The sequence below is a fragment of the Sphingopyxis panaciterrulae genome, assembly GCF_014199295.1.
GTDB lineage: Bacteria > Pseudomonadota > Alphaproteobacteria > Sphingomonadales > Sphingomonadaceae > Sphingopyxis > Sphingopyxis panaciterrulae.
On record NZ_JACIJH010000010.1, the window covers coordinates 111,510 to 166,441 of the forward strand.

A 54,932-nucleotide genomic window follows, 5' to 3' on the forward strand; every position below is an offset into this window, starting at 1 on the left:
ATAGGACGACCAGCAGATATGTCGCAAAGACGATCCCGAACGCACCAAAATCGCCAGCGGATAATATATGCGCCGCCGCAATCGACGCGGCGAGGTTGGAAAGGCTCGACAGCGCCTGATCGATACTGAACAAACCAACGCGAAACATAGATTTCGCCGCGGTCCTGACAGATTGATATTTCATCCGCGGTTCGCCTTGGCCACCACCGATCCACTGGGCGCGTCAACTGGACTCGCCATTGCCTGCGATCCTAGTCGATTCGCGCCAAAACCGCTTGCAGCAAATCTGCGGGCTGCGCCTTGAAGGGCACGTCCAGCAATCTCGGCTGCGCACGAACATGATCGAGGCCATCCCTGACGATGTCGGCAACGGAATCCAACTCCGATGCTATAGTCATATCGAAGCCGAATCCCTCGTCCCGCGACCCCACACTCGTCGAGGCAGCGAGTAGATTGCCGAGCATGCCCAATTCATATTGCATCACGTGCGACATCTGCAGAGCCAAATCTTCGGTCGATACAGAATGATCGGAAAACTCCATTCCTCCCGTCCGTCTCAGGAAAAAGGCATGCGTCACGCCCGCCGACGCGGCGCCGCGACCGGCCCCCAGAAACTCTTCCGCCTGCACGCGGCGACGGACGCTTTTTTTCCCCATCAACCCCTGCCGTATCTGCCACTGCGCCTTGTCGAAAATAGACCGTCGTCCCATCAGCGCATTGCGCAGTCGATCTTCGCCTTCCAGATTATAGGGATAGATTTGCATCCGGAACGGGGTACGGTACACGTTCCCCTTCCGGTCGAGGATAGCCTGATCGTCGGAAATAAAACGCCAGCTTTCTGACGAATTGAGAAGCTGCAGGAGGCTGGACGTCTTACCGACACCGCCCCAGGCCATCAACAAAACGGTCCGCTGGCCATCGGTACAAGCGCTCGCATGGCAATAGGTCTGGCCATGGGCGAGTTGATAGAGTTGCGAGGTCTGGTTGAAGATCGAATAGTAAAATCTTTTTGATATTCTTCCCCATACATTATTATATGCGTGATCCACGGGCTTCAACAACGCCGATATGCCCGGCTTTCCCAATAGGTCGACCCGGCAACCGACGGTCACGTGCATCCGGCCGGCCTCCATCGAGATCAGGCTGGGTAGATATTTGTCGTCGATATAAATCCAGCCTTTGCCGACGCGATAGGCACCGACATAGACGCTTTCGCCCGATGGAATATTTATGTTCCCGAATTCGTAGACTGCATCTGCCGGGCTATCGCTTTCGCACAGCATTTGCGCGGGAATTTCTTCGCGCACCGCGCCCGCCAAGGGGCCGTCGCCGCGCAACTCGAACATCAAGTTTCCAAGGCGGAAACATATTTTCATACAAAATCCTTCCGAGAGAATCCTTGTTCCGCAGCCGGCATAACCCGGCCCGGTCGTTGCCCTCTGACCTTTTGCATGGCGCCCCTCCGTGCGTTTCGCCCGCGCCTTATCGAAGGAAGAAGATGCCTTGTGCGAGCTAGCGCAAAAGCGCCGAAGACATAGAAGAGCGGCCCCGTAAGCTCATCGCCCAACGCGGCGGCAGCTGACGAGATGATGAGGATGCCGAACATCGAGACGAAAAGGAATGCGTCTTCTGGCGTTCGAGTAACCATCATCACCCGAAATCCGGCGCCGAGCAGGATCATCACCGTTAGTATAAAGAAGAATAATCCGGCATATCCCGTTTCGGCGAAGATTTTCGGCCAGAAAGTGTCGAGAAGATAAGTGTCGTTTTCCTTGTTGGCGCCCCAGCGGCCATAAACCCCGTAAGTGAAATATAAGCTGCTGTATCCATCGGTTCGTGACCCCTGGCTTCCGAAGGTCGATGTTCCGGAGCCGATGGGCATCATATCGTTGGCGATATCGAAGCTCGCACGATAGAGAACGCGCCGGACTTCGTCGCTCCCCTGCTCGCCTGTATAATAGGAGATGCGTTGAAAAACCTGGTCGCCCGCTGCCGAAGTGAGGACGGACCCAACCGCAGCAATGCCGACCAGCGCCGCCACCGCCTTCGTTAGCGCATCGCTCCGAACGAATAGAAGAACGAACAGCATCAGCGCAAAGCAGCCGACGATGATCTCCTTCACCGACACATGGATAATCAGCATCAGGAAGATATAGATCGCAACACCCAATCGGGCGGGTGTAAAACGCTTTGCCAAGCGCGTGAGGGATGCGAGGAATCCAAAGAGTGCGACCTGCGCGCTCGCCACAGCGTGATGGAAAAAACCTTCGGGCCGATAAAAGGGGCCACGCACACCCAAACGATTGCCGTCGAAATCAATGCCGCTGCCAAGGGCATCTCGAATGACCTGGATCGAATCCACACAGGCGACGAAAATGAGCGCCTGCAAAATGAGTCCGATCGCTCTTTCACTTCGCCCCTTTGCGACACTGTTGGCGGCAAGCGCATAGGCTCCAAAGAACAGCACGAAAAACTTTATATCCAGTGCAAACCCCAAGTATAGAGGATATTTCCCCCGCTCGGTGGAGAATGGATGAAGGTAACTCGATGCGAGAATAATCGCCACGTATACGATAAAATAGATTATAAATCTAAGTCCTTTGGAACTTTTCCCTAACGCCACGATAGCATAAGGGGCAAAAATCCCTAGGCAGGCCACCAACATTTCGTCCGCCAGCGTCGATTCATTCTCCGTGCGAAAAAATCCATAAACAAGCCGACCGATTAAGAACAGGGCAACAATCACGCCCAGAGCATCGGACGCTGACGAATCCTTGCGAGGCGCTCCGCGGACTGGCGTCGACTGTCCGGACAAGGCGAAAGATCGTCGGGCGAGCAAAAGCTTCTCGTCTAATTTCCTGGCGGCCGGCATCGGCGGAGTGGGGTCGCCTAGCAGGCAGCCCCAGCGTGGACAAGAGCCCTACTCCGCGCCCTGCGGCCAAGGGATGCAGAGCGGCGACGAAGCAGGGCTTTCCGCCTTGCAGCAAAATAGCGCGACAGCTATGCGTGCGCCTCGACAGGATGCCGCAAGGAGCCCCCTCCCTTGTCTGACAGACAGATATCTGTAGTAATTCTTTTAGCCAATGGATCACATGCAAAGGGTGGAATTGAAAAGTACGCCTTTTACCTGATAAATCAGATTGAAGAAAATCATGAAAACATAAAAATTACTGAAACCATCTCCCGTAAGGACTTGCCAGGCCTTCTGAAGCATATAAGCATTATACCATGCTTCATTAGGTTTTGTTCGTTTATATTTTCGAAACGCGTGGATATTATCCATGTAAACTTGGCCCCCAGAGGGTCGACGTTCCGTAAAATTCCCTATATTTTCGTTTCTAAATTAACGAGGAAAAAAATCATCCTCCATCTCCATGGTGGAGGATATGAGGATTTTTTCGACAAACGCTCCTGCATTGTTCGGCATATAATTAAATTTTTGTTCGAGAGCGCTGACAAGGTTGTCATTTTGAATGACAATAGCCGGGAGTTTGTGACGATCAAGATCGGCCTCCTTCCGGAGAGAGTCGTTGCTTTGGGGAACGGTGTCCCCGCGGCGACGGAAATGGCTGCCCCATGGCATGTCATTCCAACGATCTGCTTCATGGGGCGGCTCATACCGATCAAAGGCATCGACATTCTCCTAGAAGCGTTCGGATTGCTGAAACAGCGCGGGATCGATTTCAGGGCAGTCATCGGAGGCGATGGAGATATCGATGTCTTTCAGCGCCTCGCCCATGGGCTGGGCCTAGACGATGAAGTCGAATTTCTTGGCTGGCTGAATGGGCAGGAGGTCACGCGCCAGTATAGTATGGCAGACATATTCGTCCTTTCATCACGGGTAGAGAATCAGCCCATGGCGATTCTGGAAGCCATGGCCCATCGCCTTCCGGTAGTCGCAACGGATGTCGGCGCCGTCTCTTCGCAAGTGATCGATGGAACAACGGGCCTGGTCATCGCTCCTGGAGACGCAAAAATTCTTGCAGATGCACTCGAACGCCTGTGCCGAGACCCCGCGCTGCGACGTACGATGGGCGAAGCCGGCTACGACCGATGGCAGGCCCATTTTTCTATCGCGACAGCAGCAACACGCATGGTCGATCTTTATCACGAGCTTGTAACCGAAAGCGGTCGCCAACCATAAGCGTTACCCTGGCTCGCGAAGTCTTTCCGTGCCAGTCTTCTTTCGACCGACACCATCCGAAGACCAAGAGGAATCGCTGAATGAGACAACATAATCTAAACAACTCATTTCGACAAAAGCGTATGCGGCGATTCCAAATGTTGATCGAGCCTGCGCGTAAAGATGCAATGAAGATACTCGACATTGGCGGGACCGCGGACTTCTGGCGCGCTCTACCAGGGCTTTACCGCGACCCGAACGTTTCGATCACGGTCGTGAACTTGGGCACAGAGGAACGCCGAGACGAGAACATCCATGTCGTCGACGGCGATGCCTGCGCTTTACCGTTCGACGATAATTCCTTCGACATCGTTCATTCGAATAGCGTCATCGAGCACGTCGGACATTGGCGTGAAATGGAACAAATGGCTAAAGAGGTGCGCCGTCTCGCCCCACAATATTTCGTGCAAACTCCAAACGTCTGGTTCCCTGTCGAACCCCATTTCAAGTTGCCATTCGTTCACTGGCTTCCTGAGCAGACGCGCTCTATGATCGTTCAAGCCACCCGGCGTTCGCGCAAATTCCGCGACGCCGGCGAAGCCACACGCTATGTGCAACGCATATCTCTACTCAGCGCAACGCAGTTGCAATGCCTGTTTCCCGATGCCCATATTTGGCGGGAACGGGTACTAGGCTTGACCAAATCATTGGTGGCAGAACGCTTCCCCACTGCGTGAAGCAGCGCGAACCAAGCGCAGCCCCCCTTATCGCTCTCTTTCCGTGACCGGAGATTCACGATCTACTCGTACGAATATTGATAGGCGTAGTCGTAGCCGTAGCCGGCTTCCTTGATGTCGAATTTCGTCAGTAACACGCCGATGATGTTGGCACCGCCCTGCGCGAGGCGCTGGAGCGAGTTGCGTGCGTGGCTCGCCTGGTTTTTCGCTGCTTCCATCACGAAGATGCAGCCTTCGGCCATCGCCCCGATTTCGACCGCATCCGCCAGCCCCAGGGTCGGCGGGCTGTCGATCAGCAGCACGTCATAGCCTTTCTCAAGCTCTTCGATCACGCTGCGGGCCGAAGCGCCAGCCAGCAGTTCCGCAGGATTGGGGGGAGTGCCGCCGCTGGGGATGAAGAAGACGCCATCATATTTCGATGTCTGGACGACCTCGGCCGCCGTCTTGTTCCGCGTCAGTAGATCCGACATGCCCGCGCCATTCTTGACCCCGAACTTGTTGTGCTGATTGGGTCGCCGCAGATCGAGGTCGATCACCAGCACCTTCTTGCCGATCCGGCTCAGCGCGATGGCGGTCGCGAAACAACAAGAGGATTTGCCCTCGCCCTGCTTGGCGCTGGTGAACATCAGGCTGCGCGGCAGGCCGTGCGACGACACCAACATCAGCGACGAGCGCAGCGACGAGAAGGTCTCCGACATCAGGCTCTTCGGATCGAGGACCTCCTGCTCGATCGCAAAACCCTCCTGCATCTTCGGAATGGCGCCAAGTGACGGCAAGCCGAGCTTGCGGCCGACATCGTCGGGGGTGCGGATCACGTTGAACAACTGCTCGCGGCCGATGACGAACAGCGCGGCGAACAACAGACCGGCGAGCAGCGCCAGCGCCATGTTGAAGACGATGCTCGGCTTGATAGGTTCGAGCGGGCGGTCGGCACGGTCGACGATCGACACATTGTTCGCCTGGACGCCGGCTTCGGCGTTGAGTTCATTATATCTCGTGTTGAGCAGATCGTAGAGTTTGCGCGCGTTGCTCGTGTTGCGCTTCAGGATGCCCAACTGCACCGACTGATTCTGTTCGTTAAGGGTATCGCTCTTCAATTGCGCGATCTGCGCGTCGAGTGCCTGCTCCTGCGCCAGCGCGGTCTGGTAAGCGCCACGCAGCGTCTGCTGGATTCCCGAGGCAATCGTCGCGATCTGGCGATCGAGTTCGTCAAGCCGGGCCCGGGCCTGCTTCACCGTCGGAAAATCTTCTTTCCGGCGTTGCAGCTCCTGCTCATATTCCGCCTGCACCATCGCCTTTTGCTGCAACAGATTCTGGATCGCCAGATTGTTCAACACCTCGGGCAGTGTCATCACGTTGCGGCCATCGGCGGTTTCCCATTTCTGCTGGGCTTCGATGCGCCGCGCGACCGCCTCCGCATAATCCTGGTTGAGCTTGACCAGCGTCGCCGTCACCAACGACTTGGGCGCCGTCGATCCGTCGCTGTCCATTCCCGCGGCGTTGCTCGCGTCGATGATGCGGGTACGCCGTGCATAGTCGAGCGCCTCGCGTTCCGAATCCGCCAGACGGATCGCCGCTTCGTCGAGCTGCTGCTTCAGAAACTCGCGCGCATAGGAGGAGGTGTCGAATTTCCGTTGCAGATTGTTGCGAATATAGTTTTGCGCGAAACTGTTGGCGACCCGCGCTGCCAGATCGGCATCGGCGCTGTCGAACGAAATCGACGCGATGCGCGAATCCACCGGCAGCGATACGGTGAGATTTTCCTTCAGCGTATACAGGACCAATTCGCGCTGCGCCTGCTCGGGCGATAACGAACTCGATGCCATCGAATCAGGATCGACGGCCATCGATTCCAGAAACTCGGGATTGTTGAAAAGCTTGAGATCCTCGGCCACCGTCTGCGCGAGCGACCGGCTACGGATCACGTCCATCTGCGTCTTGAGGAAGCGGTCGGAGTCCTGGATCGCCGCCGACGCGTTGGCATCCTCCGTGCCCAGAACTTTCGCCGCCTCCTGATCGATCTGCACGGTAGAGGTAGCGCGAAAGATGGGGGTCGAAAGGATCGTGATAACGACGCCGATCAACAGCATGCCGACGACAATTCCGGCGATCCAAAAACGCGAGCGATAGATCGCGGCCCAGATCGCGGCGAAATCGAGCGAAAACACCGAATCCTCGCTGTAGTCGCCGTCCGCGTCGGCGGGCCATACCGGTTGCGCGACGCTGCTGCCGTTCTGGCTCATGCTGACATTTCGATCCATATTCGGGTGTTTGCCATTCATGTCAATTATCGATCGAGACGAACGAAGACCGTGCTCAACAGCGGCGACAGTTGCAGGAAGTCACGGAAAAGCTGCTTGGCAAAGCTGTTTCCGACGACGACGATGTCGCCGCCGAGAATCTCGGGATTCGGCGCCCGGCCGACCCGGATATCGTCCAGGTTGAACTGCGCCGCATAGACGCCGTCGTCCTTGCGCCGGAACACGATGACCTCGCCCAGCTTGGCGGTCTGCGTCGGTCCTTCGGACAGGGCCATGGCCTGCAGCAAGGTGGTCGGGCCCTGAAGCGGGAAGACGCCAGGCTTGTTGACCGCGCCCTCCACCGTCACATTCTGCGACGCCGACGTCGACACGATGGTCGAAACCTGCGGATCGACCAAATAGCGCTCGCCCAGTCGCTCGGCGATGGCGTTGGACAATTCGGTACTCGTCTTGCCCGAAACGGACACCTGCCCGATCAATGGAAACAGGATGTTGCCGCTGGCATCGACGGGTACTTCCTCCAGCGACAGGTCGGGCTCCTGGAAAACGGTGATTTTGAGCACGTCGAGCGGCCCGATCCGATATTCGGACGGCGCGGTCTGGTTCGATGGCGCAGGAATGATCTCATAAGCCTGATCCCCGCTCGGGAGGCCTGTCGAGGCACAGCCCGGCAAGGCGAGGCAAATCGCGGCAAGGGCTGTTTTCCTTCGCAAAATTCGAATCTCCATCGTCAGGCGACCGCTCTTAACATCCGGCGAGGGCATTGCAACAATCCCATGGCGCGGAGTAGCGATAAGGAACGCCCCTTCTTATTGATGAACGTCCAGTCTTGTCTTGCGAAAGCTTTCAGCCGGTTCCCATTTTCAATAATAACGACGCTATCCCCAGAATAAGGGCTCAACAGGCCGGCTGGCACTTGCGGCGATCTGAAGCAAAGCGACCGCCCGCGCCTCTGTTTTGAGGCGACCGGAGCCGCCGCCGCGATCATATGAGCGGCGCTCTTCGGCGCGCCGCGCCGATCAGCAGCAATAATAGTCGCGATACCAGGCGACGAACTCCGCCACCCCCTGCTCGACGCCGGTTTGCGGGACATAGCCCGTCAGCCGTTCGAGCAGCGTGCTGTCGGCCCAGGTATCGACGACGTCGCCGGGCTGCATCGGCAGCATATTGCGCTGCGCCGGCCGGCCGAGCGCTGCTTCGACCGCGGCGATGAAATCCATCAGTTTCGTCGGCCGGCCGCCGCCGATATTGACGACGCGCCAGGGCGCAACCGGCGACAGGCTGTCGCCCTTCGCGATATCGGCCACCGACGCCGGCCGCTCGGGCACCGCGTCGATCAGCAGCCGGATCGCATGCACCAGATCGCCGACATAGGTGAAGTCGCGCGACAGATTGCCCTGATTATAGACATCGATCGGCCGCCCAGTGAGGATCGCGTCGACGAATTTGAACAGCGCCATGTCGGGCCGCCCCCACGGCCCATAGACGGTGAAGAAGCGGAACATCGTCGTCGGGATGTTCCAGAGATGGGCATAGCTGTGCGCCATCGCCTCGCTCGCCTTTTTCGTCGCGGCGTAGAAGGAAACCGGCAGGTCGGCCTTGTCGGTTTCGCGAAAGGGCATCGCCTCGTTCGCGCCATAGACCGAGGAGGTCGACGCCATCAGCAGATGCGTCACACCGTGGCGCCGCGCGGCTTCGAGCACGTGAAAGCCGCCGACCAAATTGCTCTGGACATAGGAGGCGGGCTCGTCGAGCGAATAGCGAACCCCCGCCTGCCCGGCGAGATGCACGATGATATCGGGCGCAAGCGCATCGACCGCCCCATCGAAGGCCGCGCGATCCTCCAGCATCGCCTCGACCGCCCGAAAACGGGCGTTCTGGAGGAGATTCTGGTGGCGCCGGCGCTTGAGCTGGGGGTCGTAATAGTCGGTCATCCCATCGTAGCCGACGATCTCGACGCCTTCGTCCAGAAGATGCTTCGCCAGATGATAGCCGATGAAGCCCGCCGTCCCGGTAATGAAGACCTTGCCACCCACGCGCGGCGCCCCTTTCTCTCTATTCAAAGCGCGCGCCCTAACTCCTCGCTCGCTGCCAAGCCGTTAACGCCCGTTCAGGCCGCCTGCTCGGCCAGCCGCGCTTCATCCTGCGCAAAGAGGAACCACCGGCGGTCGCCCTCGATCCCCAGCGCCGCCAACGTCCCGCTGCGAAAGGCACCGACGTCTATGCCGATGCGATTGCTCTGCTCGTCGGGTTCCGCGGTGATGCTGTGACCATGGACGATCATCTTGCCATGATCGCTCGCATCCTCCAGAAATTCCTCGCGGATCCAGCGCAGATCGGTCAACGCCTGCTTGTCGAGCGGCACGCCGGGCCGGATGCCGGCGTGGACGAAGGCATACTCGCCGATCTCGACCACATCCTCGCCCATGCCAAGGAATTGAACATGCGCCTCCGGTACGAGGTGCGGCAGCCGCTCGGCGACCTCCTCGAAGGTGGCGGCCGCATAGCTCGCACCATCCCGCCAATAGCTGCGTACGGTGGCATCGCCGCCGATGCGCATGAAATAGCGCACGCGGCGGACATCGCCGGTCAGCGCTGCGAGAAAACATTCCTCATGATTGCCGATCAGCAGCCGGGTGTCGGGAAATTCGCGGTGCAAATTCATCGCCCGCTCGACCACTTCGGCCGATTGCGGGCCGCGGTCGACAAGGTCGCCAAGCAGGATCAGCGTCATCTGCGCCGGCCCGCGCGCGGCATGATCGGCGCGGATCCGCTCGATCAACTGCGCGAACAGGTCGTCACGACCGTGAATGTCGCCGATCGCATAAACTCGCCGGCCCGGCGGCACCGAATAATCGGGTCGGATTTCGGGCTCCGGCTTGTTCTTGCGTTTCCAGAAACTGGAGAGAGAAACCATTACCTCGTCACTCGACTGTCATCGCCCGTCGGTCGGCGGGACCGATCCATCGGCCCCTACCCCCCCGACGTTGCACTGGCAATATAGGCCCGGCACGCCGAAAAGTTGCAACGCGGCTTCTAGCAACGGCATTTTTACAGCCGATGAACGGAACCGACTTTAAGGGTGTCGCAAGTTTTCACCCTTAACCTGCCGTTAGTCACCGATTTTCAGCGGCAGACGCCGGCACGGCGCAGGAGAGACATTCGAAATGAAGGTTATGACGGTTTTCGGCACCCGGCCGGAAGCGATCAAGATGTTCCCCGTCGTCCATGCCCTGCGTGATCAGCCCGACGTCGATGCCCGCGTCTGCGTCACGGCACAGCATCGCGAGATGCTCGATCAGGTGCTGCATATCGCGCGCATCACTCCCGATATCGACCTCGACGTCATGCAGCCCGACCAGACGCTCGACGCGCTGCTCGCGCGCCTCGTCACCGGATTGGGCGAGACTTTCGATACCGAGCGACCCGACCGGGTGCTCGTCCACGGCGACACGCTAACGACGATGGCGGCGACGCTCGCTGCCTATTTCCGCAAGATTCCCGTCGGCCATGTCGAGGCGGGCCTTCGCAGCGGCAACATCTATCACCCCTGGCCCGAAGAGGTGAACCGCAAGGTCGCGGGCGCGATCGCCGATCTGCATTTCGCGCCGACCGAAACCGCCGCCGCCGCGCTGCGCGCCGAAAATGTGCCCGCCGACCGCATCCATATCACCGGCAACACGGTGATCGACGCGCTGCTCGCAACACAGGCGCGGATCGCCGGGGAGCCGGCGCTCGCCGCCGGGCTCGACCCGCTGGTCGGGCGCTTCGCGGATCAGCGCATCGTCGCGGTCACCTCGCACCGGCGCGAGAATTTCGGCGAGGGCATGAAGGCGATCGCCGACGCCATCGCCGCGACCGCCGAGCGTCCCGATATCGCGGTGATCTTTCCCGTCCACCCCAACCCACATGTCCGCAGCATCATGACGCCGATCCTCGGCGACCTTCCCAACGTCGCGTTGATCGACCCTCTCGACTATCCGCATTTCGTGCGGCTGCTCGGCGAAAGCGACCTCGTCCTCACCGACAGCGGCGGGGTGCAGGAGGAAGCACCTGCGCTCGGCAAGCCCGTGCTTGTGATGCGCGAGACGACCGAACGGCCCGAAGGCATTGCGGCGGGCACCGCCCGGCTGGTCGGAACCGACAAAAATCGCATTGTTTCCGAAATCTTCAGTCTTTTGGACGATGACGATTCCTATTCCGCCATGGCGCGCGCGCACAATCCGTTCGGCGACGGCACGGCGGCCCGGAAGATTGCGGAGATCGTTGCGCGTGCCCATTGATACCGACCAGCAAGTCACCGTCCTCGGCCTCGGCTATATCGGCCTGCCCACCGCCGCGCTGATCGCACGCTCGGGCTGCCGCGTCACCGGCGTCGACGTCAGCCACAAGGTCGTCGATACGATCAACAGCGGCAAGGTGCATATCGAGGAGGTCGATCTCGACGGCCTCGTCCAGGGCGTCGTCGCCCGCGGCGCGCTGACCGCGTCCACCGAGGTCGCACTGGCCGACACCTTCGTCATCGCCGTTCCGACCCCGCACGACGAGGCGCACCGCCCCGATGTCAGTCACGTCCTGTCGGCCGCACGCGCCATCGCACCGGTGCTGGTGCCCGGCAATCTGGTGATCCTCGAATCGACCTCTCCGGTCGGCACGACCGAAAAGGTCGCGGCGGAAATCGCCGCGCTGCGCCCCGACCTCAAGGTTCCGGGCACCTGCACCGGTGCCGCCGACATCTTCATCGCCCATTGCCCCGAGCGGGTGCTGCCGGGGCGCATCCTGGTCGAACTGGTCGACAACGACCGCTGCATCGGCGGTATCACCCCGCGCTGCGCGCGCCGGGCGATGACCTTCTATCGCCAGTTCGTGCGCGGCGCCTGCGTCACCACCTCGGCGCGCGCCGCCGAAATGGTGAAGCTGGTCGAGAACAGCTATCGCGACGTCAACATCGCCTTCGCCAACGAATTGTCGATGATGGCCGAACATCTGGGCGTCGACATCTGGGAAGTGATCCGCCTCGCCAACCGCCACCCGCGCGTCAACATCCTCCAGCCCGGCCCCGGCGTCGGTGGCCATTGCATCGCGGTCGACCCCTGGTTCCTCGTCCACGGCGCACCCGACCACAGCCGGCTGATCCGCACCGCGCGCGAGGTCAATCTCGCCAAGACCGCGCATGTCATCGGCGGCGCCGAAATGCTGGTGTCGCAGCATCCCGATGCGCGCGTCGCCTGCCTCGGCCTCGCCTTCAAGCCCAATATCGACGATTTCCGCGAAAGTCCCGCGGTCGAAGTCGCCGCCGCACTCGCCCGCCGCTTCGGCAAGCAGATCGACATCGTCGAGCCCTATGCGCGCGGCCTGCCGATGGAGTTCGCGGGCACCGGCGCCCAATTGATCGACCTCGACACCGCGCTCGCCACATGCGAGCTGCTGATCGTGCTCGTCGACCATGATCTGTTCAAGTCGATCCCGCTCGAAGAACGTGCCGGCAAGATCGTCTATGACACGCGCGGCCTGTGGCTCGACCAGCCACTTCCCCAGGCGTCCGGACTGCGCAGCGCGGCCTGACCGATTCTCCACCAGGCGTTCGATCCGTCTGCCGACCCGACGTTGACGGAACAGGCGAATCCGGTCATGTCGAAGCCATGCTGCTTCGAACCCGCACGCGCATCGTGGAAAAGCCGTGGGGACGCACCGATGTCCCGGCCGCCTTCGGCGATTTCGAGGGACGTCGGGTCGGCGAGATATGGTTCGAGGACCCGGCCGGCGCCGACGCGCCGCTCATGGTCAAATTCCTCTTCACGTCCGAACGGCTGTCGATCCAGGTCCATCCGGACGATGCGACGGCGCAGCGTGTCGGCTATCCGCGCGGGAAGGAAGAATGCTGGCTGATCCTCTCCGCCGATCCCGACGCCGAGCTCGGCGTCGGACTCAAGGCGAAGAGCGATGCTGAAACGCTGCGGCGCGCGGCGCGCGACGGCAGCATCGAGGACATGATCGACTGGCGGCATGCCGAGGTGGGCGATTTCGTCTATAATTCGGCGGGAACGATCCACGCCATCGGCCCTGGGCTGGTCCTTGTCGAGGTGCAGCAGAATGTGGATTGCACCTATCGCCTCTATGATTACGGCCGCCCGCGCGAATTGCATCTCGATGCCGGGCTGGCGGTCGCCATGCCGGAGCCGCACAACGACCCGCGCGATACCAGGGTGGACAAATCCGACAATCGCGAACTGGTCGGCGGGCCGCATTTTCATCTGCTGCATCTGTCCGGGTCCGGCGCGGACGCCCTGTTGCCGCGGGAGAAAAGCCGCTTCAGCTTCGTTCCGCTGTCGGCGGGCTGCACCGCGGCGGGCGAAGAGATAAGGCTGGGCGAATGCGTGATCCTCGAAGATGCACAAACGATCGCCCTGGCGCCCGATGCCCGCGCGCTGTTGTGCTGGCCGACCTGACCGTTTTTTTCCGCGCAAGAGATTAAAGAGATAAAGCCCATGACGACCATCGCCCCCGTCATCCTGTCCGGCGGTTCGGGCACGCGGCTGTGGCCCGTGTCGACCGGCGACGCGCCCAAGCAGTTCCAGCCGCTGGCCGGCGAAAGCAGCATGTTCCGGCAAACGCTGGCGCGCGCAGCCGATCGCAGCCGCTTTGCCGCCCCCATCATCGTGTGCGGCCGCGCGCATGTCCGGCACGTCGAGGCCGACCTCGCGGCGGCTGGTATCGGCGACGCCCGGATTCTCGTCGAGCCCGCCGCGCGCAACACCGCGCCCGCCATCGCGCTCGCCGCGCTGGCCGTCACGCCCGACGCAATCATGCTCGTCATGCCGGCGGATCATGTGATGACCGACGTTCCGGCTTTCCTTGCGGCGATCGACGCCGTCCTGCCCGCGGTCGAAGCCGGCGCGCTGGCCACTTTCGGCATCGCGCCCTCGCATCCTGAAACGGGCTACGGCTATATCGCCGCGGGCGATCCCTTGCCGGGCAACCCCTATGTCCATGCTGTTCGCCGCTTCGTGGAAAAGCCTGCGCGTGAGAAGGCCGAGGCGATGCTGGCCGAGGACGGCCATTACTGGAACGCCGGCATCTTCCTGATGCGCGCCGACCGGTTCCTGCAGGAACTCGACCGGCAGCAGCCGTCGATCGCAAAGGCATGCGCCGAAGCGATGAATGGCGCCGAGCAGAAAGACGGGCAGGTCCATCCTGCCCCCGAAGCCTTCCTCGCCAGTCCCGCCGATTCGATCGACTATGCCGTGATGGAAGGCGCTGAAAATGTCGTCGTCACCCCGGTCGATCCAGGTTGGTCCGACGTCGGCGGCTGGGCGGCGCTTCACGAACTGGGCGAAAAGGACGCCGCCGGCAACGTCGTCATCGGCCAGGTCCTCTCGATCGATGCCGAGGGCAATTATCTGCGCGTCGATGCCGGCAAGCGGCTGGCGGTGGTCGGAATCTCCGGCCTCGTCGTCGTCGCACACGGCAACGACATCGTGATCGTCCCTCGCGACCGGGCGCAGGATGTGAAAAAGATCGTGGAAAGCCTCTCCAATCCCGACTGATCCCGGCCAATCCCACCACCCTTGCGGTCCAGCGACCGACCTCCCATATCGCGCCGCATGACCGAACCCACCGCGCATCATGCCGCGCCCTGGCATGGAACCACTATTCTTTCCGCCCGCACTGCCGACAAGGTCGTCGTTATCGGCGACGGTCAGGTCTCGATGGGTCAGACGGTGATGAAGCCCAACGCAAAGAAGGTGCGCCGCCTGCACGACGGCAGCGTGATCGGCGGCTTCGCGGGCGCGACCGCCGATGCCTTCACCCTGTTCGAGCGGCTCGAGGCCAAGCTCGAACGCCACAACGGCCAGCTTCTCCGCGCCGCGGTCGAACTCGCCAAGGACTGGCGCACCGATAAGTATCTGCGCAATCTGGAAGCGATGATGATCGTCGCCGACAAGGAGGTGACGCTGGTCGTCACCGGCAATGGCGACGTGCTCGAACCGCAGGGCGGCATCGCGGCGATCGGATCGGGCGGCAACTACGCCCTGTCGGCGGCGCGCGCGCTGGTCGATTACGAAAGGGACCCCGAGGTGCTGGCGAAAAAGGCGATGCAGATCGCCGCCGACATCTGCGTCTATACCAACGACCAGACCACCCTCGAAATCATCGATATCCAGGCTTGAACCCATGAACAAGGATCTGACGCCCAAGGCGATCGTCGCCGCGCTCGACACGCATATCATCGGCCAGGACGCGGCGAAGCGCGCGGTTGCGGTGGCGCTCAGGAACCGCTGGCGCCGCCAGCAACTCGCGCCCGAGCTGCGCGACGAGGTGAGCCCCAAGAATATCCTGATGATCGGCCCGACGGGCTGCGGCAAGACGGAGATTTCGCGCCGCCTCGCCAGGCTCGCCGACGCGCCCTTCATCAAGGTCGAGGCAACCAAGTTCACCGAGGTCGGCTATGTCGGCCGCGACGTCGAGCAGATTGCGCGCGACCTGGTCGAGGAAGCGGTGCGGCTGGAGAAGGACCGCCGCCGCGAGGCGGTGCGCGCCGCCGCCGAAGAAGCGGCGATGGAGCGGCTGCTCGATGCCCTGACCGGCAAGGGAGCCAGCGAGGCGACCCGCCAGAGTTTCCGCCAGCGCATTCGCGAGGGGCATCTCGACGACAGCGAGGTCGAGATCGAGGTTTCCGAGGCCCCGAGCATGAACTTCGAACTGCCCGGCCAGCCCGGACAGATGAGCATGATCAACCTTTCCGACATGCTCGGCAAGGCGATGGGCGGCCTGCCCAAGAAGCGCCGCAAACTGACGGTTCTCGAAGCTGCGACACGGCTGATCGAGGAGGAGCAGGACAAGCGCCTCGACCAGGACGATGTCGCGCGCGTCGCGCTCGCCGATGCCGAGGCGAACGGGATCGTCTTCCTCGACGAGATCGACAAGATCGCGGTCAGCGACGTACGCGGTGGCTCGGTCAGCCGCGAGGGTGTCCAGCGCGACCTGCTGCCGCTGATCGAGGGCACGACGGTCGCGACCAAATATGGGCCGATGAAGACCGACCATGTCCTGTTCATCGCCTCGGGCGCTTTTCACGTCGCCAAGCCGTCCGACCTGCTGCCCGAATTGCAGGGCCGCCTGCCGATCCGCGTCGAGCTTTCCGCGCTCAGCGAGGAAGATTTCGTGCGCATCCTGACCGAGACGCGGGCCGGCCTGCCCGAGCAATATGCGGCGCTGATCGGCACCGAGGGCGTGACGCTGAGCTTCACCCCCGACGCGATTACCCGCGTCGCGCGGCTCGCCGCCGAGGTCAACGAGCGGATCGAGAATATCGGTGCCCGCCGGTTGCAGACGATCATGGAACGGCTGGTCGAGGAGATCAGCTTCACCGCCGAGGACAAGACCGGCGAGACGCTGGCGATCGACGCCGCCTATGTCGATGCACAGCTCGCCGATGTCGTGGGCGACACTGACCTCAGCAAATATGTGCTTTGAGTAAGCGCCGCCGCCCTGGCAGCATTTCCTCGCGCGGTTCGCAGAACTTCATTTGACTCCGCCGCATCGTCGATGCGAAGAATGGCCGACACGGTCGACATCGGGTCGCATACGACCGGCACGGAGACAGGAATGGCTGACGAAGAGGGCGCCGAGCAGGGCGAACTGGCGATTACGCGCACCGGCGACAAGCTGCGGCTGGCGCGCGAGGCCGCCGGGCTGTCGCTCGCCGACGTCGCGACACGCACCCGCATCACCCAGCGCCACCTGGAAGCGATCGAGAAGTCGGACTTTTCCGAGCTGCCGGGGCGCACCTATGTCACCGGCTTCGCGCGCGCCTATGCCCGGGCGGTCGACTTGCCCGAGGCCGAGATCGGCGCCGCGGTGCGCCGCGAGCTGGAGGAAGATGCCTATGCGGCGCGCCCGGCCTATGAAGCCTATGAACCGACCGATCCGACACGCCTGCCGACCGCGCGGCTGGCGTGGACATTGGTCATCGTCGCGGCGCTACTCGTTTCGGCCTATGGTGTGTGGCGCTTTCTGTCGGTCGAGCCCGACGAGGCGTTGATCGAGGCCCAGAACCGCGACGCCGACGCGTCGGAAGCGCCCGCGACCGCGACGGGTCAGCCCGCAACCAAGGCAGTATCGGCGGGTGGCAATGTCGCCGCCAATGCCCCCGTCGTCCTGACCGCGATCGGCCCGACCGAAGTGTGGATCGGCTTCGATGACGCGACCGGCAAGACCGAAAACTGGCGGACGCTCGACGTCGGCGAGACCTATGAGGTGCCGCCCGCCTATATCCAGCAATTCACCCTGCGCACCAGCATCCCGCAGGCGCTGAAGGTGACCGTCGGCGGCCGCGATGTCGGCCAGATCGGACCCGCGGACACGCTGGTCAAGAATATCTCGCTGAAACCCGCCGACCTGATCGCGGGCGCAGAAGAAAGCAGCGGCGGAGTGCCTGCCGCCGCACCCAAGGGATAAGCCAGGCGAAAAATCCGCCACATTCGAACCTTTCGCAGCGGCGGCGCGCCGAATTGGGTTTGCGCTGCCGTCGGTTGCGGCGTTATGGAACGCGAAGATGGTTAATTGCGGGGACCGACGACAATGATGATGCGGCAGATTTTCTCGGGCGGCGCGGCGGCGCTTGCGCTGGTGGCGATGACGCCCGTCGCCACCGCGCAGGAAAGCACGGTCGACAAGCGGGTCGAGCGGCTGGAGAAACAGATGCGTGCCGTGCAGCGCAGCGTTTTCCCCGGCGGCAGCCCCGCCTTTTTCGAAGGCGAAATCGCGCCCGACAACACCCCCGGCGAGCGGGTGAAGAGCAGCGCGCCGGTGATCGACCTGACCGCGCGGGTCGACGCGCTCGAGGAGCAGTTGCAGGCTCTGACTGGCCAGACCGAGCAGAATGCCTATCAGCTTCGCGAACTCGAAAAACAATTCACCGCCTATAAGGCGGAGATGGACAAGAAGCTCGCTGCGCCGGCAACCGCGGAAACCGCAGCGCTGGCGCCGGCCGTCGCGCGGACGACCACGACGACGGCCCCCGCTAGGAAGCCTGCCGAAAAGCCAGCGGCCGACAAGGGCGATGCCAGCCGGCTCGCGCTGGTCAAGAAGGTCGAGGTTCCTGCAACCGGCAACGAGGTCGAGGACGCCTATACCTACGGCTATCGGCTGTGGGATGCGAAGCTCTATCCGGAAGCCGAAGCGCAATTGAAGCAGGTGGTCGCCAAGTGGCCCAAGAATAATTATGCAAGCTATGCGCAAAATCTGCTCGGCCGCGCCTATCTCGACGAGGACAAGCCCAGCCTCGCCGCCGTCGCTTTCTACAATAATTACAAGGATCGCCCGAACGGCGCGCGTGCGCCGCACAGCCTGATGTACATGGGTGTCGCGCTGACGGAGCTGGGCCGCAAGGCCGACGCCTGCAAGGCCTTCCGCGAACTCGAAGAAGTCTATGGCGACAAGGCGCCGAAGGATGTCCGCGATGACGCGGCCGCGGCAAAGTCAAAAGCCGGCTGCTGAAGCCGAAGCGGTCGAGCGCTTCGCCGCCGACCTCGCGGCGGTCGCAGGCCCCGGCTGGCCGGGACTGCATTATGGCGTCGCGGTTTCGGGCGGACCCGACAGCATGGCGCTGCTATGGCTGATGGCGACGCTGCTGCCCGGCCAGATTTGTGCCGCGACGGTCGATCACGGGCTGCGCAAGGGGTCGGCCGACGAAGCGCGGATGGTCGCCGGCTTCTGCGCGCGCGAGCATATCCCGCACGCCATTCTTCATCCCGCGGCGCCAATCTCGGGATCGTTGCAGGCGGCGGCGCGCGCCGAACGCTATCGTCTGCTCGAACAGTGGCGCGAGGCGCATGCGCTTGACCATGTCGTCACCGCGCACCACGCCGACGACCAGCTCGAAACGATGATCATGCGGCTCAACCGCAGCAGCGGGGTCGGCGGACTCGCCGGGGTGCGCGCACGCAACGGGACGGTGCTGCGGCCGCTGCTTTCCTGGCGGCGCGACGACCTGACCGCGCTCGCGCTCGAGGCCGACCTGCCGCTGGTTGAGGATCCGTCGAACAGCGACATCCGCTTCGACCGGGCGCGGCTGCGCCAGGCGCTCAGATCGCAGACGATCCTCGATCCGCAGGCGGCCGCGCGCTCGGCCGCCTGGTTGGCCGACGCCGACGCCGCGATCGACTGGGCTGTCGCCGGCGCCATCGCGAGTTGGGCGGACACGGACGATGGCTGCGTGATCCGCGACCGCGGCTATCCCGCCGAAATCTTCCGGCGCATCGTCGAAACGCGGCTGCGCGCCAACGACCCGCGGTTGATGCTGCGCGGCCAGACGCTCGATGGGGTCATCGCCGCGATGCGCGCGGGCCGCCGCGCCATGGTCGGCGCGCTGCTGATCGATGCGGTCGGGAACCCCGCCGACGGGCACTGGCGGATTTCCAAAGCGCCCCGGCGTAAAAACCAGGGTTAGAGCAACCCCTCGATCGCCTCGGCCAGCCGTGCATCGCGGTCCGACAATCCGTCGGCATCGTGCGTCGTCAGCAATATGTCGACGCGGTTATAGACGTTCGACCATTCGGGATGATGGTCCATCTTCTCGGCGATGATCGCGACGCTCGCCATGAAGCCGAAGGCCTGCGCAAAATCCCGGAACTGGAAGCGCCGCGTGATCGCATCACGTTCGGGCTCGTGCGTCCAGTCGGGGAAGCGGGCGAGCAGCGCGGCGCGCGCCGCATCGTCGAGTTTCTGGACCATCCGTCTTCTCCCGCTGGTAAAGGCCGTCCGCCCGCCATAAGGAAGGGCGCGATGAGCGACAAGTCCGCCCTTTCCGATCTGCCCGTCGGCTGGACCGGCCACGCGCCCGACGCCGACGCGTTTCGCGCGATGGCAGAGGCGGCGCTCGCGTCGCTTCCCGACGTCTTCCAACCCCATATCACGGATGTGGTAATCGCGATCGAAGATATCGCCGACGATGAAGTCCTCGCCTCGCTCGACATTCCGCACCCCTATGAGTTGACTGGCCTCTATGAAGGGCGCCCGCTCACCGAGCGCAGCATCGACGCGAGCGGCACCATGCCCGACCGCGTCACCCTCTATCGCATCCCGATCCTCGTCGAATGGATCGAGGAGGGCGAACGGCTCGACTGGCTGATCCGCCATGTACTGATCCATGAGATCGGCCATCATTTCGGCTTTTCCGACGACGACATGCACGCGTTGGAAGAGATGGCGTGAGCGCGGCGCTGCTGCGGCTCGAACGGGTGGCGTGCATCCGCGGCGACCGTCTGCTGTTCGAAGGCCTGTCGCTGACGCTGGCGCGCGGCGAGGCCTTGTGGCTGCGCGGTCCCAATGGCGCGGGCAAGTCGAGCCTGATCCGCCTCGCCGCCGGCCTGCTCCACCCCGCCGCCGGCACGGTCGAGCGCCGCGAGCGCTGCGCGCTGATCGACGAGGCGGCGGCGCTCGACGGCGAATTGGCGCTCCGCCGCGCGCTCGATTTCTGGGCGCGCATCGACACGGTCGACGGCGATGCTGTCGACCGCGCCGTCGCGGCCATGGCGCTCGCTCCGCTTGCCGAAGTGCCGGTCGCGATGCTTTCGACGGGGCAGCGCAAGCGCGCCGCGATGGCGCGCGTGATCGCCAGCGGAGCGCCGATCTGGCTGCTCGACGAGCCCGCCAACGGCATGGACGCCGCGGCGGCCGCGCGGCTGGTCGCGGCCATCGCGCAGCATCGCGCGCGCGGCGGCGCCCTGCTGCTGGCGTCGCATTTCGCGCTGGGGATCCCCGATCTGACCGAACTGGACATGGGGGCGTCGGCATGATCGGGTTCCCGTCATTGCGAGGAGCCGAAGGCGACGCGGCAATCTCCAGCCATCGGGCTTGCGCAAGGCCGATGGCTGGAGATTGCTTCGCTTCGCTCGCAATGACGAACTTGGGGTTCCCGATATGACCGCCCTCATCGCGCTCTTCTGGCGCGATCTGCGCCGCGCGTGGGGCAGCGGAGCCTTGTGGCTGCCGGTCGTCTTCTTCCTGCTCGTCGCAACCGCCTTTCCGTTCGCGGTCGGCCCCGACGCGCCTTTGCTCGCACGCACCGGCGGCGGCATGGTCTGGGTCGCCGCGCTGCTCGCGGCGCTGCTGCCGATCGATCGGCTGGTGCGGCCCGACCACGAGGCGGGCATGCTCGACCAACTCGCGGTGCGCGGACTTTCCGACGAATTGATCGCGGCGGTGAAGATCGCCGCGCATGCCATCGGTTTCGGCCTGCCGCTGCTGATCGCTCTGCTGCCCGCCGCGGCGTTGCTCGCACAGGATGCGCAGCGGGCCGTCACGCTCGCCTCGGGCCTCGCGCTCGCCATTCCCGCGCTTGCGTCGCTTGCGGTCCTGAGCGCAGCGCTGACCGCGAATTTGAAAGGCGGAAGCGCGATCGGCGGGCTGCTCGTGTTGCCGCTCGCGGTGCCGCTGCTGATCTTCGGCGCCGGAATGCTCGACCCGTCGGGACGCGGCGCCACGAAGCTACTGGCGGCGGCGGCCCTGCTGCTGACGGTGATTGGCCCGTTTGCCGCAGGAGCGGCGCTGCGGGGGCTGCGCGAATAGCCGCTTCCGACCGGTAGCCGACGATCGGCATTTCATATCTTTGTCATTCCCGCGAAAGCGGGCACACCATTGTTATAACTCGGTCGGTGCCCGGTTTGGGGTAGTCGTTCACGAAGTCGAGAATGCCCATGAGCGACCCGTGCAGCGCGTGGCATGAACCTCGCCACGCTTTGTCGCCGGGGTGCAGCACGATCTTGCCGATGAGTGATCGGATGTCGGCTGAGGCATCAAGCCGTGCTTTTGGGTTTTTGAGCGTTTCCATGAGCTTCGTGACCTTGCGCTCGTAGATTTCAACGATGCCGCGATGGACGTCGGGAACGCGGGCGGGATTTTCGGCGAGCCGCGCGGTGATCTCCGCTTTCTCGCATTCGAGTTCGGCCATGCGCACTTTCATGCTCGGCTGATACAGCCCATCTTCGATCGATACCCATATGGCGCGCAGCCGTTACCGGGGCTTGTGACCAGGTCACCGGATAGGCTCCAGATCAACCCGCCAATCACCGTCTATCGCCGACATCGTTCCAACGTCTGCTCGCTATGAATCACTCAGCAAACCATTTGGGAATCCCAAAAAACAACCTTCTGCCAAAATAGTGCTATTGGCCGATTTCAAGACCCAGCGCCTTCGCCACCCGCTCCCACGGTATCAGCTTGAAATTCTGATTCTCGGGAGGGGAAACATTGCGGCCGTCCTGCGCGACCATCAGGCCGTGGGGAAAGGCAGGCCCCGCCGCCGCGCTGGTGACGTCGAGGCCATCGGTTTCGGATACACCGTCGATCCCCGCCGCCATGTCGGCGCCGATGCGGAAAGAACCGACATAGGCATTGTCGCCTTCACGGCGGAACACCGCATAGCTGTCATTGCCCTGGCTCGAGACGACAAGATAGCCTTTTCCGTCGGCCATGGCATAGAGTCCGATCCCCTCCATATCGTCCTTGAGCGCCGGGTTGTCGGCGACTTTCGCCAGCATCGTGCGTGCAGGACCGCCGCGCGGTTCGGCGCCCTCGCGCCAGATGCCGACATCCTCTTCACCAGTATAAAGCATGCCGGTCTCGTCATCGGCGACACAGCCCTCGACCTGCGTTTCGAAAGGCAGGTCGCGCACAAGTTTCGCCCGCACCTTGCCGGCGGACGTCGCGACCAACTCCCACTGGCGCATCTTGCCGTCGCTCTGGTTGACGAAAACATAGGTCTTTTTCGTCTTCGCGCTGCGATACATGCAGAGGCCATAGGGATCCTTGAAGCCGGTGTCCTGCAACCCGTCGGCAACGTCGGTCAGCTTGCGCGTCGCGGGATCGAGAGCATAGATCGAGATACCCTTGGTCGTGCGATTGCTGGCCGTCACGAGCGTCACGTCGCGGCCGCCCAGACGGAAACCGCTTCGCAAATCGACGTTGTTCATGCGCCCGTCGGGAAGGAACTGAAGAACCTTTCCTTCCAAGTCATACACATAAAGTCCCGATTGTTTTTGCGTCCCGATCACGACGCTTTGCGCGGGATCGGCGGGATTGATCCAGATCGCCGGATCGTCTGCGGCATCGCCGCCGGTCTCCACCGGCACCGTCTCGACCGTCGGGCGTGCGAGCGGCATCGTCTCGGGCGCCGGCACCGCCGGCCGTTCGGGGAGTCCCGCCGCGGCGAGGACCGCCTGCCAACTCGCGATCTTGAAATTCGGTTCCTCGGGCGAATTGTCGTCGTCGGCGACCACCACGACCGGCCCCGCCACCGTGACGCTGCCGCCATCCTCGATCTGGTCGGCACCCGCCGCGAGCGCCACCGAGCCAAGATAGGCATAGCCATCGAGGGGATCGTAAATGTTCAGCCGATTGGCCGACGCATCCGAGACGAGCAGGCGGCCGTCCGCGGCAATACCGACACCCTTCGCTTCTTCGGTGATATGGCCGAGGCGGACGATATCGACGACCTCGGGCGCGATCTCGGCCTCGGGTTCGGCGGCGAAGCGCCATACCCCCACGGCTTCCTGCGAGAAATAGACCGAGCCGCGGTCGTCGGCGGCGCAATAGCCGATTTCCGATCCGAGCGACCAGCGCCGCGCAATCCGCGCGTTCATGGCGCCCGACGCTTCGGACGCCAATCCCCACTGCTCGATCTCTCCCTTGTCACCGACGAGGAAGAGATAAAGCGTATCGTCGCGATGACTGCGCGAAAAGCAGAGTCCCGCAATCGTCATCTCGGGCCTTGTCCCAGCCAGCGCCAGCGGCGTCGGCACGCCACCGGCCGTCACACGAAAGAGTTTGGGCGCATTATCCTTGCCATCGAGCGCGGCCAGCAACGGCCCCCCGCCCGGCGCGGCATCGGCACGCAGATCGAGCGCGCGAATATTGCCCACCTTGTGCGTCCCGAGGCGTTTCCCGGCCAGATCGAAGACATCGATTCCCGCGGATTCGGCACCCGCGAGAATCAACGAACGCGACGCATCGGCGGGGTCGGCGACGACCACGGCACCATCGGCGCCGGATCCTTCGGTCGCCTGCGTCTCGGCAGAGGCGGCAACGACCGGAACCGAAGCAACCTGCTGTGCCATGACACCTGCCGGAACAGCGGCCAGCCCCGCGGCGATTGCAAATAGACTCGTTTTCACGCACCCCTCCCTTTTCTCTTCCAGATCGCGATCGGGCGGATACCCGATCGTCCGAACGACGGCCGCAAAAGCGGACCGCAACATCATTTCAGAATAATTTTTCTATCTTTTCTATAAAACAGAATGTATATTCATTCCATGCCAATGTCACCCCTTATTTCCGCCATGATCGCCGCCGCCGACGCCGCAGGCGAAGGTTTGATCGCCGATCGCGAGCGCATCGCCACGCTCACGATCCATAGCAAGGCCGGCGCCGCCGACATGTTCACCGAGGCCGATCTGAAGGCCGAGGCGACCGTCCGTGAACGGCTGATGGCCCATGCCCCCGCCTATGGCTTTCTCGGTGAGGAGGGCGGGCTGACGCCCGGCAGCGACACCGACCATGTGTGGGTGGTCGATCCGCTCGACGGTACGACCAACTTCCTGACAGGATCCCCACTTTTCGCGGTCAACATTGCGCTGGCGAAACAGGGCGAGGTCGTCGCGGGGGTCACCTATGTCCCCGCGATGGACGAACTGTTCTGGGCGGAGACCGGCAGCGGCGCATGGCTCGGCGAACGCCGCATCCATATCTCGGCACGCACGACGATCGAGGAAGCGGTGCTGGGCGTCGGCATTCCCTTTGCGACCAAGCCGAACCACGAACAATTTTATACCGAGATGGAGCGGCTGACCCCGCGTGTCACCGGCATCCGCCGCCTTGGGGCGGGCGCGATCGATATGGCCTGGGTCGCCTGCGGCCGCCACGATGCCTATTGGGAACAGAGCGTCAGCGCCTGGGACATGGCGGCCGGGGTCGTGATCGTGCGCGAGGCGGGCGGCGTCGTGACCGACACGCGCGGCAACGCGCTAGATCTGATGAACGGGACGGTGCTGGCATCGACGCCCGCGATTCACGAGGAAATGCTGGCGGCGCTGGCGCCCGCCCATGCCGCCTGAAGCCCAATCCAGCACCCTTCGCGATGCGACCGGCGGATTGCGTCGGTGACCCGCTCGACCGCGAGCGCATCTGCAAAGCTCATGGCGGCCGACGGCAAGCCCGCGGCCGCTTCCACGACGGCCTTGACCTCGATCGTCTTCAGGTCGTTGTAGCCGATCTGGTGTCCCGGCGCCGGACAGAAGGCGCCATAGTCGCCATGCTCCGGCCCCGCGCAGATCGTCGTGAAGCCATTGGTGCGCCCCGGTCCGGACCGATAGAGCCTGAGTTCGCTGAATCGCTCCTGTGTGAAAGCGATCGAGCCGCGCGTCCCGCTGACCTCGAACGCCAGCCCCATCTTGTGCCCGCTCGCGATCCAGCTCGCCGCGAGCGTCCCCGTCGCACCGTTGGCGAATTCGACCACGGCATCCATCTGATCGTCGACCGTCACTGCGCGGTCGGCGCCCCGCGCGTCGCGGCGCATCGGATAGGCGGTATGGAGCCGGCCCGACACGGCGGCGATATCGCCCACCAGATGCCGCGCCATCGCAATGATATGACTGCCGATGTCGGCGAGCGCGCCACCCGCTTGATCGGGCTCGCAGCGCCAGTTGAACGGCGCGTCGGCCGACGCCATGAAATCCTCGGCGTGGATGCCGCGAAAGGCGGTGACCTCGCCGATCTCGCCGCCCGCGATCAACTCGCGCGCGAGCACGATCATCGGATTATAGAGATAGGTGAAGCCGACCGCGGTCGGCAGCCCCGATGCCGCGGCGGCAGCGGTCATCGCTTCCGATTCGGCGATTGTCGTCGCGAGCGGCTTTTCGCAATAGACCGCCTTCCCCGCCTCAAGCGCGGCGATCGCGATCGGGGCGTGGAGCAGGTTCGGGGTGGCGATCGCGACCATGTCGATCGACGCATCGGCGATCGTTTCGCGCCAGTCGCCGCTCGCGCGCGCGATGCCGAGCGACGCCGCGGCGGCGGTCGCCGTTCCGAGATCGCGGTCGGCGAGGATGGTGACGCGCGGGCTGCGCGGCAGGTCGAAGGTGCGGTCGGCGGCGGCAAAGGCGAGGGTGTGGGCGCGGCCCATGAAGCCGCTGCCGATCAGCGCGATATTCAGCGGCGCGCCGGTCATTCGCCCGCGACCTGGTGAAAACGTGCGCGCAGCCGCTCGACCGTCTTGCGCTTGACCGGCTGGCCGTCGCGCAGCTTGTACCAGCTGTTCTGGCTGATCCGGTAGGTCTCGAACAGACCTTCGCGGGTCGCGCACGGCAGATGCGCCTTCATCGCCTCGAATTCGTCGGGGGCGATGGTCACCATCTCGAAACGCATGTCTTACTCACCTCCATAATAGCTGCCGCCACGCTCGGCGCGCTCGCGGCGTTCCAATTCATCGGCGTCGATCGCCGCGCGCCAGCTCTGCCGGCCGTTGACGAGGTCGGCGGCGCGAAGGACGATCGGGTCGCCGGTCGCCGATGCCCCGACGACGTCGCGGATGCTGAGCTCGACGCGCGGTTCGGGGTCGAAGTGGAAATCGAGCAGCCCGAAATTGGCGCTGCGCACCCACGGCGCGCGCAGCCGCACTTCGGGATGCTGGTCGACGAATTTGGGGCTGAGATATTGGGCGAGCCCCGAACTCACCAGATCGTAGAAATCATAGCCGCCCTGGTCGGACCGCGGGATGCAATTCGCCTCGCCCTGATGGACATCGCCCGAGATGCCGAAGCAACCGGCGATTCCTTCGTCGCGTAGAAAATCGAGGATTTCGTCGCGTTCGTGAAGATAGGCGGCCCAGCTGTCGCCGCCCTGCTCGGCGCGCGACCAGCCGGTGCCCGAGGCGAGGATCTTGAACACCGCCTTCGACGCCTTGAGCTCGCGCTTCAGCCACGCCTTTTGCGCGGCGCCGAGCATCGTCTTGTCGGGGCCGTCGGGCGCCTTGGGCGGGTCGCGGTAATAGCGGCCGTCGAGCATGAAGATGTCGACGGGGCCGAAGCTGTGGCGAAAGAAGATGCCGGGCGTATCGGGCAGCCCCGCGGCGGGATTCGCCCACCAGCGGTTGAACAAGCGGTGCGTCATGCCCTTCGCGGGGTTGCGGCGATCCGAATCATTATAGCCGAAATCATGGTCGTCCCAGATCGCGAGTTGCGGCACCGAACGCAGCAGCGGGACGAGGCTCGCGACGTTGCGCTGGCGCGTATACATCGCCGAAAAGGCGGTCTCGCTGTCGCTATCGGCATAGATATTGTCGCCGAGCCACAGGAACAGGTCGGGCTCCATCGCCGCGACCGCGTCGAACACCGGCTGGTCGGGATAGAGCTGGACGCGCGCGCATGAGCCGAAGGCGATGCGGATCGGGCGCGGTCGGTCGGGGGCGGTGCGGGTGCGGAAGGGCAGCGGCTGGTGCCGGTCGTCGATGCCGTCGGTCTTGATCCGGTAATAATAGGCGGTGTCGGGTTTCAGACCCTTTACCTCGACCGCGGTGCAGAGGTCGTTATCCTGCGTCGCGGCGACCGGGGCGGTGGTCTGCGCATCGGCGAAATCGCGCCGGGTCGCATATTCGACCGCGACGTCGAAGGCGCCGCTCGCGCGCGACCAGAGGGTGAAGCTCTCCGGCGTCGTCGCGCCGACCATCGGGCCGTCGAGCAGGCGCGGATAGCCGGTCGCGGCGGCGTAGAGCCGGCGCGGCAGCGCGGCGAGGAAGGCGAGGGCGGCGCCGCCGCGCAGGAGATTGCGTCGATCCATCATCCCGTCCTCAGTCGCGCAGCTTGGTGTTCCACAGCGCCGTCGCGAGCAAGGTCGCAAGCACCGAACAGCCGATCCAGAACCAGATTGCGGGCCCGAAATCATAGACGCGTATGCCGCCCACCATGTGCATATGGGCGTCGATCAGCGCCCCCGACACCTGTTCCTGGATTGCCGCGCCGAGATAGCTGAACACCCCGACCATGCCGAGCGCCGCGCCCGCGACGCGCTTCGGGCAGATGTCGATCGCGAAGAGGCCGCCGAGCGAGGTGACGAGCCCGGTCATCCCGAGCCCGAACAGGATCACCGCGAGCAGGACGACCGCCTGGCTGTCGGGACCATAGAAGAGGAGCAGCAGGCCGATGATCTCGACCACCCCGAACAGCAGATTGACCGGCGGCCGGCGCGCGCCGAAGAATTTGTCCGAGACGAAGCCGAAGGCGAGCGCCCCGGCGATCCCCGCGAAGGTACTCGCGGTGAGCATTGCTCCCGCTTCGCCGAGCGAATAGCCGCGCGCTTCTTGCAGATAGAGAATGCCCCAGCTGTTGATCGCGTAGCGCGTCACATAATTGGCGGCGCTCGCCAGCGCGAGGATCCACACCGCGGGGATCGCGAGGATCGAAAGCTGGGTCGCGAAGACGCCGCGCTCGGGCGCGCCCGCGGCGGGCGGCGCATAATGATCGTTCCGCCAGTCGGCGACGGTGGGTAGGCCGAGCGTGCGCGGCCGGTCGGCCATCGCATAAAAGGCCGCGACCCCCGCGACCACCGTGGCGATGCCGGGTCCCCAGAAGCCCCAGCGCCAGCCGCCGAACGCGACGAGCGCCGACACCACAGCAAAGGTCAATCCCTCGCCGATCGAATGCGCGGTCGACCAGATGCCGTAAAAGCGGCCGCGCTCGCGGTTCGAGAACCAGCTCGCGAGCGCGACGACGCACGACGGCGCGCCATAGCTTTGGAACCAGCCGTTGAGGCCCCACAGCATCACCGTCACCCAGAACAGCGTCGAAAAGCCCATCGCGATGTTGCACAGCGCCGACAGCACCATTCCCGCCGCGAACAATCGCTTCACATTGCTGTGATCGGCGACGAAGCCGTTGATCAGCTTGCCGGCGGCATAGGTATAGAAAAGCGCCGAGCCGATCATGCCGAGTTCGAGCGGGGTGAAGATGCCTTGGTCGATCAGCGGCTTCTTGACGATGTTGATCGCGAGCCGGCACGTATAGCTGACGGCATAGGCAAGCGTGATCGCCATGATGATCCGCATCCGATAGCGCCGGAACGTGCCGTCGATGTCGGCGTCCCGCCGCAGCGGCAGGTCGGGACCCGTGGCGAAATATCTCAGCATCGATCCCTCTCCCTCGCGTGCTTTTGCACAAGCCTATTTCATTTTATTATACAATGGAATATTTGTTTTAAACTAGGCCGTCGGGATGAGAAAGGCGTTGTCCCCTTCGCCGCCGTCGGGCCAGCGCTGGGTCACGGTCTTGACCTTCGTCCAGAAACGCACACCCTCCATCCCATATTGATTGGTGTCGCCGAAACCCGAACGCTTCCAGCCGCCGAAGCTGTGATAGGCGACGGGCACCGGGATCGGCACGTTGATGCCGACCATGCCGACGTTGACGCGCTGCGCGAATTCGCGCGCGGCGTGACCGTTGCGCGTGAAGATCGACACGCCATTGCCATATTGGTGCGCGCTCGGCAGCCGCAGTGCGGTCTCGAAATCGGGGGCTCGGACGATCTGCAGCACGGGACCGAAGATTTCCTCACGATAGGCGCGCATGCCGGTCGTCACCCGATCGAACAGGGTTGGGCCGACGAAGAAACCCTGCTCATGCCCCTGCAGGCCCAGGCCGCGCCCATCGACGACCAGTTCGGCGCCTTCGTCGAGTCCGGCCTGGATCCAGCGCTCGATGCGCGCCTTGTGCGCGGCGTTGACGACCGGGCCATAGTGCGCATCGGGATCGGTCGATACACCGACCTTGAGCGCGGCCATCGCCGGAATCAGCAACTCACGTAGCGCATCGGCCGTCGCATCGCCCACCGGCACCACGACGGGCAGCGCCATGCAACGCTCGCCCGCCGAGCCGAAGGCGGCGCCGCACAGATCGTGCACCACCTGGTCGAGGTCGGCGTCGGGCATGACGATGCCGTGATTCTTGGCGCCGCCCATCGCCTGCACGCGCTTGCCGGCAGCGGCACCGCGCCCATAGACATAGTGCGCGATGTCGGACGAGCCGACGAAGCTGACCGCGGAAATCGCGGGATGGTCGAGGATGGCATCGACCATTTCCTTGTCGCCGTGGACGACCTGGAGGATGCCCTCGGGCAGCCCCGCATCGAGCATCAATTCGGCGAGGCGCACCGGCACACTCGGATCGCGCTCGCTGGGCTTGAGGATGAAGGCATTGCCTACCGCGATTGCCGGGCCGAACATCCACATCGGGATCATCGCCGGGAAGTTGAACGGCGTGATGCCCGCGACCACGCCCAGCGGCTGACGCATGGCATAGACGTCGATGCCCGGTCCGGCGCCCTGCGTATATTCGCCCTTCATCGCATGCGGGATACCGCAGGAAAATTCGATCACTTCCAGCCCGCGCAGGACGTCCCCCCGTGCGTCGGCGACAACCTTGCCATGCTCGCTCGCCAGCAGTTCCGCGAGATCCTGCAGGTTCGCCTCAAGCAGTTCGCGGAAACGGAACATGACGCGCGCGCGGCGCTGCGGATTGGTCGCCGCCCAGCCGGGCTGCGCCGCAGCGGCCGCCCGGACCGCGCGGTCGAGATCGGCGGCGGTGGAGAAGGCGACGCGCGCCTGGACCTGTCCGGTGCTCGGGTCGAACACGTCGCCGACGCGTCCGTTTTCAGGGCGCACGGAACCGCCGCCGGCGGTATCGCCGGCAATGAAGGGATCAATCTGTCTCATCGCTCTTCCTTACTGGCGCACGATCCACTCGTGCGCGGGGTCGTTGCGGAACACCCAGTTGCGCCGGGGTCCCGCCATCACGTTCAGATAATAAAGGTCGTATCCGTGCGGCGCGCCGACCGGATGATAGCCGCGCGGCACCATCACGACATCGCCGTCCTCGACTGCCATCGTCTCGTCGATGTCGCGCCCGTCGGTATAGACCCGCTGGAACGCAAAACCCTGCGGTGGCGACAGGCGGTGGTAATATGTTTCCTCGAGGAAAGTCTCCTCGGGATAGGCGTCGCGGTCGTGCTTGTGCGGCGGGTAGCTCGACCAGTGGCCCCCGGGCGTGATCACCTCGACGACGAGCAGGCTCTCGGCGGCATCGGTATCGGACAGGATGTTCCGGACATGCCGCGTGTTCGTGCCCTGGCCGCGCACCTCGACCGCATCGGAGCGGATCAGCCGCACCGCGCCCGCCCCGGTTCCGGGCGCTGTGCAGATCGCGATTTCCGCATCGGACACGGCCTCGATTCTGTAGCGATGGCCCGCGGGCACATAGACCGAGGTCGCCGTGCCGTCGAACACCGTCTGGCGACCGCCGATATTCTCGAAGCTCTCGCCTCCCGCCATGATCGAGACGGTTCCCGTAAGCACAACCACACACGCCTCGCGGCCGTTTTCGACACGATTGTAGCTTGCCCCCGCCGCAAGGTGGATCACACGAAAGCCGACATATTTCCAACCCGCGCTTGCAGGCGTGATGTCGAGCACCGTGCCGTCGCCCGCGGGCGGATGGGGATGGACGAGAAGCGACATCAGACCAGCGCCTCCTCACGCGCCAGCCGCTTCAGCGTGTCGAGGCCGAGCTGGCTATAGTCGCGGGGGTTGGCGATCGCCGGATCCTGTTCGGCCTCGATCACGATCCAGCCCGAATAATGCATGTCGGCAAGCGCACGCATAAACGGCGCATAGTCGTAATCGCCGTCGCCCGGTGTGGTGAACATGCCGCCGACGACCCCGTTGAGGAAGCTGGTGCCGTTCGCGCGAAATTCGTCATATTTGGCGGTGCGTACATCTTTGCAATGGACGTGAGCGACGCGCTCGGGACGCGCCTTGATCACGTCGACGGGCTCGATCCCGCCGAACAGCGCATGCCCAGTGTCGAGCACCAGACCGACATGGTCGCCGGTCGCGTCGAAGAAGCGTTCGAGTTCATCCTTCGTCTCGACGACCGTGCCGAGATGATGGTGATAGGCGAAGCGCAGCCCGCGATCATTGATGAAGCACGCGACGGTATCCAGCCGCTCGCCGAACAGCTTCCAGTCGGCGGCGGGAAGCACCGGGTGCGTATCGAGCCGGCTGCCGTAGCGATCGCAATGCACCGCGTTCGACGTCTCTGCGAGAATGAAGACGCTCGAATCCATATATTCGAGCAAGGCGAGATGCTTCGACAGCGCCTCGATTTCGGCGTCGGCGTCGCGCACGAGCAGGTTCGACGAATACCAGCCGCCGACGATATCGAGGCCGTAGTTCACCATGATTGGCGCCAGCACCTCCGGATCGCGCGGGAACTTGTTGCCGAGTTCGACCCCGTCGAAGCCGATGTCGCGGACATCGGCGAGCAACGCGTCGAGCGTCGTGTCGCCGCCCAGTTCGCGCATGTCGTCGTTGCACCAGGCGATCGGGCTCACGCCCCAGCGGATCGTCATGTCCTCCCTCCGTCGATTCGATTTTCATAGTCACGGCGCGCGGCCTGTACTTCGGGCCGCGCGGACACCTCGGGGACCGCGACGTCCCACCAATGGCCGCCCGCCTCGGTCGTGATCGCGGGATCGGTGTCGATGACGATCACATAGCTTTTCGGCGATTGCTTCGCACGATCGAGCGCGGCTTCGAGCTCGGCGATGCCACCGACCTTCTCGGCAGCGGCGCCGAGACTGCGGGCGTGGGCCGCAAAGTCTATGTCGGGCAGGGTTTCGTGCGCCGCGTCAGCGAGCAGATTGTTGAACGGGCGCCCGCCCGTTCCCTGTTGCAGTCGGTTGATGCAGCCATAGCCCCGATTGTCGAGCAGGATGACGATGATCTTGCGGCCGAGCATCACCGAGGTCGCCAGCTCCGAATTGAGCATCAGATAGCTGCCGTCGCCGACCATCACATAAACGTCACGCGCCGGATCGGCCATCTTGACCCCCAGTCCGCCCGCGACCTCATAGCCCATGCACGAAAAGCCGTATTCGACATGGTAGCCGCCGGGGCGGTGGCTCCGCCAAAGCTTGTGGAGTTCGCCGGGCAGGCCGCCCGCGGCACAGACGACGGTCGCGTCGTCCCCCGCCTGCCGCCACACCGCTCCGATCACTTGCGCATCGGAGGGGAGCGCATTGCTCGGCGCTGTCGCGACCTCCCAAGCGGCGTTCCATTCGGCGACCGTAGCGCGGTTCGCATTGCGCCATGCGGCATCGACCTGCCAATCGGCGAGCGCTTCGGCCAGGGCCTCGAGCGTCTCGCCCGCATCGCCGACAACTGCTTCGGCGCCTTGCTTGATCGCATCGGGCGCGGCGATGTTGATCTGGATCAGCCGCTTGCCGGCGAAGAGCCGGCGCGAACCGGTGGTAAAATCCTGCAGCCGGGTGCCGACGCCGATAATCAGGTCGGCGGCTTCGGCGGCGGCATTCGCCGCGCTCGTACCGGTGACGCCGACGCTGCCGAGCGCTTGGCGGTGATCCCACGCCAGCGCGCCCTTCCCCGCCTGCGTCTCGGCGATCGGAATGCCGGTCCGCGCCGCGAGATCGGCAAGCACCGCCTCGGCCTCGGAATAGAGCACCCCGCCCCCTGCCACGATCAGCGGCGCCCTGGCGGCGCGAACCGCCTCGACGAGCGTCGCCAGTTCGGCGCGGTCAGGGCGCATCCGGCGCGGGCGCCAAAGCCGCGGGGCAAAGAAGCTCTCGGGATAATCGAAGGCCTCCGCCTGCACATCCTGACAGAGCGCGAGCGTCACCGGCCCGCAGAGCGCCGGATCGGTCAGCACCGTCATCGCGCGCGGCAGCGCGTCGATGATCTGGTTGGGCCGCGTTATGCGGTCGAAATAGCGCGACACCGGACGAAAACAGTCGTTGGCGCTCACCGTAGCGTCGGCGAAATCCTCGACCTGCTGGAGCACCGGATCGGGGCGGCGGCTCGCATAGACGTCGCCGGGCAGGAAAAGCACCGGCAGCCGGTTGACATGCGCGAGCGCCGCCGCGGTCACCATGTTCGTCGCGCCGGGACCGATCGAGGTCGTGCACGCCATCGCGCGGCGGCGGCGGCTCGCCTTGGCAAAGGCGATCGCGGCATGCGCCATGCCCTGCTCGTTATGCGCGCGATACGTCGGAAGCGCGTCTTCCATCCCGGCGAGCGCTTCGCCCATCCCCGCGACATTGCCATGGCCGAAGATCGCCCACATGCCGGCGAAATAGGGCAGCTCGACGCCATTCACCTCGACCCGCTGCATCGCAAGCCAGCGCGTCAGCGCCTGCGCCATCGTCAATCGTACATGTTTGCTCATGCCGCCACCCTAGCACTGCGCGCTGCGCGCCAGCCATCGGCGAGAACGCGCAGATTTTCGCCGAGTGCGGTGATGGCGGCCTCGTCGTCGATCGCTCCCGTCAGCCATTGCTGTGCGACGTCATGAAAGATGGTGCGTCCCACCGCGAAGCCCTTGACCAGCGGAAAAGGCGCCGCCGCGACGATGCCCGCGAGTACCTCGTCCCGCGGCGCCGACAGGCCGAGCAGAACGATGCCGCGGCAGAGTGGATCGTGGCGCAATATCGCCGTCTCACTCGCCGCCCAGGCGGCGGCGTCGGTCGTCGGTTCGAGCTTCCACCAGTCGGGATAGATACCGAGCGAATAGACATGATCGATCACCGAGGCGATCGTGCCGCTGTCGACCGGCCCATGTTTCGACGCGATGATTTCGAGCAGGAACTCGTGGCGTGTGCGGCGGCAAGCGTCGAACAGGCGCAGCAACTGCCGGTCCTGCCGCGCGCGCATTTCGGCGTCGTCGTCCGGATGATAGAAAACGAGGCATTTGACGACATGGTTCGTCGGCCAGTCGCGCAGCGTCATGCCGACGTCGTGCGACCCTTCGAAGAGCAGCGGCCGCGACCCCGGCACCTCGATCGGCCGCCCGATCCAATAGGGATGGTCGGCCGCCGCCTCCAGCGCGCGCGCACCGAAGCGGCCATCGAGCAGCACCCCGTAGTTAGGGTCGCCCGCACCCATGCGATGAAGCGCCTCGAGCGCGAGATTCTTGAAATGATGGATCCGCGCCTCGTCGCTTTCGCCGAGTTCGGCGAGCAGATTGTCGAACTGGCTGCGGTGATCGATCGCGAGCACGGTCAGTTCATCGCGCTCGCCATGGCGGTTGGTTGACCAGTGCAATTGTTCGAGCTCGGCACTCTCGCGCAGGCGGTGCGGCCATTGCCCGGCGAGGAAGTGCCGAAGCTCATCCCACGACGCCATCGCCGGGGCGCAGCCGTGCCGCGACACCACGAGCGCGCCGCACGCATTGGCGATTTCGCAGCATTTTTCGAGCGGCATGTCCTTGAGCCAGCCGCGCAGGAAACCCGCCATGAAGGCATCCCCCGCGCCGAGCACGTTGAAAACCTCGATCGGAAAGCCGCGGCCGACGATGCCGGCATCGAGCGACGCGGGAACGGCGTCGGGAAAGGCGACGCATCCCTCGGCGCCGCGCTTGCAGACCAGCAGCGCCGAACTCTGCGCACGGATCGCGCGAAGCGCCGCGAGGGTGTCGGTCGAGCCGCCAAGGATATGGATTTCCTCTTCGGTGCCGACGATCAGGTCGCAGAGCGGCAGGACGCGCTGAAGGGCCTCGGTAACGCACTGGTCGGCGACGAACCGATCCTCGCCATTGTCCTTGCCGGCAAGTCCCCAGAGCACCGGGCGGTAATCGATGTCGAAGACGACGCGCCCCCCGGCGGCCTTCATCAGCCTCGCGGCCTTGATGCTCGCATCGAACACGCCCGGCTGCGACAGATGGGTGCCGTTGATCAGCAGCGCGCCCGCCGAAGCGACGAAATCGGGGTCTATGTCGCCGGCGCAAAGCGCCATGTCGGCGCAATTTTCGCGATAGAAGATCAGCGGAAAGGTGTCAGGATCGCGAATGCCGAGGATCGCAAGCGCGGTCAGCCGGTCGGGATCGGTGCGAACGCCGTCCGTCACGACGCCCTCGCGGTTCAGTTCCTCGACGATGAAGCGGCCGAAATGATCGGCGCCGACGCGGGCGATCAGCCCGGCGCGAAGGCCGAGGCGCGCCGCGCCGACCGCGGTGTTGGTCGGGCTCCCGCCGATATATTTGGCGAAACTCGCCATATCTTCGAGCCGGCCGCCGATCTGCTCGCCGTAAAGGTCGATCCCCGCGCGCCCCAGCGTGACGACGTCCAGCCGGTTCTCTCCGCCCCGTTCCTGCCCTTGTTGCGCCATCGTTTTCGAGACCATCCTTCTTTGGTCTGAAACACTTATTCCACTTTTATAAGGTTTGCAACATATGTTTCACTCGGCGGCGGAAATGAAATGGCTATGCCGATCCGTCTTCCCGCGTCTTGCCGTCGGCGCGTGTCGCCTCGAATGCAAAATTGATGACGAGCGCCTGCGCGAGACACATCGACGCGGACAGCGAACGGAATTTCCGCACCTCCGCTTCACGAACTTGAAGCACCTGCTCGGCGGGCTTGGCGACCGGGCTTACCAAACTGTCGCTGATCGCTAGAACGCGGCCGCCGGCCGTCCGGGCGGCGTTGACGACAGCGATCGTCTCTTCCGAATAGGGATGAAAGCTGATCGCGATCAGCAGGTCGTCGGGGCCCATCGCATGCACTTGCTGAAGTCCGAGACCTCCGACTCCGTCGATGAACACCGCACGTTTGCCCGCCTGGAGCAGCGAATAGGCGATATAGGAGGCGACGGGGAAGGAGCGGCGAAAGCCTGCGACGTGCACGGTATCGGCCGCCATCAGCAAATCGACCGCCGCACGCATGTCGGCGCCGCTGACCGTCTGCAACAGATTCTGGATCGCGAGACTGTTGCCCTCGACGAATTCGGAAAGAAGGTTCGCGGGCTCGATGTCGCTGGCACTGGTTGCCTGATCGAGCTGGCGGACGCGCTCTGAATAGCCGAGCGCGGCGTTGTTGCTGAGCAGACCGTCGCGGAACAGTCGTTGCATCTGGCTCGCGCCCTCGAATCCGAAGCTCTTGGCAAAGCGCACGATCGCCGAGGGCTGGACGCCGCAACGGTCGGCGATCACCGCAAGCGTTTCGAGCGCAATGTCGTTGGGTTCGTCGAGGATATAGCGCGCGATCTGCTTGAGCCGCTTGCTCAGCGTCTCGTAGCCGCTCACGATCTCGGCGCGCAATTCCTCCGCCGAGGCGGGGGCAGTCGGTACGTCGGTCAAATATATTCTCCCCCAATCATCCGGGAAAACGGAATATCTGTTCAAAACTTGTAACGCAACTGTCGCCCTGCGGCCCGTTCCGCGCTATGGAATGTGTATTCCATATAATATAGATATGGAATATGGTTTCGACTGGAAGAGGATATAGAATGCACGACATCGCACTGATCGGCGCCGGCAGGATCGGCAAAATCCATGCAGCGAACCTGGCCGCCAACCCGCGCCTGCGGCTTACGCGGGTCGTCGATCCCTTTCCCGAGGCGGCGGCGGCGATCGCCGCGCAATATGACGCGCGCGTCTCCACGATCGCGGAAGCGCTGGCCGATCCGGCGGTTGCAGGGGTCGTCGTCGCGAGTTCGACCGACACTCATCTTCCCTACAGCCTCGCCGCTGCCGAGGCCGGCAAGGCGGTCTTCTGCGAAAAGCCGCTCGATCAGGATCTGACCGCCGCGCGCGAATCGGCGGCGCGGTTCGCGGCGCTGGACGCGCGGCTGTTCCTGGCATTCAACCGCCGCTTCGATCCGAACTTCGCGACCTTGCAGGCGCGGCTCGCGGAGGGCGCGGTCGGCGCTCTCGAAACGCTGCACATCATCAGCCACGACCCCGCTCCGCCGCCGGTCGAGTATATCAAAGTGTCGGGCGGCATCTTCAAGGATATGGTCATCCACGATTTCGACATGGCGCGCTGGCTGCTCGGCGAGGACGTCACCGAAGTTTTCGCTAGCGCCTCGGTGCTCGTCGATCCCGCGATCGGCGAGGCGGGCGACGTCGATACCGCGAAGACGATCCTGCGCACTGCATCGGGCCGACTCTGCGTGATCTCGTCGAGCCGCCGCAGCGGCTATGGCTATGATCAGCGGATCGAGGCGTTCGGGTCGAAGGGTCTGATCCGCGCGCAGAACCAGCTCGAAACGTCGGTCGAGACCTGGGACGAAGAGGGCGCCGCCACCGACCGCTTCCAGAATTTCTTCCTCGATCGCTATGCGGTCGCCTACGCGCGCGAGGCTGATCATTTCGCCGACATCCTCGACGGCGCCGTACCGCTCATCGATTTCCGCGACGGCGTCGCGGCGCTGGCGCTGGCCGAAGCGGCGGCGCAGTCGGCGCGGTCGGGGGAACGGGTGCTGCTGTAAAATGGCCGTCATCCCCGCGAAGGCAGGGACCGCCAGCGGTTTACGCAGCGGCGAAGGATAAGGCCGATGTCGGCCCCCGCCTTCGCGGGGGCGATGGTCGTTTTATCGGCTCGCGCATCAGAGCCGGCTTCGCCTTCTCCCACAAAGAAAGGGGCCAGGTTTCCCCGGCCCCAGACCCAGTGCGACCCCCGCAGAGGATCAGAATTTGAACTGTATACCTGTCTTGACCGAGTAGCCGTAGCGTTCAACCTCGTCGGTCCGCGACGAAATGCCCTGGAAGACGCGATAGGGTTCGTCGTTGAGGTTCGATCCTTCGAGGAAGATCGTCACATTCTTGACGATGTCATAGCCGATGCGCGCGTCCCACTGGTTGAAGGCGCCGACATAAAGATCGGTGTCGGTATCCTCGCCGGGTTCGAGCAGATAGGCCGAGCGGTATGTATAGGCGACGCGCGCCGACAGCCCGCCCTTTTCATAGGAGAGGAAGGCGGACGCCACCCGGTTCGACTGGCTGGCGAGCGGGAGCCGCTCGTTGCCGCGGCCCGGAATGCCCTTGGCACGCGACTTCACGAAGGTAATGCTTCCGCCGATGCTGAAGCCGTCGAGCGGCGCAGGCAGGAAGCTGAGTTCGGTCTGCGCGTTGATCTCGATGCCCTTGACGAAGGCGCTGTCGGCGTTGACCGGCATCGTCACCTGCGCATCGACCAGCGCCTGCCCGGCAAAGGTGCCGCTCTGCACGACGGTCGCCGTGTAGATCGGATTCTCGATCGTCTTGTAGAAGCCGGCGATGCTGAGGATGCCCTTGCGCCCGATATAATATTCGCCCGCGAGGTCGTAGTTGGTCGAGGTCAGCGGCCTCAGGGCGGGATTGCCCCTCGTCACCTCGTTATCGCTGGCGTTGACGACGGTCGTCGGCGCGAGCTGTTCATAGTTCGCCCGCCCGATCGCGCGCGTCACCGCGGCGCGCAGCACGAGCGACGGCGTCGCGTTCCAGCGCAGGTTGAGGCCCGGGAAGAAGTCGGTGTAGCTCTGCGACCCGAAGCTGTCGTAATCCTTGCCGAGATCGGCGACGGTCGTCGTGTCGAGGATGTCCTTCGCCGCATAATTGCTCTTCGTCTTTTCCATGCGGACGCCGGGGATCGCGGTAAAGGTGCCGAATTTCAGCGTCGCCATCGCATAGGTGGCGAAGATCTTTTCGCGGATCAGATAGTCGGCGGCAAGGCTGTCGCCGACGGTGCCTTCCTCATCCAGCTCGAACCCGGCGAGGTTCGACTGGAAGAAGCTGTCGGCACTCGGGCGGCTGATCGTCGCGCCGAACGGATAGCGGCCCTTGAAGATGCTGTCGATCGACCCGTCCTGAACCTGATCGAGCGTGAAGTCGTCGTCATAGCCGCCATAGATCACCGATTCGGCATCATTGGTCTTGCGCCGGCTTGTATATTTGGCGCCGACCTGGATCGTGCTGTCGTCGCCGATGCCGATCGGGGTGCGGAAATCGGCGCGCGCCTGATAAAGATCCTCGCGCGCGCGGCGATGCTCATAGCTTGTTTCGTCAAATTTATAATTGGACGGGTCGAACGCCGCCGCGTCGGATTGATAGAGCGGGATCGATCCCGACAGGTCGTATGACCCGGTAATCTTCTTGGCCGCGAAGATGATCTCATCGCGATGCGGGTCGCGCTTGTTGGCCTGGGTATAGCTGCCCTCGACGCGCAGCCAGCTCGGGCCGAGATCGAACTCGCCGCCGAACGACGAGGTGAAGGTGTCCGAATTTTCCTCGCGCGAGCGTAGCGCGCGCTTGGCCTTGGCGGCGGCAAAATCGCCGCTGGTCGCGGTCTGGTTGGTGATCTCGTCTTCGTCGAGGTCGACCTGAAAGCCCGGACGCGATTCCTTGTCCTTGTATTTGGAATAGAGGAAGCGCGCAAAGACCTTCACCTCGTCGGTCGGGCGCCAGTCGAAATTGGCGACCGCGCCATAGCGTTGACGGCGGGTGTGATAGTCGCGCAGAGTCTGGCGCAGCGGCACGAATTCACCGTCCACCTCCTCCCACTTGCCGCCTGACTGGATGTTTTGCGCCTCAAACTCGCGGTTCGAATAGTTGAGCGCGAAGACAAAGCCGAACTGGCGGTCGGGGCCGAAGCGCGACCCGATCGATGCGTCGAACTCATAGGGATGCTTGCCGTTCAGATCATATTTGCCATAGGCGGCGCGCAGGCTGCCGAAGGTGCCCGGCCGGTCGAAAGCGGTCACGGTTTCAATATTGGCGGCGCCCGCGATCGCATTGGCGTCCATGTCGGGAGTCAGCGTCTTCGAAACCGTCACAGCGCCGATCAGCGCCGACGGGATGTCGTCGAGCTTCACCTGACGCGAGTCGGGTTCCGGGGCGGCGGCGGTCTGGCCGTTCAAGGTCACGTTGAGCAGGTCGGGCGACACGCCGCGGACGGTCAGATAGCGCCCTTCGCCCATGTCGTTGGCGACGCTGAGGCCCGGCAGGCGGCGCAGCGTTTCGGCGACGTTCTGGTCGGGCAGTCGCCCGACGTCGTCGGCGCGGACCTCGTCGACTTGCGTATCGGTGTTCCGCTTCGTCTCGAGCGCCGCGCGATCGGCGGCGCGTCGACCGGTGACGACGATCGCATCGCCTTGCTCCGCTGCATCCTGGGCCCAGGCATCCGCCGTGGGAACCGCTAGACATGTCGTGATTAAAAGCGCCCGTCCGAACCGCCGTGTCATTATGGACTCTCCTCCCCCGGCACGGCTCCCTGCCGCGCTCGTTCGGGCAGCATAATGGCACAATTATTCTATATTGCAAGCTAAATAGAATATATCTTGCACAATGGCTTGCGGAGACGCGCGGCAGCGGCCCGCGTGGCGGGCGACCTGACACCCGGCTGACGGAAGGATCAGGCCTATAGCGCCCAGCCGACGCGGACTTCCAGCCCGCCGAGCGGCGAGCGCGCGAGGGCAAGATCGCCACCCGAGGCCTCGGCCAGTTCGCGTGCGATGGCAAGGCCGAGTCCATGGCCTTCGTCGCCCGAATCGAGGCGCGCGCCGCGCAGGATCGCTTCCTCCCGCTGCGCGCCGTCGAGACCGGGTCCGTCGTCGCCGACGACCAGTATCCGCCGTCCGCCGGTAGTTTCGACCGCGACACGGACGAGGCGGCGCGCATGGCGCGCGGCGTTTTCGAGCAGGGGACCGAGCAGTTCGGCGGCATCGTCGCCCGCGAGCGGCAGCGTCGCGCTTTCGTCACAGGCCAGCGAAAACGCCACGCGCTCGCCTGCCTCGGTCTGCTCGATCACCGCGACGAGCCGCTCGATCAGCGGCAGCGCGACCGTGCTGCGCCCTTCGGGAACGAGGCTGATCCGCGTCCGCGCCAATTCGCCGCCGATTGCCGCGCGCATCGCCGCGATCGACGAATCGAGACCGTCGGCCATCGCCGTCGCACCGCTCTCGCGCACCCTTGCGCTTTGCGCGGCAAGCGCGGCAAGCGGCGTCTTGAGTCCGTGCGCAAGGTCGGCGGCGCGGCGGCGGGCACGCACCAGATCGGCTTCGCGCGCGTCGGCCAGCGCATCGATCGATTCGGTCAGCGGCGCCAGTTCGCGGGGATAGGCGCCGCCCAGGCGCGCCGAAGCATCGCGGCGCAGCCGTTCGACCTCCTGTCCGACGCGCCGCAGCGGGCGAAGGCCCAGCCCAACCTGCGCCCAGGCCGCAAGCGCGAGGACGGTCCACAGCAGCGCGAGGAACAACGCCATCTCGCGCCCGAACTCGCGCTGCGCCGGAGCCAGCTTGGCGAGGTCGTAGCCGAGCTGGACGATCACCGGCGATTCCTGCGATTGCAGACGAATCGCACGTTCCATCAACAGCAGCTGCTGACCGAAGGGGCCATCGGCGCGGCGAATCCGCCACCGATCGGCGGGTGCCGACACGGTGGTCGGCAGATGACTGTCCCACAGCGAAATCGAGCGGATCGCGCCAGCCGCGGTCGATGCCTGCCAATAGAGACCGCCGGCCGGAACCGCGAAGCGCGGATCGGCAGGCTCGGACCCCGCAACCGGCACACCGCGCGCCAATTGCAGATCGGCGAGCAGCGGCCGCACCTGAACCAGCAGTTCGTCCTCGACGCGCCGCTCGACATGGCGGTCGAACAGCCAGGTCATCGCGAACCAGGCGACGATCAGCGCCAGGGCGATCGCCACCCCCGCCCCCGCGATCAACCGAAGCCGGAGCGAGCGTCCCGTCACGCGGCGGCCGCCGGCAGGACGTAACCGAAGCCGCGCCGGGTCTGGATGGTGTCAGCGCCGAGCTTGCGCCGCAGTCGCGCGATCAGGGCCTCGATCGCGTTGGCGTTTTCGGTATCGGCGTCGCCATAGAGATGATCGGAAAGCTCGGTCGCGGGCACCGCGCGGCCGGCATGATGGGCGAGGTAGTCGAGCAGTCGATACTCAAGCGGCGAGAGCTTGACGAGCGCGCCGTCGAGTGTCGCAGTCATCCGGTGGGTATCGATCCGCAGCGGCCCCGCCTCGATCATCGGGCTCGAACGCCCGGCGGCACGGCGGATCAGCCCGCGAACGCGCGCCACCAGCTCCTCCATCGCCCACGGCTTTGCCATATAATCGTCGGCGCCCGCCTCGATCCCGGCAACCTTGTCGGTCCATTCGCCCCGCGCCGACAGGATGAGGACGGGGAAATTCCGTCCCGCCTCACGCCAGCGCCGGACCACCGACAGCCCGTCGAGCCGCGGCAGGCCGAGGTCGACGATCGCGACGTCATAATCCTCGACATCGCCGTTGAACCACGCCTGCTGGCCGTCACCGGCAAGGTCGACGACGAATCCCGCCGCGGTCATGCCGCGAACGAGTTCGGAAGCGACGACAGGATCGTCCTCGACCACCAACGCGCGCATCAATCATCCTCGATCTTGATCACCCGGCCGGTCCTGGCGTCGATTTCGACCTCGCGCACCCTGCCGCCGCCGGTCAGGATTTTCACCTCATATTTGAACCCGAAGGATTCGCGTTCCAGCTTGACCTTGAGCACGTCGCCCGGGACGCGCTCGGTCGCGATCGCCAGGACGCGGGTGATCGGCAGGATTTCGCCGCGCGCCAGCGCCGCGCTCGCCGCGCGTTGATCGGCTTTGTCGTCCTTGTCCTTGGCCAAGGTCATGCCGGGGAGGGTGAGAGCGGTCACGGCGACCGCAAGGAGAAGTGTCTTTTTCATACGCCCTTCCTGCCACAAGGCCGCTGATAGAAAGCTGACATCACCGGGCGAAGGGCTGATCGGCAAATGGCATTGATGAAATAAATTTTCCTATTTATATAGAGTCGATAAATATATTCCACAATGGAGAGGCCCGTGAAGCGCATTCTGCTGTTATCCACTGCACTGCTGGCGGCGTGCGCCGCGCCCGGGCCGGGGGCCAACACCCCGGTCGCCAGCCAGCCATCGCTGAAGCTCGAGAAGGTCGTGATGCTGATGCGGCACGGCGTCCGTCCGCCGACGAAGCCCGTCGTCGTTCCGCCGGGCTATTCGTCCGAGACATGGCCCGGCTGGCCCGTCGATTTCGGCCTGCTGACGCCGCGGGGCGCGGCGGGCGTCAGGCTTCTCGGCGAAAGCGATCGCGCCTATTTCGGCGCCCGCGGCTTATTTCCCGGCGGATGCCCCGCGCCCGGCACGATCGTCCTGAAGGCGAGTTACAAGGAGCGCACGATCGAGACGGCGCGAAGCTGGGCGGCGGGTTTCATGCCCGGCTGCGCCGCGGCGATATCCCACCCCGCCGGGTCCGGCGACGACGCGATCTTTCACGGTCTCGACAGCGGCCCGGCGTCGTTCGACGGGAATCGCGCTTATGACGCGGCCCTGGCGCAAGCGCCCGAAGGCGGCCTCGCCGCCGAGACCGAACGCCACCGCGACGAACTGACGCTGCTCGCGAAAGTGCTGAATTGCGCCGTGCCGGCCTGTCCGCTCGTCGCCGAACCCAGCCGGCTGGTTGCGCAGCCGCACGATCGCCCCAAGCTCGAGGGTCCGCTCGATATCGCATCGACCGCGAGCCAGACGCTGGTGCTCGAATATCTGGAGGGCAAGCCGATGACCGAGGTCGGCTGGGGCCGCGTGAGCCGCGCCGAGATCGAACAATTGCTGCGCTTCCACCCGCTCAAGTTCCGTTATTCGAATCGCCCCGGCTATGTCGCCGCCGCCGCCGCCGCACCGATCGTGCACGAGATCGTCACGGCGCTCGGCGACCGGCGCGCGGCGCGGCTGACATTGCTCGCCGGACACGACACCAACGTCGCCGACCTCGGAGGCTTCTTCGACTTGCACTGGCAGGTGCCGAGCTATCCCGCCGACGAAGTTCCACCCGGCAGCGCGCTGGGGTTCGAGCTGGTCAGCACGGCCGGGGGCGACCGCTATGTCCGCGCCTTCTATCGCGCGCAGACGATGGACCAGTTGAGGAACCTCGAAGCGCTGGGATCGGACGATGCCCTGTTCCGCCGCTATCTCCCCATTCCAGGGTGCGGCGATTCGGTCGAGGTGACCGCGTGCCGCTGGAACGATTTCGCCCGGATCGCCGCGCCGCGCGGATAAGGATGCCTATCCGCCAAAGCTGCGCTGGACGGTCAACCCCACATAGCGGCCGCTGCGCAGCACCCGCAGCTCGCGATAGCGCAGCGCGCCGTCGCCGCGGATACCGGCATAGATGTCGCGCGTCCGCGTCGCGGCGCTGTCGGTCAGATTCTTGCCGAACAGGCGAAGCGTCCAGCGCGCATCGGGCCGATATTCGACGAACAGATCGAGCCGCCCGGCCAGATGATCGGCCTCGATCTCCTCGACCTTGAACGCGGTTTCGGTGCGCGCGAAGGCATAACTGCCACCCCAGCGCAGCCTCCACGCCGGAATGTCATGGGCCAGAGCCACCCGCGCCTCGACCGGAAGATCGCCCGAGATGGGCCGCCGCTCGCCGGTCGCGGGATCGGTCGCCCGGCCGCGCCGCGCGACGAAGTCGGCGGTCACCACGACTCCCCTGGCGCCGAACCCGTCCAGCGGCCATTTGAGCGACGCTTCGACCGTATCGCGGCGTGCCGCGCCGATATTGCCGACCGCGTCGTAAAGGACCCCATCGACGACGACGGGAAGCTGGTCGACCAGATCGGATATCCATTCGCGGCGCGCGGCGAGTGTGAAGGACCCGGCGCCGAAGCGGCGTTCGTAGCTCAGCTCGACGCGCCACAGGCTGTCGGGCTCCAGATCGGCATTGCCGGCGCTGATCGTCCCGCTGGTCAAGGACGCGGCGCCGACGAAATCGCCGAAATCGAGCTGGCCGACCGCGCGTTCGGCCAGCAGGCGGATCGTCCGGTTCGGCGCCGGCGCCCAGACGAGCCGCGCACGCGGTTTCCAGAAGGCGAAGGATTTGACGAGGTCGATGTCGCCCGTCTGCGACAGGCGGGAGATTTCGTATCTGACGCCGAACTCCGCCATGGTCCGTGCGCCGAACGGACGGCTGGCGGTCACGAACAATTCGGCGCGGCGTTCGGCAACGCGAACGTTGGCCTGGGGCAGCGGAACCGGTTCGCCGTCCTCGACCAGCGCATTCCGGACATCGAGACTGTTGACCGCGCCCTCGGCGCCGATCTCGATCGTCGCGCCGCCCCGATGATGGCGGAGCGCGGCGCGCAGGATCGCTTCGCTGGCGTTCGAACGCTCGTCCGAGACGCTGTATTCCCACGCGGTCGATTCGCGATCGATGCCGACGGTCGTCACCGACCGATAGCTTCCGACCAGTTCGAGGTCGTCCGCCGGGCCAAGCGCACGGTCGTAGCGCAACCCTCCTTCATAAGTGCGCGCATGCTTGCGCTCGCTGCCGACGATCGCATCGGGCGCGGGGAAAATGACGGCATGGGCGATATCGGCGAATTTGCGCTTGTCCTGGACCAACCCGTTGAGGCGAAGCGTCCCGCCGAACAGCGGCTGGCGATAGGCGAGCGTCGCCTGCGCGACGTCGGCGCCCTCGGGCTGCGCATAATCGACGAGGCGCAGCGGCGTGCCATCGCTCGCAAAGCGGTTGCGGACGCCGAAACCATGTTCGTCGTCGATCTCGCGATAGACGGTAGCGAAAAGGTCGATCACCCGGCCCCGCCCGTCGAACGTCGCCTGCGCCGAAACGCGTGGCGCGCGCAGACCGTGCCGGTAGAGCGCCTGCTCTGCCTCGATCCGGCCGCCGATCGTGCCCGTCTTCACCAGGATGACGTTGGCGAGCAGCGCATGGCCCTGCATGTCGTAGCCCGCCGTCCCGGCGCGTATCAGTTCGATGCGGGCGACGCGCGACGCGGGAAGCCGCTTCAGGATCGCTTCGAGCGTGTCGGTCTTTCCGGCGGGGCGCTGTCCGTCGATCAGGACATTGCCCGCGACGCCGGAATAGCCGCGCACGTCCGCCATGCCTTCGGCGATCGTGAAGGCCGGAAGCAGCGCCACCATCTCATATGCGTTGGAGGGTTGCGTCCGGTCGAAGAAGCGCTGGTCGTAAACCGGGTTTCCCGTGTCCCCGCTGTCCTGCCCCGCCGCCGGCGCGATCGCGCAGGATCCGGCCCACAGAAACAGCGCGATGCGAATGCCATGAACCATGCGGCGCCAATCCTCCGACAGGCGGCCATTTGGCCCGCCCCCGAAGATCCATGCGCCCATCCTGCTGACATCCGCTCGTCGGCACATGTCAGTTCGGCGTCAGTTTCAGAAATCCTGGCCTCAACCGGGACCAGCCCAGGCCCGTAGCCGTGATCCGTCGGTGATGTTCGCAGGACCGGCTACATCTCGGGGAACCAACAGAAGAATCGCGCGCGTGTCTCAGCCACACCAGCATGTCATCGCCCGTCGGGACAATACCCCCTCACCGCCGATCGGCACGCCGATCACGCCGCGCACATATCGCCGGTGGAAATTCTGGTATTCTGTCGGGCAGTAGGCCACCACATTCGACTTGCCATCGATACCCAGACCAAATTGCGTGAGCTCAACAGACATGGCCGAATGCCGAACAATCAAACGCCAGAAAGAAGGCCGGTCCCGGTGCGATTCTCGCATTCGATGCGCGAATCAACCATTTTCCTTGATCCAAGGATCAAATAGTGACTTCCAGCGCGTTATAATAAAAGCGTGCCCGGGAAAGCGGGAATCCAGAGCGTACGTAGGCTAACCCCACATTGGATTCCCGCTTCGCAGGAATGACGAAGGTGGGGTATGGCCGCTTCCCACCCCGAAGCAACCCATAAGAAAAAGGCCGAGGTTTCCCCCGGCCCTTTTCCATAAATTGTGCCGTCCGGTCAGGCGCCGATTTCGGCGGTGTCGACCTTGACGCCCGGCCCCATCGACGACGACAGGGCGATCTTGCGGACATATTTGCCCTTGGCGCCCGCCGGCTTCGCCTTGACGATCGCGTCGACGAAGGCGTCGAAGTTCTGGCGAAGCTTCTCCTCGCCGAACGACAGCTTGCCCAGACCGGCATGGATGATGCCCGCCTTTTCGACGCGGAACTCGATCTGGCCGCCCTTGGCCGCCTTGACGGCTTCGGTGACATTCGGGGTGACGGTACCGAGCTTCGGGTTCGGCATCAGGCCCTTGGGACCCAGCGTCTTGCCGAGGCGGCCGACGATGCCCATCATGTCCGGCGTCGCGATGACGCGGCCATAATCGAGGTTGCCCGCGAGCATGTCTTCCATCAGGTCTTCGGCGCCCACCTTGTCGGCGCCGGCGGCCAGCGCCTTGTCGGCATTGTCGCCGCGCGCGAAGACCGCGACCTTGACGTCCTTGCCGGTGCCGGCAGGCAGCGTCACGACGCCGCGGACCATCTGGTCGGCATGGCGCGGATCGACGCCCAGGTTCATCGCGATTTCCAGCGTTTCGTCGAACTTGGCCGAAGCGAGGTCGCGCACCGCCTTGATCGCGTCATCGACGGCGTGCAGCTTCAGCGCGTCGACCTTGCCCTCGAGGGCCTTCTGCTTCTTGGTCAGCTTTGCCATCGGTTCAGCCCTCCGTCACTTCGAGGCCCAGCGAGCGGGCGCTGCCTTCGATGATCTTCGTCGCCTGTTCGATGTCGTTGGCGTTCAGATCCTTCATCTTGATCTCGGCGATCTCGGCGAGCTTCGAGCGCGCGATCTTGCCGCCGCTGATCTTGCCGGGCTCCTTCGAACCCGACTTCAGGTTCGCGGCCTTCTTGATGAGATAGGTTGCCGGGGGCGTCTTGGTGATGAACGAGAAGCTCTTGTCCGCATAAACGGTGATGATGGTCGGGGTCGGGGTACCCTTGTCCATCCCGTCGGTCGCGGCGTTGAACGCCTTGCAGAATTCCATGATGTTGACGCCGCGCTGACCGAGCGCCGGCCCTAGCGGCGGCGACGGGTTGGCGGTGCCGGCGGGCACCTGCAGCTTGATGTAGCCGCTGATCTTCTTGGCCATGACGGCCTCCTTTCTTTCTGTCGCCCTTCGACACGCTCAGGATCAGGCGGTCGATGGACTCAAAATAAGCGGTCAAGCAGAGGGCATCACCCCTCCTCCCGCGCGGACTCGCACCCTTTTTCGACGCGAAGCGGGGCGCATAGGCGGTGCGGCTCGAAAAAACAAGCCTCCCTCCCCTTCGTCATGCGAGAATAGATCAGCCCTGCGGCGCGAGGCGCAGCAGCCCCTCCTGCACCGCCGAGGCGAGCAGCGTGCCGTCGCGACGATAGATCGAGCCGCGATTGAGGCCGCGGCTGCCCCCCGACCAGTCACTGTCCATCACATAAACGAACCAGTCGTCGACGCGGATATCGTCGTGGAACCACATCGCATGATCGAGACTGGTCGAGAAGAGACCCGGCGTCGACCAGTTGAGACCGTGCGGCAGCATCGCCGACGAGAGCAAACCCATGTCCGAGGCGAAAGCAAGGAAAGCGCGGTGGATCAGCAGATCGTCGCCAATCGGCGCGGCGACGCGAAACCATTGATAATGCTGCGTCGCGCCGGCGGGGCGGTGATTTCGCAGTTCGAAAGCGCGGCGCCGCGCCATATGATCGAACGCTTCCTCCGATACGCTGGGATCGGCGGCGATGGTTTCGAGGAAATCGACGCATGCCTCGGGCGGCAGCAGATCGGGCATCGGCACCTGATGCGCGAGACCGGGCGTCGGCCGCTGGAAGGAGGCGGTGAGATTGAAGATCACCTTGCCGTCCTGCCGCACCACAACGCGTCGGTTGGCGAAGCTGCGCCCGTCGAAGTCGCGGTGGACGCGGAAATGCAGCGGTTTTGTCTCGTCGCCGCCGCGCAGGAAATAGGCATGGAGCGAGTGAACCGTCTTGCCGGCCTCGACCGTGCGCGCGGCCGCGATCATCGCCTGAGCGATCACCTGACCGCCGAAGATGCGATCGCGCGCCGTGGTCGCGAGCGCGGGAAAGACGAATTCGTCCTCGACGCCCGGAACCGGATCGAGTTCGAACAGCCGCGCGACATCGGCAACGACCGCCTCGGCCGGCACCTTGGCGTTGATCTCGCGCGCGCGGTCGATGCGAGCCTGGATCACTGTGGGAGAGAGGGAATTCATAACGACGGCCTGCCCCTTGCCCGTCGCCCCCGCGCAGGCGGGGGCCGCTGTCGGCGTAGCGAAGGCTGCCGACGGCCCCCGCCTGCGCGGGGGCGACGCTTATTTCATCCGTTCGACCTGTTCGAAGTCCAGCTCCACGGGGGTGGCGCGCCCGAAGATCGAGACCGAGACCTTGACCCGCGCCTTGTCGAAGTCGAGTTCCTCGACGACGCCGTTGAAGCTCGCGAACGGGCCCTCGAGCACCTTGACCTGGTCGCCGATCTCGTAATCGACGCGGATTTCGGTCTTGGGGCGCGCCGCGGCCTCTTCCTTGCTGTTGAGAATACGCGCGGCCTCGGCCTCGCTGATCGGCTGCGGCTTGCCCGACGATCCGAGGAAGCCCGTGACCTTGGGCGTGTTCTTGACGAGGTGATAGACGTCATCGGTCATCGTCAGCTTCGCGAGCACATAGCCGGGGAAGAATTTCCGTTCGGCCTGCACCTTCTTGCCGCGCTTGACCTCGGTCACCGTCTCGACCGGCACCTCGACCGCCTCGACGAGCTGCGAAAGCCCCATCCGCTCGGCCTCGGCGAGCACCGAATCGCGAACCTTGTTCTCGAAACCCGAATAGGCGTGAATGATGTACCAGCGCGCCATGTCCGTCCTGTCCCTATAAGCTGTTGCTGCGCCGATCAGCGCGCCAGCGACGTCAACCAGTTGACGACCGCGTTGAAAAACGTGTCGATACCCAGAAAGAAAAGCGCGAGCAGCGTCGTCATGATCAGCACCATGATCGTCGTCTGCATCGTCTCGCGACTCTTCGGCCAGACGATCTTGCCGGCCTCGGTCTTCACCTGGTTGACGAATTCGCCAATCTTCGGCCTCGCCATGTCGATCGTCCTGTCCTGTCCGTTCAAATACCGCTCGCAGATGGGTTGCCGGCCCGGCCGCGTCAAGCGCGGTTTCAGGCAATAGTCCGCCCACCCTCCCCGGCGAAGCCGGCGAAAGGCGGAAGGAAAACGGCGCATCTGTCCGAGTGAATGCGCCCTTTAGCCGCGCGTCTCCGGCTTGGCAAGCAAAGCCTGTCGGGCGCGCACCGGTGGGATCGCGGTCATTGCCATTGCGGAAATTCGGCAAGTAAAAAATCGGTTAATACATCAACGGGATATTTTCGAATAATATCGACACAATTCCCTTAATATACTATCGTTCTGCCGTGAATAGGCACGATGCGCCGGCCTCTCCCCGGGCAGTCTATTCAGGAGAATATCATGGCCGGTCCCCGCGTTCAGGACACAATAGATGCCGGCGCGAGCGATGACCGCCGGGGCGGCGATCGCCATTGCACCGTCTATCGGCTCGCCCGCATCGAACGCGAGGGCGACGCGGGCCTGTGGCGCGTCCGCAACATCTCCGATCACGGCATGATGCTGGCGACGACGGTCGCGGTCGACCCCGGCGAGCGGCTGCAGATCGCATTGTCGGAACAGACCCGGCTGACCGGCAAGGTGGTATGGACGCGCGAAGGACGCTGCGGCGTGGAGTTCGACGAAGCCGTCGACGCGGTCGACATCCTCCGCCGGCTGGCGGCCGAGCGTCAGTCGGGCGACTATCGACCGCCGCGCCTGTCGGTCCACGGCCCCGCGATCGCGGTGATGAACAAGGTCGAATATCCGGTCGAGATCGAGAATCTGTCGCAGAACGGCGCGGGTGTGCTTCACAAGGGCGAGTTGGAAGCCGGCGCGCCGCTGGAACTGGTGCTGGGCGGCGACGTCCGGCGCAGCGGCGTCGTGCGCTGGTCGCGCGATGGTCGCGCCGGCATCTGGTTCGCCCCGCCGCTCGAACCCGCCGACCTCGAAAGCATCCGCCGCTTCGCGTCCTGAGTGAAGCGACACCGATGGTCGGAACGGACCATGGGTCCAGACGCGCCGACGCCGCGGCCCCGCCTATAGCCCTCTAAACCAGCATCGAAGCAGCCGTTCTCCGGATCGCGCCAGAGGTCGAACATTCCCGAATCTCGGCGTTTCATTAGGCAATCATCGGCAAATCATCAGTTCCTCATCCTGTCGGCAGGGCGACGACGGCGCGATCCTGCAGTGGTCGATGCGATCCCGCTTCGACGACATGGGAAGGATTTTCGATGATCAGAACCGCTATCGCGGTTGCCGCACTCGTCGGCATGACCGCTTCAACCGCCACGTCAGCGCAAACAACCGCCGACGAGGCCCCTACCGCGCACGTCCGTTATACGGATCTCGATCTGTCGCAGCCCGACGACATGAAGCTGTTGCATCATCGAGTGGCGATGGCCGTGAATACCGTCTGTCCTATACCGGTGGCCGGCAGCATGGACGACATAATGGCGAACATGCGTTGCCGAACTCGCGCAATCAAGGGCGCCGACCAGCAAATTGCCGCACTTGTCGCGAGGCGAACCTATGCTCAAGCGGACACGAAGGGCCTGAGCATCCAACCGTGATGGCCGCGGCGGGGCCGTCGGCGGATGGCCATCCGTAACCATCAGAGCAAAGTGGACGGCCATTGACTAGCATCACGCCTAGTGGAGCGGCAGGAATCGGGCGTATTCCTGCCGCGGATCAGCAACCAATCCACACCGACGGCCTTCGACCACGCCGTTCCGGCGGGCGGCCGCGCGCCCGAAACCTCAGCGGCAGTTGTTCCTCAGCCCGTGGGACCGCCGAACAGCAATGGAACGTCTCGGTCTGGTGGATGTGCCGCATCCTGAGAAGAGTCATGCATTTGCGCCGGCCGATTGCGCCGCGTCCATCGCGCCAATGCAGCAACTAGCGTCGAAAGGGTCTGACCGGGGAGGATGAGGCTCGAGGATCAGATGAAGGAGTGGCGATTTTGGGCTGACGACACGACAATCACATCGATTCCCGGTCGCCGCGCGGCTATGGTAAGGCGGTGCCAACGGGAGATCGCCGCATGGCGACGATTCGTATCGATCTTGGTCTGGCCGCGCCGGTTCGGCTGGGCCGGCTCGCGCTCAATCCTGCGCTACGCGAAATCCGCCGCGACGACGGTGCCGAAGAGATTATCGAGCCGCGCGTGATGCAGGTGCTGCTCGCGCTGGCGGAAGCGCGAAGCGAGATCGTTCGCCGCGAAGATCTGACCGAACGCTGCTGGGAAGGGCGCATCGTCGGAGAAGACGCAATCAATCGCGTGCTTTCCCGCCTGCGCCGCGTCGCGGAAGGAATCGGCGAAGATTCGTTCCGGATCGAGACGATCACCAAAGTCGGCTACCGGCTCGTCGAGCTGGACGATCGTGCCGGCGGGGTCCCCGGCTCATCCTCTTCAAATTCGCCACCTCCTCCGGCAGGGCCGCTACAAGGCGAATCTCCGGGTGCTTCGCGCCACGCCAGGCATTTGGCCACGGCCACAGTGCTTTTCTTTATGATCGGCATCGGAGGCTGGTGGTTCCTCCGGCCAACCCCCGCTCACAGCATGATGGTTCGACTAGCCGGATTCCGGCCTTTGTCAGCAGGCCTGCCCCCAACCCTGCGCGAGGCTGTCGACGCTGAGATCACTGCGGCGTTCAACGCCGATGGCGTTATCGGCGTTTCCACTGCATCCGCTCCGCCGCCCGGTCAGGCGCCGGCCTATGCTCTTGGCGGAACGATCTATCGTGTGGGCAACTCCGTCCGCGTCATTACGCGATTCACCAACGAGCGCACCGGCGCGATTCTATGGTCAGACAGAATCGATTATGCCGCCGATCAGGCCTCGAAAGTTCCCCACAAAATCGCCGTCGACGCGGGTATCGTTATTCGCTGCGGATTGTTCGGAGTCTCGACCCATCACAAATCGCTGCCCGACGCCGTTCTCGCCAACTACTTGCAATATTGCCAGGAATATTGGGCTTACGGCGGAAGCAAAACCCTTCGATTCGCGCAGTTGGTCGTTGCAGCGGCTCCCGATTTTTCCTGGGGATGGTCTGCCGTTGGGAACGGGTTCATGCAGGTCGCGCAGGTAGAACCCGATAGTCGGCGCGCTGAAAAACTGCGCGCGGCGGGGCGACGGGCCGAGGACAGGGCACTGGCCCTCGACCGCGCTAACAGCGAGGCTTTGGGCCACAAGGCTTTTCTGATCGATCCGCACGATTGGATCGGCCAGGAGAGGCTGTTCAAAAGCGCCATTGCGGCCAAGCCGCTCGATTGCGGCTGCGAGCATTATGGTTACGGCTGGAAGTTGGTAAGCATGGGTCGTCTTGATGACGCAGTCCAACAATTTCTTGCCGCCACGGACATGCTCGCCCTTTGGTCGGACTCCCAGCTTGCTTTGGCTGGCGCGCTGATCGCAACGGGCCGGGCCGAAGAGGCGAAGCCGCACTTCGCCGCGGCGATAGATATCAGTAAAGATGCGAATTTTGACAAATGGGTCGCCGTTACCCAGGGCACCGAAACTGGCGATTACGCGGCTGCCATCTCCGCGCTTCGCAGCCCGGAATTTCAAATTCCCGAAGAGCCACGCGCCGGCCTGTTGTCGGGATATCAGGCCCTCGCATCGGGAAACGCCCAGGCGAAGACAAAGGCTATCCGAACGCTGATCGCGCTGCCCAGCGACAAGCAGAGCGAGACGGTCGCAACGATGCTGGCCGCGCTGGGCGCAAACCGGGAGGCGTTGGAGGTTGCGCGCGAAAGGCCGTGGCTGTTCTGGCGTCGGAGCATGCGCGGCGTGCTGAGCGAACCGGACTTTCCAACTGTCGCGAACCAGCTCGGTCTCATGACTTATTGGAAAACCACGCGAATCAAGCCCGATATCTGTTCCACCAAAAGCCCGCCGCCCTTCTGCGGGATGATATAGCCGCGGTCGATCGATCTGGGGCCAGAACCCTAGGCGACGTTTACATTCACGCGGCACATTTGATGGCTGCGACGAGATTGAGGAAGCCAGCGTAGTTTCTGGCGAGCTTGTCGTACCGGGT

51 protein-coding genes (1 of these 51 only partly in view) are annotated in these 54,932 nt (G+C 64.2%); 20 read left to right on the forward strand and 31 right to left on the reverse strand.

The annotated features are described in order from the left end of the window. The 3 genes from FHR21_RS14630 to FHR21_RS14640 all read right to left on the reverse strand — a co-directional run. Nucleotides 1-184: the beginning of an MATE family efflux transporter gene (locus FHR21_RS14630; protein WP_184099635.1), read on the reverse strand. It extends 1,109 nt beyond the left edge of the window; 184 of the gene's 1,293 nt are visible here — the first part of the coding sequence; it begins with the start codon at nt 182-184; the stop codon falls past the left edge of the window. 67 nt (nt 185-251) lie between these two features. Then, a complete protein-coding gene (locus FHR21_RS14635; protein WP_184099637.1) occupies nt 252-1,346 on the reverse strand; it encodes a hypothetical protein in 1,095 nt (364 codons plus the stop codon). 26 nt (nt 1,347-1,372) lie between these two features. After that, on the reverse strand, nt 1,373-2,746 hold the full coding sequence (locus FHR21_RS14640) for a hypothetical protein (RefSeq protein ID WP_184099639.1): 1,374 nt from the start codon (nt 2,744-2,746) through the stop codon (nt 1,373-1,375). Between the two features lie 297 nt (nt 2,747-3,043). Here FHR21_RS14640 and FHR21_RS14645 point away from each other — a divergent pair, with 297 nt between their 5' ends. Together FHR21_RS14645 and FHR21_RS14650 are read left to right on the forward strand one after the other, a co-directional pair. Next, nucleotides 3,044-4,144, forward strand: a complete 1,101-nt coding sequence (locus tag FHR21_RS14645) for a glycosyltransferase family 4 protein (protein WP_184099641.1) — start codon at nt 3,044-3,046, stop codon at nt 4,142-4,144. 137 nt (nt 4,145-4,281) lie between these two features. Next, nucleotides 4,282-4,860, forward strand: coding sequence for a class I SAM-dependent methyltransferase (locus FHR21_RS14650; protein WP_221235190.1), 579 nt, complete (start codon nt 4,282-4,284; stop codon nt 4,858-4,860). 62 nt (nt 4,861-4,922) lie between these two features. On the opposite strand, the gene FHR21_RS14655 is transcribed toward FHR21_RS14650, so the two are convergent. From FHR21_RS14655 to FHR21_RS14670, 4 genes are all read right to left on the reverse strand, one after another. After that, nucleotides 4,923-7,103 (reverse strand): GumC family protein, encoded by a 2,181-nt coding sequence (locus FHR21_RS14655; protein ID WP_184099643.1) that lies wholly within the window; start codon nt 7,101-7,103, stop codon nt 4,923-4,925. A 44-nt stretch (nt 7,104-7,147) separates the two neighbouring features. Continuing rightward, nucleotides 7,148-7,849 (reverse strand): polysaccharide biosynthesis/export family protein, encoded by a 702-nt coding sequence (locus tag FHR21_RS14660; protein ID WP_184099645.1) that lies wholly within the window; start codon nt 7,847-7,849, stop codon nt 7,148-7,150. Between the two features lie 291 nt (nt 7,850-8,140). Beyond that, a complete protein-coding gene (locus FHR21_RS14665) occupies nt 8,141-9,157 on the reverse strand; it encodes an NAD-dependent epimerase/dehydratase family protein (protein ID WP_184099647.1) in 1,017 nt (338 codons plus the stop codon). Between the two features lie 74 nt (nt 9,158-9,231). Next, nucleotides 9,232-10,038, reverse strand: a complete 807-nt coding sequence (locus tag FHR21_RS14670) for a metallophosphoesterase family protein (RefSeq protein ID WP_184099649.1) — start codon at nt 10,036-10,038, stop codon at nt 9,232-9,234. A gap of 250 nt (nt 10,039-10,288) precedes the next feature. Here FHR21_RS14670 and wecB point away from each other — a divergent pair, with 250 nt between their 5' ends. The 9 genes from wecB (at nt 10,289) to tilS (ending at nt 19,575) form a co-directional block, all read left to right on the forward strand. Next, a complete protein-coding gene (wecB, locus tag FHR21_RS14675; protein WP_184099652.1) occupies nt 10,289-11,404 on the forward strand; it encodes a non-hydrolyzing UDP-N-acetylglucosamine 2-epimerase in 1,116 nt (371 codons plus the stop codon). After that, a complete protein-coding gene (gene wecC, locus FHR21_RS14680; RefSeq protein WP_184099654.1) occupies nt 11,394-12,686 on the forward strand; it encodes a UDP-N-acetyl-D-mannosamine dehydrogenase in 1,293 nt (430 codons plus the stop codon). Before wecB ends, wecC begins: the two co-directional genes overlap by 11 nt. Before the next feature lie 77 nt (nt 12,687-12,763). Beyond that, entirely contained in the window at nt 12,764-13,570 is an 807-nt protein-coding gene (locus tag FHR21_RS14685; protein WP_184099656.1) for a class I mannose-6-phosphate isomerase, read from the forward strand. Between the two features lie 39 nt (nt 13,571-13,609). After that, nucleotides 13,610-14,668: a mannose-1-phosphate guanylyltransferase gene (locus FHR21_RS14690; RefSeq protein ID WP_184099658.1), complete on the forward strand. Its 1,059-nt coding sequence runs from the start codon at nt 13,610-13,612 to the stop codon at nt 14,666-14,668. A gap of 57 nt (nt 14,669-14,725) precedes the next feature. Then, nucleotides 14,726-15,292, forward strand: a complete 567-nt coding sequence (gene hslV, locus FHR21_RS14695; protein WP_184099660.1) for an ATP-dependent protease subunit HslV — start codon at nt 14,726-14,728, stop codon at nt 15,290-15,292. Between the two features lie 4 nt (nt 15,293-15,296). Continuing rightward, nucleotides 15,297-16,598, forward strand: a complete 1,302-nt coding sequence (gene hslU / locus FHR21_RS14700; RefSeq protein ID WP_184099662.1) for an ATP-dependent protease ATPase subunit HslU — start codon at nt 15,297-15,299, stop codon at nt 16,596-16,598. Nucleotides 16,599-16,730: 132 nt separating this feature from the next. Continuing rightward, nucleotides 16,731-17,582 carry a helix-turn-helix domain-containing protein gene (locus tag FHR21_RS14705; RefSeq protein WP_184099664.1) on the forward strand — a complete coding sequence of 284 codons (852 nt, stop codon included), beginning with the start codon at nt 16,731-16,733 and terminating at the stop codon, nt 17,580-17,582. Between the two features lie 123 nt (nt 17,583-17,705). Then, nucleotides 17,706-18,623: a YbgF trimerization domain-containing protein gene (locus tag FHR21_RS14710; RefSeq protein WP_184099666.1), complete on the forward strand. Its 918-nt coding sequence runs from the start codon at nt 17,706-17,708 to the stop codon at nt 18,621-18,623. Then, entirely contained in the window at nt 18,577-19,575 is a 999-nt protein-coding gene (gene tilS, locus FHR21_RS14715) for a tRNA lysidine(34) synthetase TilS (RefSeq protein ID WP_184099668.1), read from the forward strand. Before FHR21_RS14710 ends, tilS begins: the two co-directional genes overlap by 47 nt. Here tilS and FHR21_RS14720 read toward each other — a convergent pair. Further along, complete coding sequence (locus FHR21_RS14720) at nt 19,572-19,859, reverse strand: 4a-hydroxytetrahydrobiopterin dehydratase (protein ID WP_184099670.1); 288 nt, start codon at nt 19,857-19,859, stop codon at nt 19,572-19,574. The genes tilS and FHR21_RS14720 overlap by 4 nt on opposite strands. 51 nt (nt 19,860-19,910) lie before the next feature. Here FHR21_RS14720 and FHR21_RS14725 point away from each other — a divergent pair, with 51 nt between their 5' ends. From FHR21_RS14725 to FHR21_RS14735, 3 genes are all read left to right on the forward strand, one after another. Continuing rightward, nucleotides 19,911-20,339 (forward strand): metallopeptidase family protein, encoded by a 429-nt coding sequence (locus FHR21_RS14725; protein ID WP_184099672.1) that lies wholly within the window; start codon nt 19,911-19,913, stop codon nt 20,337-20,339. Further along, nucleotides 20,336-20,923, forward strand: coding sequence for a heme ABC exporter ATP-binding protein CcmA (gene ccmA, locus FHR21_RS14730; protein ID WP_184099674.1), 588 nt, complete (start codon nt 20,336-20,338; stop codon nt 20,921-20,923). Before FHR21_RS14725 ends, ccmA begins: the two co-directional genes overlap by 4 nt. A 124-nt stretch (nt 20,924-21,047) precedes the next feature. Then, entirely contained in the window at nt 21,048-21,695 is a 648-nt protein-coding gene (locus tag FHR21_RS14735) for a heme exporter protein CcmB (protein ID WP_184099676.1), read from the forward strand. A gap of 43 nt (nt 21,696-21,738) precedes the next feature. On the opposite strand, the gene FHR21_RS14740 is transcribed toward FHR21_RS14735, so the two are convergent. Further along, nucleotides 21,739-22,077, reverse strand: coding sequence for a hypothetical protein (locus FHR21_RS14740; protein ID WP_184099678.1), 339 nt, complete (start codon nt 22,075-22,077; stop codon nt 21,739-21,741). Between the two features lie 214 nt (nt 22,078-22,291). After that, nucleotides 22,292-24,298, reverse strand: coding sequence for a phytase (locus FHR21_RS14745; RefSeq protein ID WP_217699117.1), 2,007 nt, complete (start codon nt 24,296-24,298; stop codon nt 22,292-22,294). A gap of 144 nt (nt 24,299-24,442) precedes the next feature. On the opposite strand from FHR21_RS14745, the gene FHR21_RS14750 reads away from it, so the two are divergent. Beyond that, a complete protein-coding gene (locus FHR21_RS14750; protein ID WP_221235193.1) occupies nt 24,443-25,237 on the forward strand; it encodes an inositol monophosphatase family protein in 795 nt (264 codons plus the stop codon). Here FHR21_RS14750 and FHR21_RS14755 read toward each other — a convergent pair. The 10 genes from FHR21_RS14755 to FHR21_RS14800 all read right to left on the reverse strand — a co-directional run bounded on the left by FHR21_RS14755 (nt 25,192) and on the right by FHR21_RS14800 (nt 37,312). Next, a complete protein-coding gene (locus FHR21_RS14755; protein ID WP_184099680.1) occupies nt 25,192-26,349 on the reverse strand; it encodes a Gfo/Idh/MocA family protein in 1,158 nt (385 codons plus the stop codon). The genes FHR21_RS14750 and FHR21_RS14755 overlap by 46 nt on opposite strands. After that, entirely contained in the window at nt 26,346-26,546 is a 201-nt protein-coding gene (locus FHR21_RS14760; protein ID WP_184099682.1) for a hypothetical protein, read from the reverse strand. Before FHR21_RS14760 ends, FHR21_RS14755 begins: the two co-directional genes overlap by 4 nt. Before the next feature lie 3 nt (nt 26,547-26,549). After that, on the reverse strand, nt 26,550-27,956 hold the full coding sequence (locus tag FHR21_RS14765; RefSeq protein ID WP_176141588.1) for an alkaline phosphatase D family protein: 1,407 nt from the start codon (nt 27,954-27,956) through the stop codon (nt 26,550-26,552). Nucleotides 27,957-27,966: 10 nt separating this feature from the next. Then, nucleotides 27,967-29,301 carry an MFS transporter gene (locus tag FHR21_RS14770; RefSeq protein WP_184099684.1) on the reverse strand — a complete coding sequence of 445 codons (1,335 nt, stop codon included), beginning with the start codon at nt 29,299-29,301 and terminating at the stop codon, nt 27,967-27,969. Between the two features lie 72 nt (nt 29,302-29,373). Then, nucleotides 29,374-30,882: a CoA-acylating methylmalonate-semialdehyde dehydrogenase gene (locus tag FHR21_RS14775; RefSeq protein ID WP_184099686.1), complete on the reverse strand. Its 1,509-nt coding sequence runs from the start codon at nt 30,880-30,882 to the stop codon at nt 29,374-29,376. Nucleotides 30,883-30,891: 9 nt separating this feature from the next. Continuing rightward, a complete protein-coding gene (gene iolB, locus FHR21_RS14780) occupies nt 30,892-31,683 on the reverse strand; it encodes a 5-deoxy-glucuronate isomerase (protein ID WP_079638950.1) in 792 nt (263 codons plus the stop codon). After that, complete coding sequence (gene iolE, locus FHR21_RS14785) at nt 31,683-32,576, reverse strand: myo-inosose-2 dehydratase (protein WP_079638951.1); 894 nt, start codon at nt 32,574-32,576, stop codon at nt 31,683-31,685. The genes iolB and iolE overlap by 1 nt, the downstream gene beginning before the upstream one ends. After that, nucleotides 32,573-34,408, reverse strand: a complete 1,836-nt coding sequence (gene iolD, locus FHR21_RS14790) for a 3D-(3,5/4)-trihydroxycyclohexane-1,2-dione acylhydrolase (decyclizing) (protein ID WP_184099688.1) — start codon at nt 34,406-34,408, stop codon at nt 32,573-32,575. The genes iolE and iolD overlap by 4 nt, the downstream gene beginning before the upstream one ends. Continuing rightward, nucleotides 34,405-36,360: a bifunctional 5-dehydro-2-deoxygluconokinase/5-dehydro-2-deoxyphosphogluconate aldolase gene (locus FHR21_RS14795; protein WP_246427248.1), complete on the reverse strand. Its 1,956-nt coding sequence runs from the start codon at nt 36,358-36,360 to the stop codon at nt 34,405-34,407. Before FHR21_RS14795 ends, iolD begins: the two co-directional genes overlap by 4 nt. 79 nt (nt 36,361-36,439) lie before the next feature. Beyond that, on the reverse strand, nt 36,440-37,312 hold the full coding sequence (locus tag FHR21_RS14800; RefSeq protein ID WP_221235194.1) for a MurR/RpiR family transcriptional regulator: 873 nt from the start codon (nt 37,310-37,312) through the stop codon (nt 36,440-36,442). 149 nt (nt 37,313-37,461) lie between these two features. On the opposite strand from FHR21_RS14800, the gene iolG reads away from it, so the two are divergent. Further along, nucleotides 37,462-38,445 carry an inositol 2-dehydrogenase gene (gene iolG, locus FHR21_RS14805; protein WP_184099692.1) on the forward strand — a complete coding sequence of 328 codons (984 nt, stop codon included), beginning with the start codon at nt 37,462-37,464 and terminating at the stop codon, nt 38,443-38,445. A gap of 198 nt (nt 38,446-38,643) precedes the next feature. Here iolG and FHR21_RS14810 read toward each other — a convergent pair whose 3' ends face one another. From FHR21_RS14810 to FHR21_RS14825, 4 genes are all read right to left on the reverse strand, one after another. Beyond that, nucleotides 38,644-41,175, reverse strand: coding sequence for a TonB-dependent receptor (locus FHR21_RS14810; protein WP_184099694.1), 2,532 nt, complete (start codon nt 41,173-41,175; stop codon nt 38,644-38,646). Between the two features lie 176 nt (nt 41,176-41,351). Further along, nucleotides 41,352-42,638 (reverse strand): ATP-binding protein, encoded by a 1,287-nt coding sequence (locus FHR21_RS21190; RefSeq protein ID WP_221235195.1) that lies wholly within the window; start codon nt 42,636-42,638, stop codon nt 41,352-41,354. Nucleotides 42,639-42,679: 41 nt separating this feature from the next. Then, entirely contained in the window at nt 42,680-43,345 is a 666-nt protein-coding gene (locus tag FHR21_RS14820) for a response regulator transcription factor (protein ID WP_067106828.1), read from the reverse strand. Beyond that, nucleotides 43,345-43,659, reverse strand: coding sequence for a PepSY domain-containing protein (locus tag FHR21_RS14825; protein ID WP_184099698.1), 315 nt, complete (start codon nt 43,657-43,659; stop codon nt 43,345-43,347). The genes FHR21_RS14820 and FHR21_RS14825 overlap by 1 nt, the downstream gene beginning before the upstream one ends. Nucleotides 43,660-43,794: 135 nt before the next feature. Here FHR21_RS14825 and FHR21_RS14830 point away from each other — a divergent pair, with 135 nt between their 5' ends. After that, the gene (locus FHR21_RS14830; protein WP_184099700.1) at nt 43,795-45,024 is read left to right on the forward strand and encodes a histidine-type phosphatase; all 1,230 of its coding nucleotides are present in this window, start codon (nt 43,795-43,797) and stop codon (nt 45,022-45,024) included. A 6-nt stretch (nt 45,025-45,030) separates the two neighbouring features. On the opposite strand, the gene FHR21_RS14835 is transcribed toward FHR21_RS14830, so the two are convergent. From FHR21_RS14835 to secE, 7 genes are all read right to left on the reverse strand, one after another. Continuing rightward, a complete protein-coding gene (locus tag FHR21_RS14835) occupies nt 45,031-47,058 on the reverse strand; it encodes a TonB-dependent receptor plug domain-containing protein (RefSeq protein WP_184099702.1) in 2,028 nt (675 codons plus the stop codon). Nucleotides 47,059-47,277: 219 nt separating this feature from the next. Continuing rightward, the gene (locus FHR21_RS14840; protein ID WP_176141591.1) at nt 47,278-47,454 is read right to left on the reverse strand and encodes a hypothetical protein; all 177 of its coding nucleotides are present in this window, start codon (nt 47,452-47,454) and stop codon (nt 47,278-47,280) included. 299 nt (nt 47,455-47,753) lie between these two features. Next, entirely contained in the window at nt 47,754-48,449 is a 696-nt protein-coding gene (rplA, locus tag FHR21_RS14845) for a 50S ribosomal protein L1 (RefSeq protein ID WP_184099704.1), read from the reverse strand. A gap of 4 nt (nt 48,450-48,453) precedes the next feature. Next, nucleotides 48,454-48,885, reverse strand: coding sequence for a 50S ribosomal protein L11 (gene rplK, locus FHR21_RS14850; protein WP_184099706.1), 432 nt, complete (start codon nt 48,883-48,885; stop codon nt 48,454-48,456). A gap of 196 nt (nt 48,886-49,081) precedes the next feature. Then, nucleotides 49,082-49,984, reverse strand: coding sequence for an acyl-CoA thioesterase (locus FHR21_RS14855; RefSeq protein ID WP_338113170.1), 903 nt, complete (start codon nt 49,982-49,984; stop codon nt 49,082-49,084). A 120-nt stretch (nt 49,985-50,104) separates the two neighbouring features. Further along, a complete protein-coding gene (nusG, locus tag FHR21_RS14860; RefSeq protein WP_184099710.1) occupies nt 50,105-50,641 on the reverse strand; it encodes a transcription termination/antitermination protein NusG in 537 nt (178 codons plus the stop codon). A gap of 35 nt (nt 50,642-50,676) precedes the next feature. Then, nucleotides 50,677-50,874, reverse strand: coding sequence for a preprotein translocase subunit SecE (gene secE / locus FHR21_RS14865; protein WP_184099712.1), 198 nt, complete (start codon nt 50,872-50,874; stop codon nt 50,677-50,679). A 381-nt stretch (nt 50,875-51,255) separates the two neighbouring features. Here secE and FHR21_RS14870 point away from each other — a divergent pair, with 381 nt between their 5' ends. The 3 genes from FHR21_RS14870 to FHR21_RS14880 all read left to right on the forward strand — a co-directional run bounded on the left by FHR21_RS14870 (nt 51,256) and on the right by FHR21_RS14880 (nt 54,811). Next, entirely contained in the window at nt 51,256-51,867 is a 612-nt protein-coding gene (locus tag FHR21_RS14870; RefSeq protein ID WP_184099714.1) for a PilZ domain-containing protein, read from the forward strand. Between the two features lie 257 nt (nt 51,868-52,124). Next, nucleotides 52,125-52,463, forward strand: coding sequence for a UrcA family protein (locus tag FHR21_RS14875; protein WP_184099716.1), 339 nt, complete (start codon nt 52,125-52,127; stop codon nt 52,461-52,463). 470 nt (nt 52,464-52,933) lie between these two features. Further along, the gene (locus FHR21_RS14880) at nt 52,934-54,811 is read left to right on the forward strand and encodes a winged helix-turn-helix domain-containing protein (protein WP_184099718.1); all 1,878 of its coding nucleotides are present in this window, start codon (nt 52,934-52,936) and stop codon (nt 54,809-54,811) included. Nucleotides 54,812-54,932 lie beyond the last annotated feature (121 nt).

Excerpts from the sequence above, each read along its gene's own strand:
- FHR21_RS14635 (WP_184099637.1), bottom strand. The coding sequence starts at position 1,346 with ATGTTCGAGTTGCGCGGCGACGGCCCCTTGGCGGGCGCGGTGCGCGAA.
- FHR21_RS14650 (WP_221235190.1), top strand. The coding sequence starts at position 4,282 with ATGTTGATCGAGCCTGCGCGTAAAGATGCAATGAAGATACTCGACATT.
- FHR21_RS14655 (WP_184099643.1), bottom strand. The coding sequence starts at position 7,103 with ATGAGCCAGAACGGCAGCAGCGTCGCGCAACCGGTATGGCCCGCCGAC.
- FHR21_RS14660 (WP_184099645.1), bottom strand. The coding sequence starts at position 7,849 with ATGGAGATTCGAATTTTGCGAAGGAAAACAGCCCTTGCCGCGATTTGC.
- FHR21_RS14670 (WP_184099649.1), bottom strand. The coding sequence starts at position 10,038 with ATGGTTTCTCTCTCCAGTTTCTGGAAACGCAAGAACAAGCCGGAGCCC.
- wecB (WP_184099652.1), top strand. The coding sequence starts at position 10,289 with ATGAAGGTTATGACGGTTTTCGGCACCCGGCCGGAAGCGATCAAGATG.
- FHR21_RS14685 (WP_184099656.1), top strand. The coding sequence starts at position 12,764 with ATGCTGCTTCGAACCCGCACGCGCATCGTGGAAAAGCCGTGGGGACGC.
- FHR21_RS14690 (WP_184099658.1), top strand. The coding sequence starts at position 13,610 with ATGACGACCATCGCCCCCGTCATCCTGTCCGGCGGTTCGGGCACGCGG.
- hslV (WP_184099660.1), top strand. The coding sequence starts at position 14,726 with ATGACCGAACCCACCGCGCATCATGCCGCGCCCTGGCATGGAACCACT.
- hslU (WP_184099662.1), top strand. The coding sequence starts at position 15,297 with ATGAACAAGGATCTGACGCCCAAGGCGATCGTCGCCGCGCTCGACACG.
- FHR21_RS14705 (WP_184099664.1), top strand. The coding sequence starts at position 16,731 with ATGGCTGACGAAGAGGGCGCCGAGCAGGGCGAACTGGCGATTACGCGC.
- FHR21_RS14710 (WP_184099666.1), top strand. The coding sequence starts at position 17,706 with ATGATGATGCGGCAGATTTTCTCGGGCGGCGCGGCGGCGCTTGCGCTG.
- tilS (WP_184099668.1), top strand. The coding sequence starts at position 18,577 with ATGTCCGCGATGACGCGGCCGCGGCAAAGTCAAAAGCCGGCTGCTGAA.
- FHR21_RS14720 (WP_184099670.1), bottom strand. The coding sequence starts at position 19,859 with ATGGTCCAGAAACTCGACGATGCGGCGCGCGCCGCGCTGCTCGCCCGC.
- FHR21_RS14725 (WP_184099672.1), top strand. The coding sequence starts at position 19,911 with ATGAGCGACAAGTCCGCCCTTTCCGATCTGCCCGTCGGCTGGACCGGC.
- FHR21_RS14735 (WP_184099676.1), top strand. The coding sequence starts at position 21,048 with ATGACCGCCCTCATCGCGCTCTTCTGGCGCGATCTGCGCCGCGCGTGG.
- FHR21_RS14740 (WP_184099678.1), bottom strand. The coding sequence starts at position 22,077 with ATGGCCGAACTCGAATGCGAGAAAGCGGAGATCACCGCGCGGCTCGCC.
- FHR21_RS14750 (WP_221235193.1), top strand. The coding sequence starts at position 24,443 with ATGTCACCCCTTATTTCCGCCATGATCGCCGCCGCCGACGCCGCAGGC.
- FHR21_RS14755 (WP_184099680.1), bottom strand. The coding sequence starts at position 26,349 with ATGACCGGCGCGCCGCTGAATATCGCGCTGATCGGCAGCGGCTTCATG.
- FHR21_RS14760 (WP_184099682.1), bottom strand. The coding sequence starts at position 26,546 with ATGCGTTTCGAGATGGTGACCATCGCCCCCGACGAATTCGAGGCGATG.
- FHR21_RS14765 (WP_176141588.1), bottom strand. The coding sequence starts at position 27,956 with ATGGATCGACGCAATCTCCTGCGCGGCGGCGCCGCCCTCGCCTTCCTC.
- FHR21_RS14770 (WP_184099684.1), bottom strand. The coding sequence starts at position 29,301 with ATGCTGAGATATTTCGCCACGGGTCCCGACCTGCCGCTGCGGCGGGAC.
- FHR21_RS14775 (WP_184099686.1), bottom strand. The coding sequence starts at position 30,882 with ATGAGACAGATTGATCCCTTCATTGCCGGCGATACCGCCGGCGGCGGT.
- iolB (WP_079638950.1), bottom strand. The coding sequence starts at position 31,683 with ATGTCGCTTCTCGTCCATCCCCATCCGCCCGCGGGCGACGGCACGGTG.
- iolE (WP_079638951.1), bottom strand. The coding sequence starts at position 32,576 with ATGACGATCCGCTGGGGCGTGAGCCCGATCGCCTGGTGCAACGACGAC.
- iolD (WP_184099688.1), bottom strand. The coding sequence starts at position 34,408 with ATGAGCAAACATGTACGATTGACGATGGCGCAGGCGCTGACGCGCTGG.
- FHR21_RS14795 (WP_246427248.1), bottom strand. The coding sequence starts at position 36,360 with ATGGTCTCGAAAACGATGGCGCAACAAGGGCAGGAACGGGGCGGAGAG.
- iolG (WP_184099692.1), top strand. The coding sequence starts at position 37,462 with ATGCACGACATCGCACTGATCGGCGCCGGCAGGATCGGCAAAATCCAT.
- FHR21_RS14810 (WP_184099694.1), bottom strand. The coding sequence starts at position 41,175 with ATGACACGGCGGTTCGGACGGGCGCTTTTAATCACGACATGTCTAGCG.
- FHR21_RS14820 (WP_067106828.1), bottom strand. The coding sequence starts at position 43,345 with ATGCGCGCGTTGGTGGTCGAGGACGATCCTGTCGTCGCTTCCGAACTC.
- FHR21_RS14825 (WP_184099698.1), bottom strand. The coding sequence starts at position 43,659 with ATGAAAAAGACACTTCTCCTTGCGGTCGCCGTGACCGCTCTCACCCTC.
- FHR21_RS14835 (WP_184099702.1), bottom strand. The coding sequence starts at position 47,058 with ATGGTTCATGGCATTCGCATCGCGCTGTTTCTGTGGGCCGGATCCTGC.
- FHR21_RS14840 (WP_176141591.1), bottom strand. The coding sequence starts at position 47,454 with ATGTCTGTTGAGCTCACGCAATTTGGTCTGGGTATCGATGGCAAGTCG.
- rplA (WP_184099704.1), bottom strand. The coding sequence starts at position 48,449 with ATGGCAAAGCTGACCAAGAAGCAGAAGGCCCTCGAGGGCAAGGTCGAC.
- rplK (WP_184099706.1), bottom strand. The coding sequence starts at position 48,885 with ATGGCCAAGAAGATCAGCGGCTACATCAAGCTGCAGGTGCCCGCCGGC.
- nusG (WP_184099710.1), bottom strand. The coding sequence starts at position 50,641 with ATGGCGCGCTGGTACATCATTCACGCCTATTCGGGTTTCGAGAACAAG.
- secE (WP_184099712.1), bottom strand. The coding sequence starts at position 50,874 with ATGGCGAGGCCGAAGATTGGCGAATTCGTCAACCAGGTGAAGACCGAG.
- FHR21_RS14870 (WP_184099714.1), top strand. The coding sequence starts at position 51,256 with ATGGCCGGTCCCCGCGTTCAGGACACAATAGATGCCGGCGCGAGCGAT.
- FHR21_RS14875 (WP_184099716.1), top strand. The coding sequence starts at position 52,125 with ATGATCAGAACCGCTATCGCGGTTGCCGCACTCGTCGGCATGACCGCT.
- FHR21_RS14880 (WP_184099718.1), top strand. The coding sequence starts at position 52,934 with ATGGCGACGATTCGTATCGATCTTGGTCTGGCCGCGCCGGTTCGGCTG.